This window comes from Acidobacteriota bacterium (assembly GCA_016700075.1).
Taxonomy (GTDB): domain Bacteria; phylum Acidobacteriota; class Blastocatellia; order Pyrinomonadales; family Pyrinomonadaceae; genus OLB17.
This window is the reverse complement of sequence record CP065000.1, coordinates 576091-631891: the sequence shown is the minus strand read 5'-3', so window position 1 is coordinate 631891 and position 55801 is coordinate 576091. Positions and strand designations below refer to the sequence as shown.

Genomic DNA, 55801 nt, shown 5'->3' with positions numbered 1-55801 from the left:
AGTAATGGGACGGGAACAGTAGAACAAACCCAAGATGATCTCGAAATTCAAGTTTACTCGCCGCGATTTATTACCGGTGGTTCGCCACATCCGGGAGTGATCGTCGAACCACCCGGTCTTGCCAACGTCGAACCACCGCCGATCCGGTACCGGCCACGCTTGCCGAGATGTCTATCTGAAACGGGAAAGCTATCGGCCATGCAGGTGGAGCGAATAGTCTACGCTGGACAGGCGCACGAGCAGACGCTGGCGGACGGATCGCGAGCGGGCATCAGCATCGGAGACGGAACCGGAACGGGTAAGACTGCGACATTAGCTGGAATAGTTCTCGATAACTGGTTTCAGGGAAGACGGCGGGCTGTTTGGTTTTCTGTAAAGGCGGATCTTATCGAAGCAGTTTCCGATGAATTCAAACGACTTGGCCTGACGCCACCGATCAGGCTAATCAATGACTTTACAGCCGATCAGGAGATAGACATTCATGAAGGAATAGTTTTCTGCACGTATCGATCGCTAATAGCCAGATCGAAAAAGGGCAATAAACGGCTCGATCAAATTACACGATGGCTTGGACCCACCGGAGTCGTGATCTTCGATGAAGGGCACAAGGCTAAGTACGCTTTTGCCGACGACCGCGGCAAATCGACACAGACCGGAGCAGCCGTACTTGAGATCCAGAATCCTGAGAAGTTCCCGGATGTGAGAGTTGTCTATTCCTCTGCAACCTCGGCGGGTGAGGTTAGACATCTCGCTTACATGTCGCGGCTTGGTTTATGGGGCGAGGGGACTAACTTTCCGCTAGGGTTTGAACAGTTCGCCGAAGAAATCGAGTCTGGCGGTGTCGGGGCGCTGGAAATGGTATGCCGCGACCTTAAGGCGATGGGACGATACCTATGCGGCAACCTAAGTATGGGAACCGATCCCGAGTCGGGCCTGTCGGTCGAATTTCGTGAGGTCATTCATAAACTCACTCCCGCTCAGCGAATGATGTACGACAATATGGCCCAAGGCTGGCAGGAAGTTTTTCGCAATATTCATCGAGCCCTTGATCTAACCAACTCCGGCAAGGCGACCCGAAGCAGTGCTCTAAATCAATTCTGGGCTGAGCATCAACGCTGCTTTCGCAATCTGATCACGGCATTTAAGGTGCCGACTCTTATCCGAGAGATCGAAGGTGCTCTCGGCAGAAAAGAGTCCATTGTGGTGTCGATAACGGGCACGGGTGAGAGCCAGACCAAGAAGCAGATAGAGCGGGCGGCGGATCAGGAAGAGGCTATCGATAGCCTCGATTTTAGTCCAAGAGAAACTCTTACACGACTCGTCGCAAATTGTTTCCCGACCGCGTGCTTCCAGGAAAGAACCAATCCATATAGCGGAACTATAGAATACATCCCTCTCGTTGACGCAAACGGCGAGCAGGTTGAGAGTCGTGCAGCTTTGCAACTAAGAGCCGAGCTATTGGATAAGCTTTCAATTCTGGAAGTTCCTGAGCATCCGCTTGATCAACTCGTGAATTACTTCGGGGTAGAGAATATTGCAGAGATGACCGGTCGGAAGAAACGCTTGATCCGAACAGCGAATGGCACATTGGAGTATCGGCCGCGACAACTCGCTGGTGTCCCTTCAAAGCTTATCAACCTGCATGAAAAGAATGCTTTTCAGAATGGTGACAAACGGATCGCGGTCATGTCCGAAGTGGCATCGACAGGGGACAGCCTTCATGCAGGCAAGTCCGTTGGGAATCAGCAGAGACGTCTCCATATCGCTGCGGAGCTAAAATGGTCCGCCGATAAACAGATCCAGGATTTCGGGCGTACTCATCGCACAGGACAGGTCGCACCGCCAGTCTACCTGCTCGTCTTCACGGAACTCGGCGGTGAGAAAAGATTCTCCTCAACTATCGCCCGAAGGCTTGGTAATATGGGAGCCCTTACAAAGGGCGACCGCCGTGCCGAAAAGGCCGGTAATCTTGATAAATATAACCTTGAATCGAGAGAAGGGCGTTCGGCGTTAAGTGTTGTACTCACTGGCATCATGAAAGGCCGGGAGATCGAGGGGCTCGATGATCCGAAACAGGCGCTGAGGGATATGGGGCTTGTTAAAACGGTCGATGGTGACGAGCAGATCCCCGACAGCGAGAAGACCAATATCCCTCGATTCCTAAACAGGCTGCTTTCGCTTGAGGTGGACCGGCAGAATGCTCTCTTCGACTATTTCTATTCAACATTCCTCGAAACAATCGAATATCTAAAACAGAAAGGAAAGCTCGATGATGGGATGGAAGACCTGAAAGCGATGTCAGTCGTCATCTCGGGATCGCCCCAGGTTCTTAATTCAGATCCCCTGACCGGAGCAAAGACGGTTTATTACAAATTGGAACTTAAAGTCGCAACGACGCCGGCCAGATATCTGGACATGGCGGCCAGCGAGATACATCAGTTCTATCAGGACCGGCGAGACGGATCGTTCATAGCGGTGAGAAAAACATTGTCCCATACCGATCCAGAAACAGGGGAGCGGTATCAGATGTTCTCGATAACAAAGCCTTTCGGCCGCAATGTAGCCTATCTTCGCGAGAACGAGTTGAATCAACGGTATCGCATAGTCCCGAAGACCAGAGCGGAAGACTGGTGGATCGAGGAAGAGAACAAGATACCTGAATTTGAGAACAGGACCGTACACATCCTTAGCGGTGCATTGCTTCCTATATGGAAATATCTGAAAACGCTTAGTCACGACGCGTTGAATATAGTTCGGACCACAACAGATGGTGGTACGCGACTGGTCGGAGTAAAAATCTCCGAAGAATGGCTTAGAGATATTCGGCAGCACTTTGGCCTCCGTTCGAGTATTCCAACGACCGCGAACGAGGTGTTGCGTGTTGTCGATTTCGAGAAGAACAGCGTCGATCTGATTGGCGATATCACGGTGCGTTCCGCAAGGTTCCAGGGACAACTTCTTACAGAGATTTGTCCTTCGACCTTTGAACAGATTCGCGAATTGCGGGGAATGGGCCTTGTCAATATTGTTCAGCACGGAAAGCAGAGATTTTTCTTGCCGGAGGAGTTGCCGTGGCTCGCTCTCGAAAGGGTCTTGCTTCTTTATCCGCCCGAATCGACAAGCATATCGTTTCTTCCGGAATTACAGGCCGCAACCGAGAAACTCACAAAACAGGAACCTGTAATCCTACCAGAATGGCTTATCGAACCAGCTCTCGAATCCGTGACCAGTCTCGGCGGCTCCGCGAAAGTGTTTGTAGATCAGAACGGCATTCCGCTAATAAACGAAACATTCGCGATGTAAAAAAAAATCAGAAAAAAAAGGTATATAAAAGGTAACCACCGCGTTTATCGCGGGTTTTTAGTTATGCAGGCTTAACTATCGAAAGGGTGAATCGGGTTTTTCTCGCAGGGAAAGACCGGATTTGTAGCCGAAACAGCTCTGCAAGCCGAAAGTTGTTCGTGGGAGAAGTTACCTTATGGCCGATAATTATGTTGATGACTGTGCTTTCAAGGGAAGGTCAATCTTGGATGAAAAAATCGTCCTATTCGCCAGAGTTCCGCATTACGTCCTCATTACGGGGGAGAGAGGCACTGGAAAGACAACCATTGCCCACCAAATGCACGATCTTAGTCCCAGGTCGAAACGAGATTTTGTAAGCGTCAACTGCGCCAGTTTTACGTCTGAACTTTTGGAGTCAGAGCTTTTTGGATACGAGCGAGGTGCATTCACCGGTGCAATCGCTGCGAAAGCGGGTTTGTTCGAAGCCGCACAAGGCGGAACACTCTTCCTCGACGAGATCGGAGAACTCTCGCTTGGACTTCAGGCGAAGTTTCTGAAAGCGGTCGAAGAAAGACGCATTCGTCGGGTTGGCGGAACGATGGAACGCGAAATTGATGTGCGGGTTGTTGCTGCGACTTCAAGAGATCTCCGATCAATGGTCAAGAACGGGACATTTAGGGCCGATCTCTTCGACCGTCTGAATATTCTTCAGCTTGAAACCTTGCCGCTTCGTTATCAAAAGGAAAGAATTGTTGAGACATTCCTCGACCAGTTAGAGACCGATAGAGGCACAATAGGGCTGGAGGAGCCTCTACAAATCGAAAAAGAAGTTCTTGTAGCGATCCAGGAACTCGAATGGAAGGGGAACTACAGAGAGATTAGAAATTTCGCAACCCGCCTTGCAGTCGAAACCATTGACGAACCGGCGATCACTCTTCAGGTCGTCAACAGTATGCTAAGTGGAGAGACCAGATTCCGCTCCGAACTAGAAACAGCTGACGAAAAGGAAAACAACTACCTGACCGTCACACTCGACCCGGCGACAGACGATCTTGATAGCGTGTACATCAAGGCCGCCGCAATGTTTGTCGAACACGCCCTAAAACGCTCAAACGGAAATCTGCGCCGGGCCGCGCGTTCGATCAACACCACTCATTCAACTATCTCCCGCATTCTGAAAAAGAATCAGGAACGGTTTGTGACGTCGTCAAACGCATCCGGCTCACTTGCGGCTGCGGCGTAAAACGAAACGAAGGTTAATTGGGCAGAAGGGTTTGCGAGGTTTCGCGAACCTTTCTCTTTTCGTTTGACGATGGTTGGGGAACAAAAAAGAGCGGTAGATAGGACTGTGGAGATAGAGATATGGAAATTCTGAATGGCGGTTCGTTCATTACTCTTGATAATCGCGAGAAAATCGACCAACTGATCTTTACTGCCCAAACACTCGCGTCTGAAGTACATCAGAACGCGGGATTTCAAGGCAGCGGGCAGACGAATCAGCAGATCGGATTGGAGCTCTGGAAAGGTGCTGAGTACATGACTCGGTCGCATGAAGAATTAACAATTCGGAACATTTTCCTGAGCAAGTTTCTCGAAAGGCTCCGAGATATCGAACGCGAAACCATTCCGAGGACATCCGCTCCAATTCAGCAAGCGACTCCGCGTACAATTGAAAACACGGTCGCAAACGTAGCATCAATGTCTGCTGAACTGAACACCGATGTGAAGACTGAATTCGCCGAGTCAAACGACGAGTTTCTCGGTATCGTCCATCCTGAAGAATCAGGCTCTGATCGACCATCCTATGCAAACGAATGCAAGCCGGAATGCGAGGAAGAGATCATTTCGATATTGAGACCTTCGGAACCATTTGGAATCGCAGAGCCAACGGGTGACCAAAGTGCAGAACAGAATTCCATTCCGCGTTCGGACGCGGGTATCACCACCGGGGAAGCGCAAGAGCACGATTCGATTCTATCGGCTACTGGTGTCGAGGCAGTCATTGAAACTGCTCCGTTGATGAACTCAACCGATGAAGCCGTCCCAGACGACATAATCGGTACTGAACAGTTCGTAAGGTCGGTCGTTTTGTCTGAAAAGGAACCCTATAACTTTGACGCCTGCACCGTAACGGCCGTGATCCAACTGCTGCCCGAATCAAATGGTTCGAGAGACTGCATTGTCAGTGTGCGTTCACATGAGTTTGCTCCGCAGATCACATTCATGAACAGGTGTAATGAAAGTGGTGAGTTCAATCTGTCTGATCCGATATCGACGGCTCTCGAACAGTACAGAAACTCACTTCCTCTAATGGCGGCCGAGAAGATGAAGAAGGCGCAGGCGGCAACCAAAAAGCGAAGTCCCAACGCTGCTGCGAAAAATCCAAATAATACTTCCGAGCAAGCGGTCACGAGTTCCGATACAACTTCAACTTCAAGTGCGATCCCGCAGGAACCAGCGAAGGACCAGCAGTCACTTTTCGCCTCATAGAAAATTATGGAAAACGAAACTAATACGCCTCCGGATGAAAGTACGCCGGAAACCGCGAACGGCGCCGAAACGGAATCATCGGAAAGCACGGATGCGCCAACTCCGGTGACCGATCCGAAGGCGACGATAAAGATCGAGGGTCAGACCTTCGAACTGGATTCATCTCTCGCACAGGAAGATAAGACACTTAAGGTTGTGCTTCAGCCGCATTTCGCTTCGATCGAGAACGCGAACATCACGCGTGAGGTTAAGGACGGCAAGCTCAGTGTCACCATCGTCAAACGAGCGCAGCATAAAGGCTATGCTTCTTGATGAAGCGCCCCTCGAATTATTGCGGGCTGAGAACGAGCAGATCAATCCGGCGATCATTCTTGCCGAACGCTTAATGCAGCGAGAGGCTACTGAACTTTTGAGCGTCGAGGAAGTAAGCGAGGCCGAGAACATCCTGACCATCGGCACTCAGGAGATCGAAACAATCGAATCCCATCGAAAGGGGTTTCAGAAGAGCCCGGCATCAGCGATCGACTATGTTCCGATTGGATTCTGAGGTATGGAGGCTCCATGACCGGACTAGGATTGGCGACGGCCGAGAACGGAAAGGTAATTTTTGGCTTTGACGAACGATTGGTCGGTTCGCTCGAATATCTTCGATTTAAAGCAAAGAGCCACAACGCCATATTTGCATGCGAAACCGTATCCAGAGTCGTATCGGAACAGCACAAATTCCGGCTTTATATCGAGATGTTTCCGAAGGAGTGGGAACAATCCACAAGGAGCCTGTATAGAGCAGGTCATTTTAAGGCGTACAGCGAACGTACGAACGAGTTCTTTCAGCTTATAAATGACAAGCGCTTTCCACTGCTCGAATACTGGCATGACGATCCTGAGTCAGAACTAGAACGATTTGCCATACCGCCGCTGAACTTCGACCTTTGCTGTGAAGAAGTTGACTTCGCACACTTGCGGGACAGTTATCTCGCGGGCCTGATGTTCTATTTCAATGAAGATGATGAGATCTGGAATTACTTTTCTGAAGAGTACGGAGTTGATAAAGAGTCACTGCCTCCGATCAAGACGGCACATGCAAATATCTGGAAGGAAACGCGCGGGGCAAAAGCAAAACCTTTCAGCGATCTGATCCGCCTGGTCGATCACTCCACCGGTAATCCCTGGCTAGACGTTACGAACTGCCAATATCCGGAGTTCTTTGAATGGGACAGAGAAACGGTTGACTGGTTGACCGAGGCGTATCAGGCCGCAAGCCTGTACTTCAAAAATCTCGAACAGTTGGATAAAAGGATCGAAGAAGATGCTCAGAGGTTCTTTAGTGAGCTTATTTCATTCTGGAATACTGGGAAGGTCGGGTCGGAGAGGCAAAGGTAAGCGATGAATAACAACATGCAAATGCCTGCCGATGCATCCGCCGCACTGTATTTCCTGCCCGGTCAATATCTCTTTGCCGATCTTAAAGAATCATCTGTGTCTTTGAAGGCTCTTTCGAGTGACCAAGTGGCTAGAGCGTTTCGAAAGGTTCATACAGATACGGGATGGCTTGGTAAACGGGTTCTGCGTTACCGCGAGGCTCCCGAAGGCAACGCGATCCTCTCGTACGAGCCCGCCGCAATACGAAAGATAATCGTTGTCTTTCATGAAAAGGGACTTGTTGAACTCTCAGTTCCTTTGCCCCCTCTCATCCTTCTCGGTAGAGGACGGGAATATTATCTCTGGGCCGCGCCATCATCTCATATATCGGCTAACACCGGCCTTGCTGTCGCCCCGCTGCCAAATATTAGTTCAGGCAAGATCTGCTTCGGGAAGAATGAAGTTCCTGAGACCCATCCTTCTACACTCAGCGAAGTTTGGAAACTAATTTTCGACACGCCGTTCAATGCGGACCACGCCAGCGAGCGATGCCTCTCCGAACCACACGATGTACGCGAACTTCTTTGGAAACTGGCGGCTGACAAAGGGAAGAAGTTTCCGAAGTCTGAACTGCTCTTATCAAGTACCACGATCGACGACGCATGGGAAACGATCGTTGAACAGCGAAGGTACGACTTGCGGTTCTGAATGAAGTATGGACAGACGAAACGAGTTTATCGGCCATCGGATCGCAAAAGAACGATTCGAGCCGGTAGAAGCAATTCTTTACGAGTATCTTCTTGCCGGCAACGGCGTGCTTCTAAGATCTCAGCGTGAGGAATTTACGGTTTCAGTTCCTCTGTTTTTCAGAGAGATAAAGGGCCTTCCAACCGGATTTCTAGGTATTAGATGGCATAAGCCGAAGGTGCCAAGTCGGGTATGGGACGAAATTTGCAAACACGCCCGGATCTCCAACTCGAAGGAGAATTTTAGAGAAGAACTTTATCTTGTCTACTGGGATAGCGAGCGATACGCGTGGCAGTGGAGTACGTCGAGCAGGGACAGGACATATGCCTCGACCATCGCCGATGATAGACGGCCCGAATACTCCGAGGCCTGCATCGAGATTCATACGCACCCAGATGGGGCATACCAGTTCAGTACTGCAGATGACCGCGACGAATCGGGAAAGTTCCGCGTCTTCGGGCTCATTGCAGACGTCCACGATAAACCAAAGATCAGATTCCGCTGCGGGATCTATGATCATCTTGTTCCTATTCCCTTTTCCTGGGTCGGACAATTGCCGTGTGGCGTTGTCGATCTGAATGAAGTCGAAGCTTTGCTTCAGATGATGTTGTGATGGATATCGATCTTAGGTTCTCGAACGCTACAGTTGTAATGCCGGTCGAATACAACACCCTTCGGTTCGTCGTTGTCGGTGCCGGTGGAACAGGTTCTTTCGTCGTTCCTGCTCTAGCCCGATTGATCTTCGAACTAAAGGAGCAGCAGAACAAATCCGCTGAAATGCTGATCGTTGACCCGGACGTTGTAGAGAACGGAAATATTCCGCGCAGCAATTTCTGCTTCGCTGAAGTTGGGCGGTACAAGGCACAGACATTAGCGGAACGAGTTTCTATGGCTTGGGGAATAGAAACAAGCTTTTCCTGTGAGAAGTTTGATCCCGACAAACATCTTAAAAGCTCGAATAGCGACTACCGGAATCTGACGATCATCGTCGGTTGCGTCGATAATTACCTTGCTCGACGAGAGATGCATCGAGCACTTGATGAGTTTCGAAGTTACGGTGATGCTTCGCGAGCCTGGTGGATAGACGGCGGAAACGGGAAGACATCCGGCCAAGTGTTACTCGGTTCCACGACCAAACGGTTAAAGCCAGAGCAGTACTTCACGGGAACTAGTATCTGCCGGGCACTCCCGGCACCGTCGCTTCAGCACCCCGATCTTCTTGAACCAGAAAGAATTGAAACCAAGCGTGATTTGTCGTGTCCCGAACGCGTTCGCCTTGGTGAACAAAGCCTGAACGTGAATCAGCGAGTGGCGGTTGAGATGGTCGAAACACTTTCAGCCATGCTTCTCACCAGGGATCTCCGACGGTCTGCGGTCTACTTTGAACTTGAGAGCGGTACGAGCCGCGCCGTTTACTGCACTCCGGAGCAAATTTAACTGTCGGTCTGGGCACTCTTCAATGGCCTTCCTCTGCGGCTTTTTGCGGAAAGACGTAGATAAATGCAACGATCAGGGCGAGCAGAACGGCCGACGCTGTGAAGCGGCTTAGGTTTAGGCCGCCGTGGTCGAGAGGTTTGTCGAGGAAGTCGCCGACGACGGCGCCGAGTGGTCGTGTAAGGATGAATGCAACCCAGAAAAGGACGACGCGCGATGCGTTTGTGAAGCGATAGAACAGGTACGTTATAAGCAACGCGGTTCCGAAAACTGCAGCGGCCACGAGATAGCCAAGATCCAAACTGTCAGCGAACCAATCACCGAGAGCTGTGCCCAATGTCTGCGAGAACATTATCGTCACCCAATAAAATATTTCAACCTTTGGCGTGTTCACGCTTTCGACCGAAACCGTTCCCATAACCCAACGCCAGATGAGCAGCGATGCAACTACGCAGGCGAGCAAGATCGCCGATCCGCCGGTGTAACCGATGCCCATATCTCGGGTTGCATAGTCAGCCATTGTCGTGCCGACTGTTGTTGTTGCAACGATTGTGAGCCAGTAAAGATAAGGATGAAACTTCGTCGCCTTTATCTGAACCGCAACGGCCGCGATAAAGACCAATGCGAAAATTCCCGTGCTTAGCAGATAGCCAAGATCGAGCGACATCGAAAGTGAATCGCCACCAGTTTCGCCGAGTGTTGTAGCGAAGATCTTGACTATCCAGAAGATCACCGTGATGTGGGGTACTTTGCTAATGAGCTTTTTAGATTCTGTATTCATTTCTTCCTCTTTTATTGCGAAATCAAAAGTCGACGCGAATACCGCCATAACCTATAAAACGCGGATCGTGGTTTCGCCGAATGCTCTTCCCGGCTGACAGCAGGAGCGTCAAATGCTTGTTTAGTCTAGCCCGCGTTCCAAAGTTATAAACGACTTCGCTTTGGCTGAGCCTCGCCCTTGGCCCTGTGCCGTGAACCTCGGCCATTACCTCAAACAAATCGTTGATCGCCCTGCCAACGATGAAGCCATAGGTCAGGTCGTCCGGCCCGCGCTTGAAACGGTAGCCGACATCACCGCCGACGCCGAATTTCCCAACCTTTGTTTGCCATTGCAGCGGCATAAGGAACTCGGGACCTTTCTCAACAAGGCCGCGACGAACCGACGATGTTGGATTGTTAAAGCTGATCTGTGGATAGATCGACATAGCAACACGCTGATTTTTCTTCTCATCGCGAAAGCGCCAGCGAACGCCGATATTTGTATTGCCCAAACCGCTCTGACGTCGTTGCCCGTTGCGGTGCAGCACCAGCCAGGGTATTTCGACCTTGAGTTGAGTGTGTTCACTTAGTCCGTAGTTGATGTCGAGGAGCGGCGTTCCGAATAGTCGCCCGTCAAAGCCTCGTTCGATAGTAAATGCGGTGTTTATTTCCCAGCGTCCTTTTGGCACGGTCTCGGTATCGTCCGTTATCATTGGAGGCCCGCCTTGTGAATGTACCGGATACGTCGAAAACACTAGAATCAGGGCGAAAAGCGGGAAGGTTAAAGCTGAGACTGTTGTTTTCATTTCTATCTCCAGATCAAATATTGGAATGGGCGGACTTTCTTATGCTGCTGATCTAAAAGACCGCCCTATTCCGAGTGGCGCTAGTTTTTCCCCTTTTTCTTCATGTCCGCAGCTTTCTCTTTGGCTTCGGCTTCGGCATTCTCCTCTGATTTATGGACGACCTTGCCGGTTTTGGCATCGACCCATATCTCGGTGATAGTGCCGGTTGCGTTGCGGATGTCGAACGAGTAAACGAGCTTGCCGTGCTCTTTCTCGAGCTCCTCGCTCTCGACCTTGCCATTGTCTTCGCGCAAGGCGATCTCGCGAGCCTGTGCAAGCGTAATCTTCGCCTTCTTTGCGAGCTTAGAGCTTGCCTTGCTTTCACGTTCGCCGCGTTCATTTTTCTCTCCGCGTTCTTTCTCTTGAGCAGAAACGTTTGCAACCGAAAGTCCAAACACGCCAAGGATCAGAAAAGAAAAGAGGGCGAATTTTGTAATTGATCGAGTGTTCATTTAATTATCTCCTTCGTAAATTACTCGCCATTATCGCGAGTTCACGAACAGGATAACTAAATGAAAATAAACAGAAGATTAACGCGGGAAACTATTTTGAGACTGGCTTTGATTTTGCCACGAACAATAAGAAACGGTTAGCAACCGAAGCCACAAACCGTATTTTCCCCTTGATTCGACAACTACTGGCCTAGGGCCTTAGTCGTTATCGTCGTCGCTACTAGCGTGACCGAATTGAAGATGAATCAAAGCTTTACTTCGTGAAGACCTTTTCCAAATTGTCAACCTCATCCAATATTGGGGTTGCAAGCTGTGCGAAATCGCTCGGTGTTTTTGCCTTTTCGATCTTTTCAACCAAAGCTCCGAAGGTTTTCGCCTCAACAGAGCCTCCGTGCGACTCAATGGTTGGAAACAATTTGTCCCAGGTTTGCCTTATATCTTTTGCTACGTTATTCAGCTTTGTCTGATCTTTCGCCGCAGCCCATATCTCCAATTCGCGCCCGTAATAGTCGAGCAATGTAACCTCAGCAGGCACTTGTGGTTTAAATGAGGCAGTAAGTTTTGCGGCGATCATTGTAATGCGATTTGAGTTCTGCATCGCTGTAGAGCGATCTTTCCTAGAAACTGCGTTTTCCAGTTTTGAAAGCGTCGATGCAACTTCGACCGTATCGATCTTGGTGGTTGCAGGATCTGTTTTAAGACCTTCGAGGGCTTTTTTGAGGCTGCTCAAATCAGCCATCGCCTTACCCCAGTCGTTCAGCTTTGCCATGTCGTAGATGTTTTCGCTGAAGTGCCCAATCTCTTCGAGCGGTTTCGGCACGTTGCTGACTACTGTTGATTTTGCCGGTGGCGAAGCCTGCGCCATCGGCGATGACGGCGGGGTCTGTGTCCGGTTCGCAGGTATTTGCGTCGAACATGCGGAAATACCGATTATTGTAATCCCCATCAGCGCGGCAATGAAACCGCCGCGCAACATCGTCATTCGGGTTGTCCCTTGCTTTCTTTTATTTCCTTGATTGTTATTCATTGTCGTTTAGCCTCCGGCTTATTTTTTCATTCAATTCATCTAATTTTGCTTCAGGGGTCTCAATGCGGTTTGCAGCCGAAGCCACAAACCGTATTTCCCCTTGATTTGATAACTACTGGCCTAGAGCCTTAGTCGTTATCGTCGTCTTCACCGTCGCCTTTCTCAGCATGCAAGACTTTGCCATTTCCAGCATCGACTTTTACGTCATGCTCGCCGTCGGCGGTTTTGATCTCGACGCCGTAAACGACATTGCCGTCTTCGTTTTCGAGTTCAACTTTCACGACAGTTCCCGGAACCTGCGCTAGTGCGGCACTTTTCGCTTGTTCGGGGGTAATCGTCGCCATGGATTGAAGGCGTGCGCTTTCGGCGACCTCGGCCTGATCTTCGACTTCCGACTCGTTAGCCTCGCCCTTTTCGCCTGTCTCGTTCGCCTCGTCATCTTCTGACGATTCGTTGGCTTCTTCGGACTCTTCTTTCTCGTTCTTGTCGTCGGCAACCTGAATGCTCGAACGATATTTTATCTTTTCGTCCTGACGTTCGTTGTCTTTGCCCGACTGTGCCGAGATTACGAAAGCCCCGCCAGCCGCCACAACGACAGCCAACATACCGATTAACATTGCGTTTACTTTTTTAGTCATTATTGTTACTCCCTTTTTTATTGGTATCTGCCGGTTTAGGTGGAATCCTTTTCCCGACAATTACAACTTTATAAAACCGTGGATTAACAGAAGATGAATGCGGGATTCTATTTGCCTTTTTCGATATTTCGATCAACTCAGACCATTGTGTTTCACGAAGCTCGTCAATCTTTTCGTGGAGCCGGATGATCTCAAGTTCGGATTTTAGGTTTACCTCGTAGTCGTGGGTAGCTTCGAGACGGTCTTTAGCGGCTTGTCGATTTTGCGACATCATGATTATCGGAGCCTGAATGGATGCTAGCATCGAAAGAAACAGGTTGAGCAAAATATACGGGTATGGATCAAAATCGTCACCATAGCGAGACAACACAAAGGTATTCATGGCGGCCCAAAAAAGCAGGATACAACCGAAAATAATGATAAAAGTCCACGAACCGCCAAACACGGCGACTTTGTCAGCGAGTCTCTGGCCGAATGTTCTATCATCTGCCTTTACATCAACCGGATATCTGGAAACGGTGCGCTTCTCGGCCACCTTCTGAATAATGCGTTTTTCGAGTTCCGTAACTTCAGTTCATTCCTTTTTAAGGAAGCGAGCCGCGATGTCTTTGATCTTTAGGTCATTCATAATAGGCCATCATGGAAATCAGATGAGTTTGACTTGAATAGTTAGACCGGAAAAGTAATAACGAACACATTCTCTTCGTTATCGTTTCGGGAATATTCCAGCTTTACATGGTGAAGTTCGGCAATTCGTTTTGCGATCGACAGGCCAAGCCCGGCGCCGCTCATCATTGTGTCGTTCATTTGAGTGCGGGATTTTTCGACGCGGTAGAATCGGTCAAAGATAGACTTTTGCTGATCTTTGGGAATCTCGTCGCCGGTGTTCGAGATAGTGACGGTATTTTGACCAACATTGATCTTGATAGAACCGCCGTCGACGTTGTATTTCACAGCATTGTCCAAAAGATTTAGAAACAAACGGCGCAAGAGAGCTTCGTCGCCCTTGATCTGTGTTTCTTCGCCGTTAAACTCGATGGTCAAGTTTCTTTTATTGGCGAGAGTGCGGATTAGGCGAACACAGTCGGAAACAAGCTCATCAAGGTATAAATTGTCGAGATTCGCTTTTAGGTTTCCGGAATCGGCTCTGGCAAGTGTGAAAAGGTCTTCGACGATCTTTGAGAGACGCTTGCTTTCATCATTAACCACGTGAAGGGATTCCTGGTAATCGGTTGAGCTGCGGCTGTCTTTTGACAATGCAACTTCGGATTCTCCACGAATAATGGCGAGCGGCGTCCGCAGTTCGTGCGACGCATCAGCCATAAATCTGCGCTGACGATCAAATTCAACATCCAAACGATCTAACAATTCATTAAATACTATCGCGAGGTTGCCGATCTCGTCTTTAGCATTGGCTACAGGGAGGCGTTCGTGTAGATTTGCGGCGGTAATTTGTTTTGCCCGGTCACCGATTGCGGCAATGGGTTTTAGACTCTCGCGAACAAGGAAATAACCGCCAAGACCTGCGAATAACAAAAGCAATGGAGCGATCAAATAAAATGTTCGGCGGATTCGAGCATCGAGGGCTATCTCATCTTCGAGTGAGTGAAAGACGTAGAGTTTGTAGTTGTGGTTTTCAACATGAAACGGCAAAACATGTGTCCGGAACGGCGTGCCTTTGATGGAAACATCGCCGAACTTCTCCTTGTCTATTGACGATAAATCGGACGGAAGTTTGTTTTCCGTTGTGGACGCGATAAATCTGTCGTCGTTTGTAAAGACTGCAAATTGGTAATCGCGAAACCGAAACTCGCCAAGAGATTCTTTGACAATTTCATCGGGTTTTCGTAGAGCTTCGCCGTCGTTTTGTTCTGCCTTGATCGACGCAGAGAGAGTTTGGGCCATCTCCGTCAGATTCTCATCCGTTTCCTGACGCAAGACACTTACGAACGACGAATATGTAATCAATGCGAAAGCGCCAACGATAAGCGCCAAAACGCAGATATAAAAAAGCGTGAGTTTTACGCGGATTGAGCTAAACATCATTCAAAATATAACCCGAGCCGCGACGTGTTTGGATAAGCTGAACATCATAACCTTCGTCAAGCTTGGTTCTGAGGCGTTTAATATAGACCTCAATGAGATTGGAAAACGGATCGAATGAATCGTCCCAAACATGCTCTGAAATTTCTTCGCGTCCAACTACTTTACCTTTGTTGATTGCCAGAAACTCGATGAGTGAATATTCCTTCGTCGTTAGTTCGATTTGCTTTCCGGCTCTTTGAACCGTTCGGGACATCGTGTCGATTTGCAGATCGGCGATGTATATTTGTGGAGAGCGAATTTCATTTTGCCGTCGTAGCAATGCACGCAACCGAGCAAGAAGCTCGCGAAACTCAAACGGCTTTGTCAGATAATCGTCCGCACCAATATCAAGGCCCGAAATTCTGTCGTCAATAGCATCGCGAGCAGTAAGCATAAGAACTGGTTGTTTACTACCATTTTCGCGAAGCTCGCGACAAACATCGAAACCATCCTTCTTAGGCAAATTGATGTCGAGGATAAAAAGGTCGTAGCTATTTATTGAAGCCATGTAAGTCGCTTCGTCCCCGTCGGATGCAATATCGACCGCATACGAATTTTCGCGCAGACCTTTCGCCACAAAAGCCGCGATCCGAATGTCATCCTCAACGAGAAGAACTCTCATGATTCGAGTTTATTACAGTTAAGATTAATAGAAGATAAATATGGAAGAAATCGTAGGTAGGACGCTACCCTGCACTCAACGCAAATCTGGACGACAAGTTTATGCTGCTGCAATCATGGTTATTCCTCAGCCCAATAGCAATGGGAGCTGGTTCATCCTATGAAACCCGCTTTGGTCGTTCTTGGCGTTATAGTCGTATGCGTAGCTGCAAGCGGTTCTAGCCAAACGGTTATTCTCATTGGTGAACCAAGCGGAAAAAGGATCAGTGCGGCCAGGATTAAACTGTTTAGTGATCTGACGGAGATTAAACACCTTTGTTAGGCAGGAAAAATGGAGCGGCTGCCAAGATGTGGAATGGAAACTAAGCAAGGCACCGCGAGCCTAAACAAATCGAGTTTGGTTTCGAAACCGAATTCACTGACTGCGGCGGTATTACAGAACATTTTTGGTCGAAGCTCGCCAACTAAAGCAAACGAGCGAGCGGTTCCAACAGTGATCTCCAGTACTTCGAGTTTAGTCGAAGGATCAGAGCCCTTCGAGAAGTCGAGGCCTTTTGAGAAAGGTGCTTCAGCTAAAAGCGTTTCGCCATCCGATTTAGCCCATGGCGTCCTCGCGCGAGTTGACGACAGGAAGAATAGAGCGGCCATAGAACTCGGGATTAGTGTGAATGAAGTTGAATCTCTTCCATTCGATCTATCGACGCTGGAAAGTGAAGGCATCTTCATGAACATCGATTGTCGAGGTTTCGGTAGTCTTGTTCGGCAACTGGAATGGAAAACTCTCGGAGTTCAGCTACCTGAGAATGCCGCGGTTAGAGTGAGTCCGCCGCGAGCTGGGTTGCTGCCTGATGTCTATCGGAATCGCCTGATGCGAGGAGCGGCCCAGGCTCATAACGCCCTAAGCAAATTCGGCTTCAGATTCACGCTCTGCGAAACCGTCTGGGGAACGAGCGAATACAAGTGGATTCCCTGGACCGCCTTTGAATCTTTCGAAAAGGCGTATCTCCAAGCCTGCGAAACGCTAGCAGCAGCAAAGAGTGAGGTTCTTTCTAAATACGACGAGATCCTCAACCTTCTTCAGGACAGCTTCTATCAGCTTGCGAGAGATTCTGCCGACAGGTTCGAGGCGACTAGCGATGAGCCTTTTGATAGAGAGGAGTTCGTCAATGCGGTTGCGGCACAAGCCATCGGAATGGTCCCGACACGCGAGATGATACGAGACGGCCTCGTGATAACAATGAAGCCGAAGGTGATCATTCTCGGATCGGAGATGATCGCCGAGCGAAACCTCGCAAAATCTCTTGCACTCGAAACGAGTCGAATCAATTCTGAGCAGACGAAGATTGATCTTGAGATCGACGCCCGACGCCGTATCGAAGAAATAAAGGTCAATGAGGTGACTGCGGAAACTCGGAGGGAACGAGAGGTGAAAGAGCGTATCCGCGAGATGAAGATCGAGGCGGCGATGCGAGAGGCAGAAGAGGCTGTTTCTCCGATCAAAGAAGGTTTTGCACAAATAACAGCGAAGATCTTCGAATCTGCATCAGAAATGGCAGAAAGAATGAAGGACGCAAAGTTTGTTTCCGGTTCATTAGCCAAACGAGCACGTCAGATGTGCGAATGGTATCAACTGATGAACTTCACCGGCGATACATCTCTCGAAAAGGTGCTCGAACAATTGCAGGCTGCGGCCGACCGAGAAGCGAAGCAGCGTTCGCCCGAAGAGATGCGGGCGGCGTTAAGCGATCTCTTGAGAATGACATCGGTTCACTCCAAGAAACTGCTAGATGAAAACCGTCTGACAGCTCTTGAGTTATAGATAAGAGGCTCTACCAATGGCAAACTTCGACCTAAGCAAATACATTCCCGTCCATGCGCGAATAGCGGAATTCTACGAGAAGTATCCGGATGGGCGGATACTTACCGAGATCATAAGACTTAATGAAGACAGCGGATTCGTGTGTATAAAGGCCGGAGCGTATCGGTCCCGAGATGACGCAGAACCCAGTTCTACTGGGCATGCCTTCGAGATCCGGGGGCAGGGGTATGTGAACACAACGTCCTTTATTGAAAACGGTGAAACAAGTGCTGTCGGCAGAGCTTTAGCTAATCTAGGGTTCAAAATCGACAACGGCATCGCGTCAAGAGAGGAGATGCAAAAAGTCGAAAGGATGACAAATACAGTGCCGCCGACCGGTAACAATGGACGAGATGGCCACAACGGACGCCTTGTAACACAGTCCGTTTCTTAGACTTCAAATAAACAAAACATGTCTGAAATAGAAGCCGGAGCCGACAGCATCCGCAAGTTCCTGCACGAGCTCGATATTCGCATTCGAGCCCGTTACCCGCTCATAGCTATCAATACATTCGAGGAAGACCGCGTAAGAGAGGCGTTGCTCGATCTTGTCTTTCAAGATCGGCATAAGGAAAAGCCTCTCTACTATTGGAGCCGCCCGAGCGGTCTACAGAAGGTCGTCGATCCGAAAGAGGGACTACTAAACACTCCGCAAACGATCGGCGATACGGAAGATCCCGAAAGCCTTCTTGGCTTTATTAGCGAACAGAAGACCGGCATTTTCCTGTTGTGTGATTACGCACCCTATATCTTACCCTATGGGCAGGAAGATCCTTTGCTGGTTCGACGTCTTCGTGAGATCGCCTGGAAACTGAAATCGACGAAAGCTACCGTTCTGTTCGTAGGGCCAAACTTTCCCGAACTAAAAACACTTGAAAAGGAAGTAACGCAGATAGAACTCGACCTTCCGAGGGAGTCGGAGATCGAAGATTCGATAGGACTTCAGTTTGAGAACCTTCGTGCCAATGGTCTCGATATTAGCCTCACGAAAGAAACTCAGGACGCATTGCAGCAGTCTCTCCTTGGTCTAACAGCAGTCGAGATCAGCAATGTAGTTGCGAAGGCAGTCATCAGTTGCAACGGTCTGAATCAGGACTCGATCAATGTCATTCTTGAAGAAAAGAAGAATGTCATACGCGGTAGCGGATCATTGACCTATGTGCATCCTGAACCGGTAAGCAACTTAGGCGGCTACCAATCGCTTCGAGCCATCCTCGAACGCGCAGCCTACACATTCAGCCCACGAGCAAAAGCACGACATGTCGAACCGTGCAAAGGCATACTGCTGGTCGGTCTTCCTGGTTGCGGAAAGGATCTCTGTAAACGTGTCGCTTCAAGCATCACGAACCGGGCTCTGCTAGATCTGGACTTCGGTTCGATCATGGGTGAGGGCGGCGGCGTCATCGGCTCATCCGCCATGTCGATTAAGCGGGCATTATCTATTGCAGGAACGATCAAAGGCATTCTCGGTATTAGTGAATTCGAGAAGGCTGTCTCAGGTATGAAGTCGTCGAACAAGACCGACGGCGGCGAAACGGCACGAACTATCTCTTATCTCCTTAATTGGATGCAGGACAACCAGGATGTTCTTGTATTCGCAACTGCCAACGATGTCCGCGAACTCGAATCCGAACAGTTCAGAATCGGTAGATTCTCATATATCCACTTCGTCGATCTTCCCGAAATAGAGGACCGAAAAGAGATATTCCGGGTTCACCTTAAGAAAAGAGCACTTGACGCCGAGCACTTTGATCTTGAGAAACTCGTAGAAAAGAGCAAGGACTTTTCAGGTGCCGAGATTGAGGGTGCAGTACAAGACGGGGTTCTTGAAGCTTTTATTGACGGTGACCGGCAGGCCGAAACCCGCGACATTATTAAAGCGGCCGAGAACATTACACCAACCGCTCAGATGATGAGCGAGAAGATCGAAGAGATCCGAAAATGGGCCCGGAACAATATCAAGGGCGTCGGCTCTCGAATCGATAATACCGGCCTTACCGCAAACCGCACCGAACGGATCTATGAACTCTAATTACGGAGAATTTCAATGAGTAAATACATGACATTCGACTCTCAGTCATTCCCGAATCGTGACCTGCTTCTCGAAGCCTTGTCCGAATGCGGATTCGCATCTCCAACTGTAGGAACTGACCTAGCACTTGAGGGATGGGATAAACGCGATCCACAAACGGCCGACATCGTGATCAGGCGTCGCGAGGTGCCTGGACGATCTCTTCTAGGAGACATCGGCTTTCGGAGAACGTCAAAAGGCTATGTTGCCGTTATCGACGATATGGATCTGAATCACCATCTAGGAAAAGATTTCGTGATCCGGCTTCAGAATAGCTATCACGAAGCGGCAGCAAGAAAGATGGCGAAGAAACTCGGCGGCACGCTCGTGAAGGAACGCAACGGCAAGACTCTCAAGATACGCATTGAATACTAAGGAGGATAGTCGATCATGCCCGAAATAGAATTTAAGATCGATACAGAGCAGGGAACCTGCGAAACCGAGATAAAAGGCTATCAAGGAGCTGCTTGTGAGAAAGCCGCAAGGCACCTAAAGGAAATTCTCGGTGATCCCTCCGCCGAAAGAAAAAAGCATGAATATTTCTTCAAGCCGCGCGTTAAACAGACGAGCAAACAAAGATGAGCAAAGAAATTACGTTCCTGCTTGAACCCGACTGTGGGAAATTAACGATCGAAGTCTCAGGCATTTCCCCCGATGCACTTACCGCTTTAAGAGACGACCTTGGTTCATCCCACAATGTGAATTGCGGAAAGCCTTCCAAAAGCGATTCCGATTTACCAACGGACCTTAATCATTTCTCGATGGATGCTCGAAATTCCATATGGCTTTATCGGATATATCACAATTCCGTAGTCGACGGTCCCGGTCGTAGAAGCGTAATTCAAGTTGCCGGATGTTCAATTCGCTGTCCCGGCTGTTACGTTCCCGAAACCCACAATCGACATAACGGGAAGTTGGTGTCGATTTCTTCAATTTTCGATGAGATCAGCTCAAAACGCCACGAGAATGACGGAGTTACTATCATGGGCGGCGAGCCGTTTGATCAGGCTAATCCCGTGGCTGAGCTTGTATCAAGACTAAAACGCCACAATCTCCACGTTGTAGTCTACACGGGCAATACCGTCGAGGAATTAATAAAAAAGAGAGACTCAAGTATCGATTACATACTCGACCACATCGATCTGTTGATAGATGGTCCTTTTGAATCATCATTAGCCTTTGATGCCGGGAAGTATCGAGGGTCATCAAATCAGCGTTTACTCCGACAGAAATAACTCACGCCACCAATGATATTTTGATCCCACTTTCGAAATCTGATAGTGGGCCTAATCACACCTAGTTCGGCCCTGCGGAATCTCGCAACATTGTAAACCTGTTCAATCAACCGTTTCTCTCGTCTTAATAAAGCGGATGTTCCCGCTCATACCTACGCTAGTTTAGTTCGCGCCACCTAACAATAATCACACCTATAGTTGGTATCTTTAGTCGATGGTGGCGATCACGTTGTAGGTGCCTGAAAACAGACAACCCCTGTCTCTTATTAGACATTCATTAGCCACCCTTCTCGCCAGATTCGCTTAAAAGCTCAGTAAAACTCACACAGCGTGGTTGGTATAGCTATTGCATCTGGCACGGAGTATGAGCGATCAAATTGCGCGGTTTGTTGGGGCTTTTATTTTGAGCAGCGTTCTGTTCTCGGTTATCTTGCCAGGCACGTCGCTGGCCCATGGTGGTGAGGATCATGGCGACCAGAAACCAAAGACTGTGGCGAATGCAAAGGGAATTGTTTCTCATTCGAGCCGGTTGGGCGATCTTGAGGTGATGGTAAAACATCCGGCGATCGAGCCGGACAAGTCAACGACCGGATCAATATTTATTACTAAATTCGCGACGAACGAACCGTTCAAATCTGCCGAGGTTAAAGTCGAGGTCGAATCAGCCAGCGGCTCTGTATTTATTGCAAAAGTTGAGCCGGGCGAACAGGCCGGTGTTTACAAACTCACGTTCCAGGCGATGCCCGACGGCGTTTATACGATGCGGGCAAACGTCACCCACGACGGCGAAACGGACACCGCAACATTTTCAGGCATTGATGTGAAACCGGCAGCCGCGGCCACGCAAGGCGCAGGCTCATGGGTTTCGAGCGCGTTGATTGGAGTTCTATTTTTTATAGTAGTTATTCTGCTGACCGGGCTTGTGTATTTCGTGTGGCGTTTCGCAGGCGGCACCGGAGTCAACGAGGAAGCACTTTCTGCGTGAGAACTGCGGAATCGTCTTTTACGAACAGCAAATGAGCACACCGGTCATTTCGAGGAACAGCTACAGGTATTTGACGATACTGGGCCTCGCCGTATTCATTTTGGTTAATGCCACTTCCCTGCGGGCTCAGCAGACGGCCGCATCGCCTGAACCAACGCCGGTTTCGTCACAGATATATATCGGTCAGGACGGATTGAACGTCGAGCGTTTGATCGAAAATGCAGGCAGCCGACGTGCTGACCTGCTCGCGGCCCGACAGCGTCTGGTTATTGCAGAAGGGCGGTTGCTTCAAGCGGGATTGCGGCCAAACCCGGTCTTTAGCACCGAATACGGAAGCCCGCGATTTCTCGCCGGCGAGTCCGAATACAATTTCTCTGCCGGTATTGAGCAAACTTTCGAGCTCGGCGGCAAACGGGGAAAGCGGCGGGCCGTTGCGGAACTCGAACTCCAACAGGTGCGGACCGAGATCGCCGCGATCGAACGAAGCATTGCGGTTGAGATTCGACGGGACTATACCAGGGCCATCGCCGCCGCGAGGCAGCTCGACGTTGTAGAAAGACTGCTTGTCGCCGACGCGGAACTTCTACGAGTAACCGAAGCACGCCTGAACGAAGGTGACGTCGCACCGCTGGATTTGAATTTGGTCAGGGTCGAAAGCGAACGGCTTCGCGTTCAGCGGATCGAGGCGAGAAACGAACTGGAGACGGCTCTGCTGCGAATTCGAACGCTGATCGGGTTTGATGTCGCCGAACCGCTGCGTCTCGCTCCGCAAAGTGACCGTCCGCCGCGACTTGATATGGGCCTGAGTGAACTAACTGCCAAAGCTCTTAACGATCGGGCCGATCTTCGGGCGGCTCGGCTCAGCGAACAGATCGGTTCGGCAAAATTAAGTTTAGCCCGGGCCGAGTCTTCGCCGAATGTTACGCCGTCAGTTCGCTTTTCACGCTCCAAGGTTTTTACGGATCTGCCCTCATCCGCTGGGGGTGGAATCGCAAATAATCTCGATAACGAGCTTACGTTCGGCGTTTCGATCGGGATTCCGGTGTTCAACCGAAATCAGGGCGGCATTGCCTCCGCAACGGGCGAACAGGTTCAGGCGGTGCGAAATCGTGAGTTCTTAGAGGCAACTATCAAGCGCGATGTCGCCGTTGCTTACAGCCAGTACCGGGCCGCAGCGGAAAAGCTTGTTCTTTTCACAACTCAGATCATGCCGCGGGCAGAGGCAAATTTACAGACAGTCAGGGCGGCCTACAACGCGGGCGAGTTTTCGGTCTTTGAGGTTGTGAACGAACAGCGTCGCCTTAATGAGAATGTCACTAACTACAACCGTGCTTTAGAGGAATATTACACAACTTTGACCGCACTTGAGGCGGCCGTCGGCGGAGCACTGCCGCCTTCCGCGTTTATGCCGGGTTCTACGTCAGTTCTGCCGGATAGCAATGCCGTTCCGGGACAGTTCAATAGGGAAGAATTTTTGAAATCGATTAATGAAAGCAAGACTGTGCGTCTGAGCAAATTGGTTACTACTAAAACAAAGATAGAAGAGGAGAAAAAATGAAAGCACTCATATTCGGAGCGGTTGTCGCGTCAAGCCTGATCTCGCTCGCATGTGGCGGAAGTTCCAACACCACCAGCAGCAACTCAACCGCCGCCGCGAACAAGGCACCGGCGAATACCGCCGCAGCGACCAACACCGCTCCTGCGAAAGCTGACGAGATCCCGGCAGCGGTGAAAGCGGCGCTTCCCGGCGCTCAGACCTTTACGGCCATGCACAAGGAGTTGACCGATGCTCAAGTCGCATCGATCGAAAAAGATACAGGTGGAAAGGTAACCGAAAAGGACCATCACTCGTATCCCGGATTCTCGACGGTGAACGGTGTGAGAACGCAGATCGGCGCAGTGACGCTGATAAAAGCTGGCGGCAAGGAAATTATTGTTATTTACGAGAACAAGGACGGATCGCCGTTGATAAAAGAGGTAAAGGCTGAGGGGGTCTCAGCAGCCTTTCTAAAACAGTTCACGGGTAAAGGCCATGATGACGATTTGCTGCTAGGAGCTGACATCAAGGCAAACGGGGCAAAAGAAGATGAGGCAAAAGCGATTACCGACGCGATAAGGATCGATGTTTTGTCTATGCAGGCTCTCTACGGCAAGGCACACGCACACTAATGTACTGGTCAACGACATTTATCACGCTCAGATTTCGCACTCTCGCCGTTGGCTTGGTCATGGCTTTGTTCTGCGTGAGTTCTGCCGCTGGTCAGGAGAAGACTGCTGCACAATCGGACCCGGTCTCGACAATTACGGCCGAACGGAGTGTTCAAAATGACAGCGGGCAGTTGAGCGTCGTCATTAAGCGTACGCCAGGAGATCCGCGCGTCGGAGAGACGGTGCATTTGCTCGTCTCCTTGTCTGAGATCGTGGCGGGCGGATTTGGTTCGGGGCCACTGCCTGTCGAGAAGGCGGCTGTCTCGCTAACCGTCACACGTGCCGATGGCTCGGCCGTTGCGGAAAATCTCGCAACGATCGAAGAAACTGGTGGATTCTATCGGAGTTCTTACCACTTTGACGGCCCGGGCGATTTCAAATTGGTTTTCTCGATCACTACCGAAGACAAGAGAGTCTTTACCGCAGATTTTCCTGTGACAGTCGCTCGTGCACCGATCCGCACTTCGTTCTGGATCGGGTTTTTAGTTCTTCTATTACTTTGCGGACTTACGGTCGCCGCGATTCTTTATGCTTTGAAAAGAAGGGGCGCGGTTGGCCTGCGACGAGGTGTTCCAGTCGTGGCCGCAGTACTAGCAGTTTTTCTTCTCGGTACGGCGGCTCTCGCGTATCTTCTGCCGCCGTCTCAAACTCGCGAAACATCAGCCATTCCGACCGCGGAGTTTTCGACTGCCGCTGTAAACGAACTGCCAAAAGGGACGACCATCACCGTTTCGAAGGAATCTCAGCTACTTTTTGGCGTAAAGACGCAGCCGGTCGATACGCGGCAGATCACGAGCGGGTTGAAAACGACCGGCGTTGTCCGTGCCCGGCCGGATGCGAAGGGAGTTGTAACGGCGCAGGTGCCCGGAAGGATCGTGCTCAATCAGTCGGTGTCTTTAGGTTCCGCTGTAGGTCGCGGCGAACAGATCGGTTTCGTCGAACAAGTGCTCGATGTGTCGGGACAGGCGGGTCTCGAGTCTCAGAGACTAGATGTGGAGGCTCAACAGCGGGAAGTTGAAGCCCGTAAGTTAGAACTGCGGAATACCGCTCTGGCCCTTCAGTCTCAACAGGCTCAAAGCCGGGCGGCGGCACAACAGGCGAGGACACGTCTCGCACAGGCCCAGCGGGAACTTCGAAGATCACAGAATCTTCTTGAGGTGGGTGCGGTTCCGCGAAAGAGAGTTGAGGAAGCCCAAACCGCCGTAAAGGTGATCGAGGATGAGATCACCTCGGCAGATAAACAAGTTAATCTGTTGGGCGACCAAATTCGAGCTGCTCAAGCGGGTCAGAGCATCTTTCGTTCGCCTACCGTACGACAACCGATCCGCAATTTCCCGCTGCTCGCGCCAGTAACAGGAATAATCGATCAGATAAACGCGACTAGCGGTCAGCAGGTAGCAAGCGGGGCAGACCTGCTGAGCATCGTGAACTTATCAACGGTCCTGCTCGAAGCTCAGGTATTTGAACGGGATCTGCCATCAGTTCGCGAATCGACACGTGCTAGTTTCACGTCGCAGGCTCTTGCGGGCGAGGTCTATACGATCGGTACGCCAGACGGTGACGGCCGCTTGATTTCTATCGGCCAGACTGTCAACGAACAGACACGCACGGTACCGGTGATTTATGAGGTCAAGAACCCTCTTAGCCGACTAAAGGACGGTAACTTTGTCGAGATCACCATAGATACGAGTGGCGATAGAAAAGTTCTGGCTGTACCAAAGTCGGCAGTCATTCGCGAGCAGGGCGAGACGTATGTCTTTGTATTTGACGGTGGTGAAACCTTTGAACGGCGATCCGTAGCCCTAGGGGCGGAAGGCGCCGATTTTTACGAGATAATTTCGGGATTAAAAGAAGGAGAGCGGGTAGTCGTTGAAGGGGTTTATCAACTGCGAACTACGCAGGCAGGTGAGTGAGTACGGGGACAGCCCATGCATGAAATGAACGAACAATCGCAAATTGCGTCAATAAATCGAAAAACGTATGCGAATGCCAAAGTGCTCGATTACTATGACGGACTCACCGAACTTTTCCCTGCTGAGAAGGTTCTTTTTGAACATCTGTGCTCGAAAATTGAGAATGCAAGAATTTTGGATATTGGAATCGGCGGCGGGAGAACAACCCACTACTTGTTACCGCGTGCTGCGGACTATACGGGGCTTGACTATGTGCCGGAATTCATTGAACGGGTTAAGAAAAAATTTCAGACCGGGAATTTCATAATCGGTGATGCCAGAGATTTGGGGGAGTTCAAAGATGAGACCTTTGATTTTGTCTTATTTTCTTACAACGGAATTGATGCCGTCTTGCACGAGGATAGGATAAAAATACTAAACGAAATGAACCGAGTACTGAAAAAAAACGGGGTCATAATGTTTTCGAGCCATAACCGTGATTACCGACGCTTTGGAAAACCGTATTGGCTTACTGAATCTAAATTCAGTTTATCGTTCGCAAAGAATCTACTGTCATACGTTTTCTTTTTACCCCGTCATCTGCAGATGAGAAGGCGAGAGGTGTCCAATGAAGAATACGCTATCGTCAATGATCACGACCACCGTTTTTCGCTACTTGTTTACTATATTAGCGTCGGCCAACAGATCAAGCAGCTTGAGGATATAGGCATGTCAGATATCAAGGCATACGACATGACTGGCGAGCAGGTGAACGCTGATACAGATTCTTTCTGGATATACTACTTGGCCACAAAAGTGATTTAGGAAAAAGGAACAATGAGAAAAATATCTATTTTTGGAATCCTTTTTACTGTTTCAACTATTGCCATCTTTTTGATCTCTTGCAGTGGCGGAGCGATCACGCAAAGCGACTCGAACGTCGGGAATACGGCGGATAGTTCTATCAATGGCGGTAGCGTGACAACTTCTGAGTCGGCTTACAAAGTTGTTTTCCAGACAGAACCTGGCCAGGTTCAGGCCGGTACCCCAGCAACACTGGTTTTTACTGTCAAAGACAGCAAGGATTCGGTTGTAAGGGACCTCCAGATCGTGCATGAGAAGCCGCTGCACCTTTTGATCGTTTCGAAAGACCTCGCGGAGTTTTATCACGTGCATCCGGAGCTATCACCGGATGGTTCGTATCGCGTTCAGCACACCTTCCCGAATGGCGGTGATTACAAGCTTTACGCGGACTTTACACCGCCAAACGCAAAGCAGATCGTAGAACGTATTGATGTCAAGGTATCGGGAACCGAGAGAGCGAAGGTAGCTCTCGTTGCGGATACAAAGCTCGAAAAATCGGTCGATGGCCTGAAAGTGACGATGAAACCGAGTGCGAAAATCGAAGCGGGACAGGAATTAACGCTTGATTTCGCGGCCTTCGACGCCGCTACCGGAAAGCCCGCGACCGATCTGCAGAATTATCTGGGCGAACTGGCCCACTTCGTCATCATCAGTGAAGACCTCGTTGACTTCGTCCACGCTCACCCGATGGCAAAGGGCGAAAAAATGGATCGGATGAATATGGCCGGCGATATGAAGGAAGAAGATCACAACGCCGACGGTCACTCGCACGGGGCAGATTCGAAAGAGGCTAATAGGCCGAGTGCTTACGAAGTTTCGGCACATACCGCTTTTCCACGGCCCGGGCTTTACAAGCTGTGGGCACAGTTTCAACGCGGCGGGAAGGTTATCAGCGTACCTTTTGTTGTCAATGTTCCGACAAGTTCGGCTAAACCGGTGAAGGCTGCAAATGTTCCTGCGGGAGCGACGAAGATCACTGTTTCGTCGAGCGGTTATGAGCCGTCATCTGTTTCGGTCGTCAAAGGCCAGCCTGTTAAGTTAGCTTTTTATCGAGCCGACTCTGAAAACTGCGGCGGCGAAGTCGTCTTTGCAAAGCAAAATATCCGCAAGAATCTGCCGGTCGGCGAAACCGTCGTGGTCGAATTCACGCCAACCGAAGCGGGTGAGATCGCCTTCGCCTGCGGCATGGATATGCTGAGCGGCAAAGTGGTCGTCACCGAAAACTAGATTTAGTTATTAGAAAAAAGGAGATCTTAAATGAACAAACTTAAATTATTTATAGCAGCAATCGCAATTATGATCGTCGCCGGCGGCGCGTTTTTCTTACAGACGGATGTCGTCGAGGCTCACACGCGAACCGTGAAGATCAAGATCGACAAGAACGGTTTTTCACCGTCGTCGATTGAAGCCGAAGCGGGTCACAAGCTAAATCTCGTATTCAACCGGGCCGACAAAAGTAATTGCGGCAGCGTTGTGGTTTTTCCAAAACAGAAAATTCGAAAAAATCTGCCCGTTGGCAAAGACGTCATTGTCAGCATCATGCCGACCGAGGCAGGCTCGATCAATTTTAGCTGTGGGATGGGGATGCACAAGGGCAGCATTGTCATTACCGACTAACAGTTTCGAGCGCGGCGGCCCGGACAGCGGCCACCCGCCAAAAACATTATCGCTTCGATGAGTTGATTGATTTGGAAAACCAAGGGAGGAACGGAAATGAAAAGTGGTTATGCAAAGTTCGCGGCTATGATCGCGACGTCAACAATCGTGATGTTTGGTTTAATGTACCTGAATACCTACCAAATGGACCATGTCTTTTTTAGTGAGACCAGAGCATATATGGCTCTCTACATGGGGGCGGTAATGGCGATTATTATGTTGCTGTTTATGCTCAAGATGTATTCGAATTGGCATATCAACGCGGGCATTTTGGTGGGGAGCGCTGTCCTCTTTGGATTATCTCTCTGGCTGGTTCGGAGCCAGGAAACGATCGAAGACGTTTCATGGATGAAAGCTATGATACCTCACCACTCGATCGCCATTTTGACGAGCTCGCGGGCCAACATTACCGATCCGCGTGTTCGCAAACTCGCCGACGAAATTATAGAAGCTCAGCGTCGGGAGATCGATGAAATGAAAATGTTGATCAAGGATCTTGAAAACAAGCGATAAGTCGATCAATTTGCGGTAACTTCGCAGATTGGATCGATTAGAAAATAAACAATACCAAATAGAGATTAGATTGAAATTAAGGGACAAATCTAAATGAGCGGCAAAAGCTTGAAATGGTTTGGGATCGGTTTGATCCTGGTAACGGGAATAATTCATTTTTATGACGCTCCCGATGCGTTCGGAGAAGCGACTTACAAAGGCATTTTGTTCGCACTAAACGGTATCGGCGTGTTTGTGGCGGCGTATGGAATCTTGCGCGGCGCGGCTTGGGGCTGGATTTTGGGTTTGTTGATCGCGGGCGGCGCGATTTTCGCTTATGTCGTCAGCCGGACCGTCGGGATGCCCGGGTTGCCGATTGACGATTGGCTTGAGCCACTGGGCATCTTGTCGCTGGTTGTCGAAGGCTTATTCGTGCTGCCAGCAATTTACGCGCTCCGCGTGGCGAATAAAAGAAATGTCACGTAAAAAAAGCTAAAAACAGCACAGTATTTATAGGTTGAAACAAGGGGAAATATGGAATCAATATTTTTTAACCGGCGCACGTTTTTGCAGGGCATCGGTTCAATCGGAGCGTTGGCGGCTTTGGAACAAATCGTTCCGGCTTATGCACGGACGGGGTTAGAAACGGAAAACGCCGCACAAATCGGTGAGGAATTGAGCGGCGAGGTGATAAATCTGACCATCTCGGAAACACCTGTGATGATCGGCAATAAAAAGGGAACGGCGAAGACAATCAATGGCACTTTGCCGGGACCCATCATTCGCTTGAAGGAAGGCCAGGACGTTACGCTCAATGTTACAAACCGTTTGAAGGAAACGTCATCGATTCACTGGCACGGCCTTCTGGTTCCGCCGGCGATGGACGGTGTTCCCGGTGTCAGCTTTGCCGGTATCGAACCGGGAGAAACTTTCGTCTACAAGTTTCGGGTCAAGCAAAGTGGGACTTATTGGTATCACAGCCATTCACCCGGTCAGGAGCAGGCGGGCGTATATGCTCCGTTGATAATCGATCCGGCGGGCACCGATCCGGTCAAGTTTGACCGCGAGTATGTCGTAGTCCTTTCGGACTGGAGCTTTATGTCCGAAATGGGCATGATCGGCAAGTTAAAAAAACAATCCGGCTACTTTAACATGCAGCGCCGCACGATGCGGGAGTTCTTGTCCAATGCAAAGGAATACGGTTTGAAGCCCACGTGGCAAAATTACACGATGTGGGCCCAAATGCGGATGGACCCGACAGATTTTGCCGACGCGACGGGCTCCGTTTACACATATTTGATGAACGGACGGACCACTGAATCGAACTGGACCGGAATATTTACGCCCGGTGAGCGTATTCGTTTGAGATTTATCAATGTCGGTGCGATGACCTTTCATGATATTCGGATCCCGGGTCTAAAGATGACCGTAGTTCAGGCCGATGGCCAAAATGTACAGCCCGTCGAGGTCGACGAATTTAGATTTGGTCCGGCGGAAACCTACGATGTGATCGTAACGCCGACCGAAAATCGGGCCTACACGATTTTTTCCGAAGTTCTCGATCGCAGCGGATTTGTCCGCGGCACGCTTGCCCCTCGACCGGGAATGAGTGCTGAAATTCCCGACCGCCGTCCACGACCGCTGCGAACGATGCAGAATATGGGGATGAGCATGGAAGGCATGGACCCGGCGATGATGAAGGTCGAGATGGGCGAGAATGCCAAAGCAGGCGGCATGCCAATGTCGATGGACAAGATGGATATGTCTACGGGCAAAAAGATGCAAATGCCCGAATCGAAACCGGCGGCCCCCCAGATGGACAAAATGGAAATGCCGAAAACCGATCATATGAATATGCCGGGCATGGACATGGGCAAGATGTCGGCATCGCCAATTCCGGGTAGCATGCCTGTCAAACATGGCCCGGATAAACACGGCATCGGGAATCAGATCTCACCCGAAACTACTGTCAGCCAGCTTGATAAACCGGGAATCGGACTCGGCGGCGACGGACGAAAAGTTTTGGTCTATACCGATCTCAAAGCCCTTGAAAAATTTTATGATACGCGTGAGCCCCAGCGGGAGCTCGAACTCCACGCGACCGGACACATGGAACGCTTTATGTGGTCATTCGACGGCAAAAAGTTTTCGGCGGCCGAACCTGTGCGCTTTAAATACGGCGAGCGTCTGCGTTGGACGTTTGTTAACGACACGATGATGGAGCATACGTTTCATCTGCACGGAATGTGGATGCACCTTGAGAACGGAATGGGCGATTATCTGCCGCGAAAGCACACGGTCATCGTCAAGCCCGCCGAGCGCGTTTCGGTCGCCGTCACGCCCGACGAACGCGGACCATGGGCTTTTCACTGCCATCTGATCATGCATATGGAGGCGGGGATGTTTCGTGTCGTCGTCGTATCTGATGAACTGCCGCCGGAGGAGAAAGCAATATGAAAATCCTAAATCAAATTGGTTTTCTGACGGCTCTTATTTTTACATCAGGAGCGGTATTCGTTTCCGGGCAAACTCCGACACCAATGGCAAGTCCGACACCGACTAAGATGGATATGGAAATGCCGACTCCAACTCCAACTCCGTCGCCGAAAAAGATGGACATGCCGATGGATATGAATATGCCGATGAAAGTACCGTCGCCAACCCCGATTGTTCCGGATAAAGACGAAGCGAATAAATCGCCGATTCCGCAGTATCCGCCACCGAAAAGTTGGGGAAAGCCAGTTGAGGACGAACTCCCGCATAGCTACATTCTCGTCGACCTCCTCGAATTTAGTCCAAAGCGTGGCGACAGCAATGTGCGTTGGGATACTCTGGCCTGGTACGGTGGTGACTTCAACCGCATCTGGTTGAAAAGCGAAGGCGAAATTAGCACCATCGAAAAAGACTACAAGATAGATCTTCAAATACTTTACGGTCGCTTTGTCAAAACATATTACGATTTTCAAATCGGCGGGCGAGTCCAGACAAACACTTTTCGCGGCAAGAACGCGACGCGTGTACAGGGAGTCGTCGGCATTCAAGGACTTCGCCCGTATAAATATGAAATCGAAGCATTGGCTTTTCTTGACCCAAAAGGCAATGTTTCGGGGCGTTTTACCGCATCGAGAGATTATCTAATGACGCAGAGATTGGTTCTTCAGCCGCGCTTTGAAACCGAACTGTCAATTCAGGAAGTCGAGCGTTTCAAAACGGGCAGAGGTTTAAATAACATCGGGTTGGGACTGCGTCTGCGCTACGCAATCCGACGCGAATTCGCACCATACATTGGCATTTCTTATGAGCGTAGTTTTTTCAGCACTGCCGATCTCATCAGGCAGGATGGCGGCAATCCCAGCCAAATTCGATTCGTAATGGGCGTGCGGTTGTGGCGCTGAAAGATGGCGGCGATCCCGAAATATAGGCGGTGGATAGAGAACATAAATGCTCAACGGAATCATCAAATGGTCGTTAACCAACCGGCTGATCGTCGTCGCGATCGCTTCCCTCTTGCTTGTATGGGGAAGCTATATTGCGTTCAACCTTCCGGTCGATGTATTTCCTGACCTAAACAAACCTACTATCACGATTCTGACGGAAGCGAACGGACTGGCTCCCGAAGAGGTCGAGACTCAGGTTTCCTTTCCGATCGAAACCGTGATGAACGGTGTTCCCGGTGTCTCACGTGTTCGCTCGGTAAGCGGCGTTGGGTTATCGATCGTTTACGTGGAGTTTGAATGGGGCACGGACGTTTATCGGAACCGGCAACTCGTTTCGGAAAAGATAATCGCAGCGCGCGAACAACTGCCGCAGGGCGTCTCGCCGTTTCTCGCGCCGATCTCCTCGATCATGGGCGAGATCATGCTTATTGCCGTATCGAGCAAGGATGGAGCGACCGACCCGTTAGAATTGAGGACCCTAGCCGATTGGACAATCAGACCCCGGCTACTGACGATCACCGGGGTCTCGCAGGTAATTCCCATCGGCGGTGGAGTGAAACAGTATCAGGCACTCGTTTCACCCGAAAAGCTACGGCAATTCGGAGTTACGATCGAAGACGTTTCAACGGCACTCGAAAAATCGAACATCAATTCCACCGGCGGTTTTGTAGATGCGCAGTCGCAGGAATATCTCGTCCGCAATCTCGGCCGGATTTATTCGATCGACGAACTTAAACAAACAGTAGTCGCTTATCGAAATAATACTCCGATCCGACTCGGCGACGTAGCAACAGTTGAGTTCGGGGCGAAGATCAAGCGCGGCGAGGCAGGAACGAACGGCAAGCCGGCCGTCATCGTGTCCGTTCAGAAACAGCCGGGAGCAAGTACGCTTGACCTGACCAAACAGGTTGACGAGGCTGTCGCGGAGCTGCAAAAAACGCTGCCGCCGGATGTCGAGATTAACCCAGAACTATTTCGGCAGGCAAACTTTATCGAAGCATCGATCGGCAACGTTGCCGAAGCACTGCGTGACGGAGCGATCCTGGTCGCGATCGTGTTGTTCTTGTTCTTACTCAACTTTCGGACGACGTTCATAACGCTCACGGCGATCCCGCTTTCCTTTATTGTAACTTTTCTAATTCTTTATGCTTTCGGCATCAGCGTGAATACGATGACGCTCGGCGGCTTGGCGGTCGCGATCGGCGAACTCGTGGACGACGCGATAGTTGATATCGAAAACATTTTTCGTCGCCTGCGCGAGAATCGTCTGCTTGAGAATCCTCGTCACTCGCTTGAGGTTGTTTATAGAGCATCTCTTGAAGTTCGGTCATCGATCATCTACGCCACTGTTATCGTTGCTCTCGTCTTCATCCCGCTTTTCGCCCTGTCGGGTGTCGAGGGTAGATTGCTTGCTCCGCTTGGCCTGGCGTACATTACGGCGCTCGTAGCATCTTTATTCGTGAGTCTGACGGTTACTCCCGTTCTCGCCTCTTACCTTTTGCCGCAGATGTTCAGGCGGAAGGATGAGAAGAAGCAGAGACGAATAGACGCCTCTGACGATGAAACCGAAGAGCCGTCATTCTTCTCCAAGATCGCCGCCCGTTTCCGCGACGACGGAGAGCACGGAGACAGCTTTGTCGTACGCCGCCTAAAGGCGCTCGATTCACGTCTATTGCATTGGACCCTTCGGCATCCTTTTAAGGTCATACTTGGCGCGGCTTTAATCTTTGTCGCAACTATGGCGACTCTGCCGTTTGTCGGCACGTCGTTCCTACCCGAGTTTAATGAAGGTACGCTGACCGTTAACGTTCAGGCCCAGCCCGGAACGTCGCTGGCGGAATCAAGTCGCATCGGGCAGATCTCAGAGAAGCTTCTGCTTGAGGTGCCCGAGGTAATTTCCACCGGCAGACGAACCGGGCGAGCCGAGCTCGACGAACATGCCGAGGGCGTTCACTACACCGAGATCGACGTTGATCTTCGGAAATCGGACCGCTCCCGCGAAGAAATTCTTGCCGCGATTCGGGAAACGCTAGCGGTTGTGCCGGGCGTAACGACGAATGTCGGGCAGCCGATCTCACATCGTCTTGACCATTTACAGTCGGGCGTCAGAGCGCAGATCGCCATCAAGCTATTTGGCGATGACCTAGCGACATTGCGATCCAAAGCGGAAGAAATTCGCAATACGATCCAGACTGTTGAAGGTGGGACGGACGTTTCGATCGAGCGACAGGTTCTGATCCCGCAAATTCGATTTAATGTAGACCGTTCTAAAGCCGCGCAATATGGGCTGCAGCCTGGCGAAGTTACGCAAACGTTGGAGACCGCACTCAACGGGCGCACCGTCTCGCAAGCCATCGAAGGAGCGCGACGTTACGATGTCGTCGTCCGGTTTGACGAAGCGTCGCGTAACAGTCTCGACGCCCTAAGAAATGTGACGGTCGACGCTCCGAACGGAACACAGATCCCGATCTCTGCGGTCGCGTCGATCGAGAGCATCCCCGGCCCGAACCAGATCCTTCGCGAAGACACAAAACGCCGTATCGTGATCGGGGCGAATGTCGCAGGACGCGATCTGGGTTCGGTTGTCGCCGATGTTCAAAGCCGCGTGGCGAGTCAGGTCACGCTCCCGCAGGGCTACTTTATCGAGTACGGTGGGCAATTTCAGGCGACTCAGGAAGCGACACGAACGCTTTCGCTGCTTACTATTTTTTCGCTAATCGCAATCTTCTTTCTGCTTATCAAGGCTCTCGGTGATTGGCGTGTAGCTCTGCAGGTGATGATTAACATTCCGCTCGCATTGATCGGCGCGGTTTGGGCACTGCATCTTTCGGGCGGAGTGTTTTCGATCGCGACGATGGTCGGCTTTATCTCGCTCGTCGGCATCACTTCGCGAAACGGAATTATGATGATCTCGCACTATCTTCACCTGATGAGAGAAGAAGGCGAGGAATTTACCGAGAAGATGATCATCCGCGGTTCGCTTGAAAGGCTCGTTCCGGTGCTGATGACGGCCCTGACCGCAGGGCTATCGCTAATCCCGTTCATCCTCGCCGCCGACGCTCCGGGCAAAGAAATTCTACACCCGCTCGCGGTCGTCGTCCTCGGCGGCATCCTGACCTCGACCCTGCTCGACCAACTGGTCACGCCCGCCGTCTTCTACAAATTCGGCAAACATTCCGCGGATCGGGTCATCGCCGAGCGAGACGGAATCGGCGGCAACGCTGACTGGGACGCCGAAGGTTCAACTTCGGGCAGCACACGGCCGTTTCCGCCCAAGCCAATTTTGAGTGATTAAGTTTTTGAATTTAACTGGAGAATCATTATGACAAAAAGATTATTTTTCACCGCCGCCCTTTCGGCTGTTGTTATGGCATTTGGCTTCTCAGAGGCTTTGGCGCAGACGGATGAGGTAAGGGCCGTGACCGACGTGATGCTGCGCGAAGCCGTGGCGGTCGAAAAAGGCGATCTCGCCGCACTCGATAAAATCTGGGCTAACACGGAGGATGTTACCGTGTTCGAGAGCGGACACGCCAATTACGGCTGGAACGACTACCGCAACACGCATCTCGCCCCCGAACTGAAAGAATTCAAGAACACAAAATACTCGTTTTCCGATATGAAGGTCAAGGTCGAAGGCAAGACCGCGTGGGCGACTTTCAAATACGCTCTCGCCGCCGACATGGGAACGCGAAAAATAGAAAGTGTCGGCCTCGGCACTGCCATCCTCGAAAAACGCGACGGCAACTGGCGAATAGTCCACTGGCACTCAAGCGCCCCTCGTAGAGCACCAGCTCCTGCCCCATCTCCGAGTCCAAAAGGTATATGAGCGAGCACAGAAGTCCTCAAGGTTTGTAAAAGGAGATCTCTAACGACGATGGATGGGGAGTAACTGAATCTAATGATGACCGCTACGGTACTGGCTAAACAATCCAACGTTTCACTCTACACTGTCAGACACTACACACGTATCGGTTTGCTGAAACCCGCTCGCAATTCGCAAAACAACTACAAGGTATACAAGCCGTCCGATGCTGTGCGAGTTAGGTTTATAAAAGCCGCCGGTAATTTGGGATTCTCGCTCGCCGAGATAGCAGATATTTTGAACGAGGCGAAAGAAGGGAATACGCCGTGTCCGATGGTCCGGGAAATCATCGTCCGCCGCATCGCGGAGAATCAACGCAAAATAAAAGAAATGCAGAAACTTCAAAGGAAGATGGAAAACGCCCTAAAAGACTGGTCGAAAATGAAGAATTCAATGCCGACAGGCGATTTGGTTTGTCATTTGATCGAATCAGTAAGCGAGGGTGATAAATAGCGCTTGACCTGACACCTGCTGACAGGTTGTAGAATAGTTCATGTCGTTATTTGATGACAGGACGGATAAGAATATGACTGAGAAACAAACATCTACAACCGAAACATTTATTGACCCCGTATGCGGAATGGAAGTCGCGCCCGCAGCCGCGACCGGCAGCCTTAACCAGAATGGAGAAACGTATTACTTCTGCTCGGCAGGCTGTCTGCAACAATTCGTAAATCCGACAGAAAAAGAAACGGCAAGTTGCTGTGCCGGAAATTAAACGTCTTGGAAACGAAGCGTACCAAGGAGGTGGAACCATGACAGGAACGGGAAAACAAAGTACAGCAAAAGAAGAATTCATCGACCCGATATGTGGAATGACTGTCGATTCGGGGACGGCGGCCGGAAGCTTTAATCATGAGGGCAAAACCTATTATTTTTGCTCAATAGGCTGTTTGCAGAAATTTATCGCTCAAGCGCAGGGCGTTCCGGAGAGTGGTTTTGTCGGGATCGGGCGGGAGAGCAGGAAGATCGTCACGCATGGCGATATGAAGGCGGCGCGGGCGGGCGAGTTTGTCGATCCGGTGTGTGGAATGTCGGTGGCTCCCGAAACTTCGGCGGGCAAGTATGATTTTGAAGGCGAGACCTATTATTTCTGCTCGACAGGCTGCCTGAATAAGTTCAAACAAAATCCGGCGAGCCTTCTTCAGGAAAGAAAAGAAGAAAAGCTCGAGGCCGAAAGCCTTGGCGTGGAGTACACCTGTCCGATGCATCCGGAGGTAGTGCAGATAGGTCCGGGAAGCTGTCCGAAATGCGGCATGGCGCTTGAGCCTAAGGTGCTGACCCTCGACGACGCGCCTGACCCGGAATACATCGATATGAAACGGCGGTTCTGGATTTCCGCCGTTTTAACTCTCCCGGTTTTCGGATTGGCGATGGCAGAAATGTGGCCGGGTTTTCACGAGTTAGTTTCACCAACGACTTCTATTTGGATACAGTTCATTTTGGCTACACCCGTTGTCCTCTGGGGTGGGTTTCCTTTCTTCCGGCGAGGCTGGGCTTCGGTCAAGAATGTCAGCCCGAACATGTTCACGCTGATCGCAATTGGCACCGGAGCGGCTTATCTTTTTAGTCTTTTCGCCCTATTTTTGCCGAACGTATTCCCTGAATCGATCAAGAATGTACATACCGGATTGATTGCGGCTTATTTCGAAGCGGCGGCGGTGATCACGACCCTTGTTCTCCTCGGGCAGGTTCTTGAGCTTCGAGCCAGAAGCCAAACCTCAAGCGCGATCAAAGCCCTTCTCGGACTCGCGCCGGAAACTGCAATCGCGGTTTTCGATGACGGCACTGAAGCCGAGATCGCACTCAAGGATGTACAGATCGGCGCGAGTTTGAGAGTCAAGGCCAACGAAAAGATTCCAACCGACGGCACGATACTGGAAGGGGACACTTCGGTAGACGAATCAATGGTGACGGGCGAGTCGATACCGGTCGAGAAATCCCCTGGGGACACTGTCATCGGCGGTACGATCAACGGTAGGCGCGGGTTTCTGATGAAGGCCGAGAAGGTTGGCAGTGACACGCTGCTCGCTCAAATCGTCCGCATGGTGGGTGAGGCCCAACGCTCCCGCGCTCCGATCCAGCGTCTCGTCGATGTCGTGTCAGCTTACTTTGTTCCAGCGGTTATTCTCGTGGCGATTGTCGCGTTCGCCGTATGGCTGATCTTCGGCAGTTTCGCCTCCGCAATGGTCGCGGCGGTTTCGGTTTTGATCATCGCCTGTCCATGCGCCCTTGGTCTCGCGACCCCGATGTCAATTATGGTCGGCACGGGGCACGGCGCACGGCACGGAGTCCTGGTGAAAAAAGCGGAGGCTCTCGAGATCCTGGAGAAGGTCAATTCGATCGTAGTCGATAAGACCGGCACGCTGACCGAAGGCAAGCCACGGCTTCAGAGTGTGATTTCGTTAAACGGTTTGTCCGAGACCGAGATCCTCCGATTTGCGGCAAGTCTCGAGAAGTCGAGCGAGCATCCGCTTGCGGAAGCGATTATCAAAGGTGCCGAAGAGCAAAGTGTCGCATTGGCAAAGGTGGAAGATTTCGAATCCCTCACGGGTAAAGGGATCACGGGTTCGATCGACGGGAAAAAGATACTGCTCGGCAATGCGAAGCTGATGACGGAGAACAACATTAATTTCCCGGCGGATGGAAAAGCGGACGAGCTTCGGGCCGAGGGGCAAACGGTGATGTCTATTGCCGTGGACGGAAAAGCCGCAGGACTCGTTGGCGTCGCGGACACGATCAAGGAGTCAGCTAAAGCGGCAATCGATGAACTGCACAGACAGAAGATCGAAGTCGTAATGATGACCGGAGACAATCCGGTTACGGCGGATGCGGTTGCGAAAAAACTCGGTATTGATAAAGTTTTTGCCGATGTGCTGCCCGAGCAAAAAGCGGAAAAGATCAAAGAGCTGCAGGCGACGGGAAAAATCGTGGCAATGGCCGGCGACGGCGTGAACGACGCGCCCGCGCTTGCTCAGGCCGAAGTTGGAATCGCGATGGGAACCGGAACCGACGTAGCAATGGAATCCGCCGATATAACGCTTTTGAAAGGCGACTTGCGCGGCATTCTACGAGCGAAAAAGCTAAGCGAAGCGACGATGAAAAACATACGTCAAAACTTGTTCTTCGCGTTTATTTACAATCTGATTGGCGTACCGATTGCGGCAGGCGTCCTGTATCCGATATTCGGTCTTTTGCTTAGCCCAATGATCGCAAGCGCCGCGATGACCTTTAGCTCGGTGTCGGTTATCGTCAATGCACTGCGGTTAAGAAATTTGAAATTGTAGGCAGGATGAAAAATGAAAAATACATTCCCGCTCTCAGCTACGACTGGCTAACGCCGTTCTACGACACAGTTGTGCGTTTTACCACACGGGACGAGGTTTTCAAAAGGGCTTTAGTAGAACAAGCCAGCATCGAAGCCAGTCATCGTGTCCTCGATCTTGCTTGCGGCACCGCGACGCTCACGATCCTATTGAAACAAGATCAGCCGCGGGCCGAAGTTGTCGGGATTGATGGCGATGAAAAAATTTTGGCCATAGCGAAAACGAAAGCAAGATCTGCTGGTGTCGAGATCCGGTTTGACGAGGGCATGTCATTCGACCTGCCGTACGCAAATGAATCTTTTGACAAGGTAATTTCGAGTTTATTCTTTCACCACCTGTCGCGAGAAAATAAAGTCAAGACTTTGGGTGAAGTATCCCGGATCCTTAAACCGAACGGCGAATTTCACGTCGCCGATTGGGGCTTGCCGGCAAATGCGGCTATGAAGATTTCTTCTCGTTTCATTCAGTTTCTCGACGGCTTTGAAACGACTGCCGACAGCTTTGGCGGGCTGTTGCCGGATTTGTTGGAAACGGCAGGCTTCGCCGGCATTAGAGAAACGAATTCGTTCAATACGCTGTTCGGAACAGTTCGGTTGCACAAAAGTACGAAAGAAATAAACAGGAGACTACAATGAAAAAGACTATTACCGCACTGCTGCTTTTCGCACTGCTCGCCCTACCCGCTTTCGCGAACGACCTGTTTTTGAAGCTCGACAGCTATTTCGTTAAGGTCAACCAGAAGATTTCGATCAGCGTGATGAATGGCACGTTTCAGAAAAGCGAGGGAGCGGTATCGTTTGCTCGCTTGACCGATGTGAGTGTGGTTTCGCCGTCCGGCTCGAGAACGCATCCGGTTGAGGCGGACCTGACAAAAAACGAAACCACGGCTTTTTTTACGTCACTCCGAAAGAGGCCGGTAATTACATTGCCGGTCTATCGACGATATGGCGTGAAAGCGCTCTTCCGGCGGCCGAGTTTAACAAATACCTCCCGGCCGAAGGCATCCCGGATATTTTGGAGAACCGAACGCGTGACGGCGAGCTCGATAAGGACGCAAAGTATCGTTACTCGAAATATGTCAAAGCGATCTTTCAGGCGGGGAATAAAACGACTGATAGCTACAAGACTGTTCTCGGATACGCCGTCGAGATGGTGCCCCAGCAAGATCCCTACAAACTAAAAAAGGGAGCCTCGCTCGATATCTTATGTCTCAAGGACGGCAAACCGCTCGCGGGCCAGATCGTCACAACCGGCTATGAGGCCGTGGGCAAAATGCTGGGCGAAACCAGTGCCCGCACCGACAAGGACGGCATGCTCAAAGTCAAACTCACCGGCGCGGGCAAATGGTACGCCAAGTTTATCAATATGGTAAAGATCGACGACTCAAAACTGAATTACGAATCGAAATGGGCGACGCTGACTTTTGAAATCAAGTAAAGAGGAAAATCGAAATGAAAAAACGAACGATATTAGGGTTTATTTTATTGCTATCGCTGGTCGCGTCGGTTTTTGCGCACGATCTGTTTCTCAAAACCGATAGCTATTTTCTGGAGCCTAACTCAAAGTTTACGGTCCAGATAATGAACGGAACATTTCAGGCTAGCGAGGGAGCGGTGTCCTTCGCCCGGTTGAACGATGTGAGTGTGATTTCGGATGGCAAAAGGGTTCATCCACTAGAAAAAGATTTTACGAAGAATGAAACCACGGCGTTCATGAACCTCACAACCGCTGCGGCGGGCACCTACGTTATCGGACTTTCAACTAAGACACGAGAAATCGCCTTGAAAGCGGAAGAATTCAATGCTTACCTAAAGGAAGACGGCCTGCCCGATACGCTTGAAGAACGGCGTAAAACGGGGGAACTGGAAAAGGACGCGAAGGAGCGCTACGCAAAGCACGTTAAAGCGATCCTGCAAGTCGGCAAAAAGCAGACCGATGACTTCAAGACGGTTCTCGGCTATCCGGTCGAACTCGTCCCGCAGCAAAATCCGTACAAACTTAAGAAGGGCGACACAATCGAGATTCTCTGTGAGGGGAGAGGTTATAAGTTAGTATAGGACAATGTTATAACGGTGGGAATTTTGAGTCACCACATGGTTGCCGATCGGTAAAGTGGTTGACAGGGTCAACTGATAATTCCGGCAGATATAACATTTCATGCGTCCGCTCACTTATCATCAATACCCGGTGGGTGCAGACGGTGAAGGCCAGTGATCGAGACGGTTTAGCGGTACATTATTCATAACACAGTGAGTCTATCACCGGCGGCTGGTTTTGGGTAAAGCCGGATATGTCAGCTACGATACGGGCAGTTGAGGCGTGGGCCGTTGTAGATGACGGTCCAGCCGCGATCGCGGGAGACGGCGAGAGCCTCGTCGAAGTTCGATTCAGCGTCACGGCGGGATTCGAAGGGTCTTACAAAGACCTGTTTGCCGGGCGGTAAGCCCGGGTTGAAATGGGCGACGAGATTGTGAGTCGGCGTGATGGCGACGGACATCAGGCCGAGGGGCTTTCCGGTCTTTGCGAGCAAGGCGACGCGGTGGTGAATGATGGTGCGGTCGGTGTATTCGAGGTCGTTCATAGTATTTCCCATGTTTCGGGGATCTCGGGAGATTCAGGGTCGAAACGGTTTTCAGCGGCATCGTCGTCGGTGCGGAGCATGGTGATCGAGATATTGGTGACGTCGCCGCCGTGGAGTGCGACGGCGTTGCGGAAGAGTTCGATCAGGGCGTTGATGGTTTCGGTCTGCATTAGTATGTTTGGCGGCGAGAGCGGCGTTCGTGCATCGGTATCTCGAAAGCGGTATAGTGACGCCGGCATTCGGGCCGAGGGATGGAATCCCATTGATCACGCGGTATGGACCGGACGGTGTCGCGGCGGCGGAACGAGTAGCGTTCGGGGACGAGGCCGGCACGGAACACGGCCGCCATCTGAAGGCAGTCAGCGGTCCATTGTTTGTTAGCGTGATCACCGAGGCGTCGGTTGATCTCGCCGACGGTCAGGCCGCGATATTCGGGGTCGTCGGCACCGGCTGCGTCGGCCGCAAGGATGACCGCCCGGAAGCGGCGGAAATAGGCACGGAAATCGAGTTCGTCAAAGTAGGTGTATTCGCTGAGTTCTAGCATAGTGGTCAGGCTGCCTTTCGCTGAATGCGGACGAGGCATTTGTCACTAGATTCGTCACAGTCCGGCAGAACGCATTTTTGACACAGATCCTCGTGACGGTCGTCGGGTGATATCTCGATCGGTTCGCTTAAGGCCGGCGGCGGCGGTGCGGCCGCGAGCCGTGCGACCGGTTCGGGCGGTTCGGGCGGTTCGATCTCGATAAAGCTCGAACGGCCGCGGCCGACCAATTGCAGGTACTGCAGCTCAGCCTTTCCGGTTTCGACGATCGCCGAGCCGACCTGGGCAACGGCACGGGCACGATCGACGTCCATTTTGTCGTCGTCGTCCATCAGGCGTTCCATCGTTTCAAACAGCAGGTTTCTGAGATCTTCGATCTTGTTCTTTGGCATATCGTTTCAGTCTCCTTTTCATACCGGCGAGCTGCCGGATAGCTTTAACAAGGGGTTCTGGGTACAGGGTTTCGGCTCGATGACGATCGATCCATTCGGTCCGTGACACGAGTTCGAGATTTTCGATCGTGATATTCGCTTTGTCGCCGTCGCGAAAGACGACGTTGTGCCCAGGTGGGATAGGACCATTGTGCTGTTCCCAAACGATGTGATGGACCATTTTCCATCGACGGTGGAACGGCAGATCATTATTGACCTTTCGCTGACGGTAGCCGTCCTTTTGCAGCCGCTCGGTTCCGATCGGCTGTACGACCTCAGCCGCACGGCCGCTTAAGCTGCCCTTTTTGAACTGCGTACGGCGAGAGTTTGGATGCAGGCCGGCCAATCCTTTTGTGCCGGCATTCCATGGTTTGTGGCCCTTTGGGAACCTGTGTTCGAGTCCTCGGCGGACGCGGTTCTCCTTAGTTATGCGTCCGCAGAGCTCGCTGGCGTTGAACGCATCGCTTTTCTTGAGCCCGAGTTTGTTGGCCATCCAATGGACCGCCGAAAGTTTGCGGCCCAGCCGTTCGGCGATGTCGATCGATCGGTGGTCCGGATACATTTGCCGCAGCAGTTCGATATCGGCGTCGGGCCATTTACGCGAACGCGTAAAACCGAGATTCGACGCCTGGCTCTTGCATTGTGCCGCCGTCTTGCCGAGCCGTTCCGCGATCTCGGCATACGAGAGCCGGCCGCAGTTCTCGCGGAGAAACTCGATCTGTTCAGTTGTCCAGGTTCGTATCCCCATCTACCGCTCCTCGTATTTGGCGCAGGCCGGGTCTTTCAGGCGGATGTCGGTGTTTCTGCTTCCCGTCCATTTGTCTTGAGCCAGGCCGCATTTATAGAAGTAGCTGATCCGGGTCGCGTGTCGGCACGTTCGGCAGGTTCGGCCGTTGGCGGCGAGCTGCATCGTCGGTCGAGCCTGCGGCCGCGTGCCGGAGCGTTTCAGCTCATCTAATTGTTGTCTCAGTTCGTCGACCTCCATATAAAGCGGCTGGATCGGCCGTCCGAAAGTCCAAACGTGGAGGTAGACATTGCCTTTGAATAGAAGGGTGAGCCGTTCTCGCCAGGTCAGGCTCCAACGGGTCAAGATCCGTTGGCCATGGTCGACCGGAAGAGCCGGCAACGTCTCGTATTCGTCCTGGTTTTCTGCGATCCGTATCTCGTGATCCTCGCAGCCTTTGACTATCGGTGATACTGGTTTCATGGTTTGGCTCTCCTAAAGTTCAATTTCAAATTTGAGATCTGAGATCTCGTGGTTCCTCGCGGGCCGGTTGTTTCTCAACCAAAGAAAGCCCCGGGTTCCGTCGTGCCGGCGTGTCACGCTCCGGCCCGCGAGGAAAGCTGTTATGCCCCGCGACGTTTCGCAAATGGGCTGGCCGTGCGATTTTCAAAGAACATCTTTTCCTTGATCGCTTGGCCGACGACCTGTTTTTCTGCAAAGTCGTCACGCGTCAGACGCAGCGCTTTGTTAGCGATATTGCCGAGCTGCAGCGGCGTAGTGGCGTGGCCTGAAATGAGCTTTACAGCGTCGGCATCAAATAGATCGTCCGGAGCGTTCGCACGCTTTAGGCGAAACCGCATGTAATCGGCAGAATATGCCTGAAAGTCCGGCATCGGGTTGGGAATGATGCGCTCATTCAGTTCGCGAAATTTCTGGTCCTCGAGACGAGCATCAAAGACACGCTGGCCGAACAGCATCACGCTGAGCCACCGTTGAAAACCGCCCGATCCCATTTCAAAGAAGTTCTTGAGCGACGACAGAGCGGCATCGCTCATGCGGTGACATTCGTCAAAGGCCAGCGTTACGCGGTTGCCCGATTGGAACTGGCGTTCGAGCGTTCGTTTGACAAGATCGCCGACAGCCTCGGTCGATCGAGGGATGCGGGCAACCTCGAAATGCCGCAGGATCGCGTGAGCTATCTGGATCGGCGAGATCCGGCCCATGTCGAAAAACTCAGGCCAGATCACCTTTACATTTGGCTGGGTGGCGCAATAGTCCTCGATCATGGCTCGAATTACGGTCTTGCCGGAGCCGATGTCGCCGGTGACCGATATGAAAGCCGGGTATTTGATCGCGTCCTTTACGCGGTCGATGATCCGTTGGAGCTCCGGCGAGATAAAGACCTCGTCCGCGTGTCGCGGAAACTCAGCAAAGGGATCGTGTTTCAAGCCGAACCAGTCGAGTTCGGCATCGGTCAGTTCAATTCGTTTTGTGGACATGGGCTTGTATTCTCCTTCGGTAAAAACTGCCGAGAGTTCGGCATCGATCTCGCTGTGTGAGACATCCAGCGAAAGCATGTATTCGCGCATCGCATCAGCGATGAGCGGGTTTAGCTCAGCCGAATATTCGGCCGAGAGTTCATGACGTATGAGTTTCGAGACGGTCTTTCGACTGCTCACGCTCGCTCCGCGTGACGCGAGCCAATGCTCCACCCGCGAAAGCGAGATATCGTATTTGTTGAACAGGGCTCCGAGCGGAGTGTTCTGGTGTTGGCGTTTATTTGGACGCGGTTTTATTGTGTACGACTGGGCTGTCATATCTTTACCCTCTGCTGAATGCCGTCGTGAGACGGGCGAAAACTATCCGACCGCACGAAGCGGAACCGGCTGACTGCGGGATCGCAGTTCGGCTTCGATCAGACCGCTGCGGACGGTGCCGCCGCGGTCGCTGTAGATCGAATCGAGAAACTCTTTGGTCGCCGCAGGGTCGTTATCGAAACGGGACTTGTATTCGTTGACCGCTTGCCAAAACGTCAATTCGCGGCCCATATATGCCGGTCGATCGGCCGTCGTTTGCGGAGCGTCCTGATCCCGATCGGCTTCAAAATCCGGGTGCAGTACCGGAACGACGGAATCGATCTCGGCAGCGGTCGCGATTCGCGTGTTGTCCGGGAAATTGATGACGCCGGTCGTTTCGGCGGCTGCCGGTTCGAGATCGTAATACGGTACCGGGGCGATCTCGCCGGTGAGCTTGTTGATCTCGCGAACCTCTTTCATCGCCTCTTTGTAGCTGGCCTTGAGGTCCTTTTTAAGCTGCTCGGCCGATGTCTCCGCGATCTCGCGAATTTGCCCAAAGCTGTCTTCGGCGGCGTGGACCTTGGGTACCCAAAACTCGCCGGTATTCTTTGGCCCAAATTTGCCGTCGAGCTGCGGAAAGCAGACCAGCATCGAGTCGATCTTTGCGGGGACGACGACGCGTAATTTGTGGCCGATATGGTCGACGAAGGGAGCGACAGCCTCGATGCGGTAGCTGATGCGGTCGATCTTGATCGTCATGTCGGCGTTCAACACCGGCTCGAAATGACGTGCGAGCAGAGCCGATTCGACCACGTCGGGATCGAGAAGACGGATAACGGGACGTTTCGACCGCCAGCGAGCCATCGGTGTCATGCCGGTCGTGCGGTTAATGTGGTTTTCGTTGTAGTCGTAGACGGCACGATTTGCCATCAGATTGAGATTTTCGATCTCGACCTTTCGGCCCTGGTCTAAGACGACTCCTACGAGATTGTCGATGCGCTGTGCCCAGCGGTGCGAGGTCTCTACCTTGCCGGTCGCCTGGGGTCTGTCGGGCTCGTGAACGAGGTGCTTATAGCCGCCTGTCTGTTCGATCGTCGGCAGCTGATTCAAGATCTTTAGAGCATCGTTGTGACGGCCCTTGAACTCACCGCCGCCGTCCGTGTACAGGATCTGCGGAACGCCTAGCTCGCTGTAGGCTTCGGCGAGGAATCTGACCATCTGTTCGGACGTGATGGCACGAGCGATGAAGTATCGCAGAAATCGCCGCCGCGAGAAATCGTCGATCAGCATTATCTGCCAGACGCGCAGTATCTGCGGGTCCATTTGCGGATGGTTCTTATCGACGCCCTCGATCCGCAGGATGCGCCGAGTTCGCTCGTCCTGCCAGCGAGTTTTGAGAGCTGAAACGTCAACTTGGAAGACATGGCCCGGATATTTGGCCTCGACGCGGCGGTGAGCTTTTTTCGGCGATCGGCGAGCTTTTGCCCCGATGCCGTTTTCCGCGAGGATCGTTCGAAAATAACTAAGGCTCGGCAGATCGTTAAATCCCTGGGCGGCGGCGGTCTTTAGTGCCAGCTGCGGGTCGATGTTTCGAGCCGTCACGAGCGATGCCGCGAACCATGTGCCGGTACCTTTGGCAAGCTCGTATGTGCGCCGTCCGGCGTCAGATCGGGTCTTTCGATCGGCAGTGTTCCGGATGTCACGCGTGATGCGATAGATGTGATTCGGGTGTACGCCATAGATCTCGGCCAGACGTGCGGCCTCGGCTTTAGCAGCCGAGCCCGACAGCCCTGTCATGGCCGTGCGGATCTCTGAGGTGTCGAATTTTGATAGTTTCGCTCTCATTGTAATTAGAAAATGGGCGGCGGGCTGTTGCCGCCCTGTAAAAACAAACTCAGGCCGCTTTGCGTTGATTCGAATTGCGGATAACGCGAACCATTTCGGTAAATGTGTGCAGGTCCAGATCGTCGAGCTCCTTGGCCGACGTGACGCCGCCGTAGGTTGCCGCGATCAGATTGCGATACTGGCTGTCATCGCGGCCGACGATCAGTCCGGCCTCGGCGGCAAGAATGTGCAGCTCGGCATATTTCGTCGATCGCGGATCGTGCTCGAGATTGCCGCCGGCGATCTTCCCGGTAGCCAGATACTCAAGATGTGCTTTGTGGATATCGATGCCGACATTTCGCATGGCCTGGCGATACATCCGGGACGTTGCGACGCCGAGTGCGACCTCGTCGGAATCGACGCGTTTGCCGCTTGCGATCGTCGAACCCAACTTGCACGACCCGACGGAGCCGCGTGAGCGGCCGTCAGCGAGCGTGACCAAACCATGCACCGTTACCCATTTGTCGTCGCGGACAACCTTATCGATGCCGATCGATGCCACACTGGTTAGTTTTAGCGACAGAATGCTGATCGCGTTGTGGTCCAGTATTGGGTCGGGTTTATCGCCATCGAACGTGATCTGCGACGGTTGCAGGCCGTAAACGTCGACGTATTTCTGTTGAATGACGGCCTGTTCCGGCGTCAATGTTTTCTTTGAGACTGACATAAAACTCCTTGAGAAAAGCGTGGTGGCTTTTTGGGCTGACGGCGAGCCACCGGTCGCCGGTTCGGCACGATTGCCGATGGTAAGCGGGCGATCGTTACTCGTCGTCCACGTAATCCAATTCGTCGAGGCCGTCACTGTTTGCAAGGGCCTCGTTTATAGCTGCGTCGAGATCGTCGTCGGTGTCCGGCTGTCGCTCGTGCATACTGATCCGGACGCCGTATGCATCGCGGGCCTGAAACCACTGCTCGGCGAGGGTTTTAAGGTCGGGCTCGGCGCGTTCGCCGCGTTCGTCCGCGTCGAGTTCCTTGATCTCGCCGGTCAGCGTGATCATCGCTTTGATCGCGTTCATCAGTGCCCGCTCGTAGGGCGACGATTCTGCCTCGTGGTCGAGTGCCCGACGCAGGTCGTTGATCTCGTCGCGGCCCTTTTCGATGGTGGTGTCGCGCTCGGTGACGGTTTGTTCGAGCGTCTTGATCTTGGTGTCCTTAGCCCGCATCTCATCAACAAACTCGACCAGGACCTGTTTGATCACGCCGGAATTGTCTATCGAAACCTCTTGATCGCCGATCAGTAGTTTCCCCTCAGAGATCGTGATGTCCCCTTTGCCGATCAACTTTTGTGCGCGGACGCTAATTCCGGCTGAGGTGAGCAGATCAAAGACCTCGTCGCCCAGCTCTCTAAGCGTATTGAGACGGTCATAGTACTGGCGTTTGGTCATCGGCGACCATTCACTCTTTTCGAGAAAATCGACAAACGTCGAGTAGCCGAATGATTCGTACATCCGCTCCTGCTGAAAATGTTCGAGTGCGCGTATCGACTGAGCCGACAGGTTAGACGCGACCGCCTGGGCGATGTGGTCGTTCTGTTTAATGCGGCCCAAAAAGAATAGGGCGTCGTTGCGAGACTTTTCCTGGTGTGCGGATGTGAGATTGTCGATCATCTCATGGGCGTGATCGTCCCTGAGCTTTTCAATTTGTTCATTTAATTTAGCCATCAATTCTCCTCTTTCTTTAAATTCACGCGCGCGTGAATCGGTGTTTCCAATAAAATCAATAACTTAGCGTCAAAAACCGTGCTTTAAATTCACGCAGCGCGTGAATCGGCGAGCCGTTGGGCGAATTTTGCGATGCGCGGCCCGACGCTGATCTTTCCATCTGTTTCCACAGCCAAACCCAGCTCTTTCAGTGTGATCACGGCCCGTTTTACGGCGTCGGGCGAGAGGTTGGTTCGCTGCCGGATGCGTGCCCGCGTGACCGGCTCGAACGCGGTGCCCTCGAGGGCTTCCATGACCTGCCAGATCCGGCAAAAGTTCTGGTTGACATAGCTCGCGGCGTCGCGTTTCGTGTTTCTAGCCATCACTGTCCTCTTTTCGCGAGATCGCGGCGTCGGCCCAAGTCAGGACGACGGCCAGCAGCAGGCCGCCGCAGAATACGGCAATGTCGCAGGCGAGGTCAGGCATTTGCCGCCTCCTCAAAACGCAGCTCGAGCTGGCGTGCGAAGATCGGAAAATTGAACCGTGCAAGACCACGAAGCTCATTGAGCTTCGTTACTGGCTCAGCGGCTGCCCAATCGATCCAATTTTTGAAATCCGACTCATTCGTTATGATCCAGTAGCCGCATGGTTCGCGCTTGCTGGAACCGACCGGCAGCAACCAGATCGACCGCAGATGGTTGACGGCCAGCGTCAGTTTGCGGCGTTGATTCTCGCTGCCGCGGACGAACGAGAAATGACGGCGTATGAGCTCGTCGCGATGCATTGGCCGCTCGCGTGTGGCTGCCGCCAGCGTTCGTGCGACCTCGAAATGATACGCGTCGAGTTCGACAGGTGAATCGAGTTTGGCTTCGATGCAGCGAGATATCCTCTCGCCGGGCTGCGACAAAGGATGGTGAACGCCCGGTGTTCCGGCGATCACGGGGCAGCGGCTGATCCCGCCCTGAGGCGAGACATGCCAGCCAATATCAAAACAGCGCTCGCAATCACTGAACGTGGTCTGCAAAAAGTCTGATTCAGGTAGATCATGCGCTAACAACATGTTTTTCCTCCGTTCTTCCAGTGGTTTCCGGCTGTCGCCGAAATGCACGTTTTAGTACCGATTCTGCTGTCAGACGGTCGTTTTCGACGGCCGCCGCGTTTAGGACGGAGTCCTTGCAGGCCGGGCAAAAATGCCGGATCGCGCCGACCCATCCGTCATCGACCGTCAGGGAGTGGCGGCTTATCACAGCAGTGCATCCGAGCCCGTCACATTTGATCACGGTGATCCTTGCAATGGTGGTCATAGCTCGTCCTCACAGGCATCGTCGCCACGCACCGGCGAACGTCCGGCGGCCGTAATTTGGCCGAGAAAATACCCGATCCACAAACCCATAAAGCCCGAGAACGAGAGTGCTAAGAAGATGATCAAAAATAACCGGTCAAAAATGTCCGTCATGCTGCCCTCCTGATCGGCGTCACATCAGCGGTGCAGCCGCACCACCAGTCGCCGTTGTCCTTGAGCATCCAGCCCTCGTGATGAAAGTATCCGAGGGCATCCCGCTCGTACTGTTCGAGATCGTAGCCGGCGTTGCCACGGTCGCCGGTCGGGGGGAAATTGCGAAAGAATTCGAGGATGCCTCTGCACGAGCGACATGAGATCGCGGTTTCCATGTGGACGAAGATCTTCATGCGAGCCTCCGTGCGGCCGGTGCCGTTGATGCGATCGCGGCGTCGGTCGCGGCGGCCCGGTTCATTCGTTTGACCGCCTCGACGATCTTGTTGCATTCCTGAGCGGTGCGCGGCCGGTCGGCTTTGATCGTCCGGCGGCAGATGCTGGCAAGACCCTCGGCCGTGCGGTGCGGTGCGGTGAACCAGATGTCGTCGAGGTATTGCAGGTGAGCGGCCGACGCGATCGTCGGTATGCCGGCCACCTGCTTGTGGTGATTCTGAGTGCGCCGCGGAATGTAATTGTCCGCGAAAGCCTCGCCGCCGAGCCGCACGATAACGCCGTTCGCCTCGGCAAAGGTGAGCTCTGCAAGGCTCGACGTGCGGCCGTTGGTGACATCGAACGCGAGGTCCTCGATATCCTCTTTGGCGCAGCCGAGCGGTTTCGCAAGGCCGAACATCCGTCTGATCTGTGCTGCTGTCTTGGGTTTAGGCATCGTAACCCTCCTGAGATATGGTCTTTTCGACCTGCTTAATGACGAGGTCGGTGGCATCGCGAAGCTCGACCAACTGGCGAAGCGTCTCTGATGTGCAGCCGTTGATGTGGATCGCATTGACCGCGTCGACGGCTTCGTTCAAAAGGCTGGCACCGGTCGCTGCCTGTGTCGTTCGGCAAGTGATAGGTCGCGCATGTTTTGCCAGCAGCTCGTCATGGTGAGCCGATATATGCTCGACGATGAGGCCGGTGCCTGAGGGATTGATCAAAAACACAACATCGATCAGATCGCAGACGCGATCGAGGATCGATCGTTGTCCTGTCGCGTTCGGGTCGTCGTCCTCGGGCGGGCGACGACGCCAACGATTGACATAGTTGGCCGAAACGCCGAGGAACTTTGCCACCTTTGGGCTCTGCTGCTCGGGGATCGCTTTTTGTAATACTTCGTATGATTCCATCGGTCTATGGGTTGGAACGTTTGAACCGAAATCAGACCTAGCCGATCTCGGGCAAAAAAAGATAGCCTTTGTCACCTATGGCGACAGGCTATCTTTTAAGCGGCTTTCTTCATCAGGCGTTCGCGCACCGGCAGGAGCCAGGCAGGTTTATTCACGGTGATGAAGTAGTTTTGTTGAAGCCATTTGGCGTATACCGGATACCAGCGACGGCCCGCGATCAGTTCGCGGAGCATATTGTCAGCCGAGGTCTCTTTGACTCCGAAGTCAGACGCGAGATGTTTCGCAAGATCTGCGACCCTGAGCCCGTCGTCCTCGAGTTTTCTTTTGATTTGTTTTTCGTCCATGTTAAAATTCTCCGGTTGTGGTTGCTATGAAAACGAGTCTTGTTTTCCAAGCCACGAGAAGTTTATCCGTTACGGATAGTATCTGTCAAGAAAATTTATCCATTTTGGAAAGAAAAAATTCCATAGGTGAGAGGCTATTGCAAGCGTTCGGAACGAACGACAAGGAATTCATAGCGAAAACATTGGGTTTTAGCAGCGTTCAGGGCGTTTACAAGGTCCTTAACGGCTCAAGGGAGCTCGACTACGCAAAGCTCGCGAAGTATCGAGATTATACGAAATGTTCAATTGATTGGCTGCTGACCGGTGAAGGCGAGATGTCGACCGGGCCAAAAGTTTTTGATCTTGAATACTCGATAAACAAACACGACAACTGGCTCGACGTGCTAAATGAATGGTACGAGTTTGAAGGCGAGGAGATGCCGGAGACGATGGGAGCCAGTTTTATGGGCGGCTGGAAATCGTTTGACAAGAAGCAGAAGATAGAGGCCATCACGGATTTCAAAAGGTTTCTCGATAGGATCAAAGACGATTAGAGATGCAGAGCTTTCTCGACAAGATCAGCGATCTCAAGTGCGGCTGGAATGAAAGGCCGCTGGACGAGAATGCGTTCAACAGGCTAGCCAAAAAGCTGAAGATCCACGTCCGATACATGCCGCTGACCGTAAACGGATTTTATACCTGTCGGAAAGGACGGCATTATATCGTTATCAATCAAAAGCTTTCTCCGCGATTAGCCGAATTTGTAATGTTTCATGAGCTGGGACATTATCTGATGCACTCGCCAAGTAACGACGCCATCGATAACTATTGCGGGTCGGCGACGCATAGCCGCGATGAAAAGGAGGCCGACGCATTTGCATATTGTGCTTTGCTACCGCTCGGCTTGTTTGCCATGCGGTCGGTCGAGGAGCTGGCGGATATCTACGGCTCGGGATTTGTTATGCGACGCCTTGAGGTCTATGAGCGATACGGAATCTAAGCTGATCGACGATGAAAAGATCGAATGGCTTCGCAGTATATTTGACCCTGACAGAAAGCTCGAATCTGACGATGACCTGATCGAGCTGTCGAAAATGCTAAATGATGAATCGGATGACAGTGAATTTACTGTTGACTATGATCACGAATTCGAATGAATATTGAAATATGAAACAGGTGTATTTTTCGGCAAAGGGTTCCCTGGCAATCCTTCTAATACTGGGTCTTCATGGGATTGCCTACGGACAGTGGGGGGTCTCGGTAAAGTCGGACGATCGGGCCACGGTGAAAGAGATCGCAGCGAAGTACGGCGTCAATACGAATGACTTAGCCGCCGTAAACGGCCTGCTGCCGAATTCGATCGTCACGCGTGGCCGTGCGTTGCGATTGCCCTTTGAGCCCTGTTCCGTTCAGTCGGCGCCAGCCATCCGCGGCATCAACCTCGGTGCGGATATGAATGAAATTGAAAAACGCTTTCTCAAGACGCGATATCCTTTTGTCGACGGCACTGAGGATCTAAGTGTATCTAACCTTGGTGGCGAGAAAATTCCGGGTCTCGACGGCATTGCCTCTCTGCGTCTGGTGAGTTTCGAGGGGAATCTGTATCAAGTATTTGTTAGCTACGATTTCGATGTTTCGTGGGAATCGATTGACGAAATGGTCTTGCAGTTCAACGATTCGTTGGGTGTCCCGCTTACTGCATGGAAAGTTCAGAGCCGGCGAGAGGGTGATGAGGCCACGGTCGAATGTGATGGGTTTACTATAAAGACGCGCCTTGTTGTGGGGCGCGGGATGCTTATCCTAACAGACGTTAAGACCGAACATGCGATTGAAAGGCGAAAGAAAGAGGCGGCAGATGCTAAAAAGCGGGCGATCAAGCCCTAAGCTGCGGCCAGCATCAGAGCGAGTTTTGCATGTCCCTTAACAATGAAATTATATTATGAATCCGAGGTCTAACAGGCGACGGAATTTTTGAGGGAAATGTTAGAGAAAATGTGAGAGGCGTCCGGGTCGGACGCCTTTTTTCGATTCACGCGGCCATTTTGTATTGACGCGGAGATGCGACTTGGGCTATAAACGCCTGTAGGCTGGATTGGTAAACGAACCAATTATTGCCGGGCCCGACCTGGCGGCCGTCGAGCGTGCCTCCCTCGAGCCAGGCGACGATGGTCGGGCGGCTCGGGGCCGGGACAAAAACCTTGCCCAATATCACCTCGACCTCTGACATTTTTATCAGCGGGTCAAAGTTCAAAAGCTGCATTTGGATAGGTCCGTTCACACGAAACACTTAAAACTAAAAAAATAAAAAAGTCAAGAACTTTAGAAAAGGCTGAAAAATCAGCCTGTTTTTGTGCGCTCATCGATGGCATTCTCTGATCGTAGCCGACAAAAAGGCTCTACCCTCATGCTGACACGGGGGTCTGCGATCAGGTCCCCGTTTTTTGAACAAAGTTTATGAACCAGTCCGATGTGAAGTACAAGGCCGAGCGATGGGCGGCCGCGAAAAAAAAGATCGACGAGCTGAATGCTGAGCAAGAGCAGGAGATCGAGCCGCTGCGTCGGGCGTTCGATCGTAAAGCGGAGCCGATCAGGCAGCGATATGCCGCCGAGATCGACAAGGCAGAGGCGAGGGCTCAGGTCCTGCAGGACGAAATAATCGACTGGCTCGGCAAGCAGAGATCTTCCATTACGGTCGAATCCAAGCACGCGATCGCTGAGCTGTTCAAGGGCGAGGTCGAATCGCGAAATCGCACCGTGGACGTTAAAAAGTTTTTGAAATTTGCCAAGACCAAGGGCGATGCCGTTTACGACTGCGTGACGGTGGCGATCGCGAAGGCCGAAAAACTGCTCGGCAAGACCGAACTCGACAAGATCTCGGAAAGGCCAACGGAAACGGTCACGCGAACGGCGCTGAGATTGAAATAGATATTCTGCGGGATGGAGGAGTTTGGTACCTCGTTGGGCTCATAACCCGAAGACCGCCGGTTCGAGTCCGGCTCCCGCTACCAATATACCCTGACACACAAACGACGATAGGGGAACGCTGAAAATACGCTGGAATATTGGATACCGCGTTCCCCGTTTGGACTGACAATGAGTTTGCAGAGGCTGACAAAACAGATATTCGACCGGTTCGATAAGCGGATCGTCGAGGCGACGAACGGCACGGTGATACCGCCGTCGTTCGTTGCCGGTCTGATCGCGAACGAATCGGGCCGCGACCGACAGGGCAGCATCGTCGAGGCAGCGACGAGGTTCGAGCCGCACGTCTATCGGCATTTGATCAATGTCCGCGACGGACGCAGGTCAAGCTATAACAAGCTCACCAGGGCTGACCTCGCCGGTGCGTCAGATGCGGCGATCAGGGCACTTGCTACATCGTGGGGTATTACGCAGATCATGGGTTGGCACGTCGTCAGGAATCTGCGATGCACGGTCGCCGACCTGCGGGATCCGGCGAAGCATCTATTTTACACCGTCAAATTGCTCCAACTTAACGGATTCCCCGCCGGTGCGAATGAGGACCGGATGGATCGCGAAATGCGTGAGTGGAACACCGGCAGCGAGACAGGCAAGACCTATCACGCGAACTATGTGCCGAATGCCCGCACCGTCCGTTCGCTGTATCGCCAGC

General features: G+C 51.9%; 67 protein-coding genes, 1 tRNA gene and 1 pseudogene (2 of these 69 running past the window's edge). 41 read left to right on the top strand and 28 right to left on the bottom strand.

Annotated elements, in window-relative coordinates; translation table 11 throughout:
• The 9 genes from IPM50_03035 to IPM50_02995 form a co-directional block, all read left to right on the top strand.
• A protein-coding gene (locus IPM50_03035) for a strawberry notch family protein (GenBank protein ID QQS33574.1) crosses the window boundary here: on the top strand, positions 1-3303 show its 3' portion. The gene continues 57 nt to the left of window position 1, outside the view; the window shows 3303 of its 3360 coding nt (coding positions 58-3360); its start codon lies off the left edge, out of view; it ends in the stop codon at positions 3301-3303.
• A 223-nt stretch (positions 3304-3526) separates the two neighbouring features.
• On the top strand, positions 3527-4525 hold the full coding sequence (locus tag IPM50_03030; GenBank protein QQS33573.1) for a sigma 54-interacting transcriptional regulator: 999 nt from the start codon (positions 3527-3529) through the stop codon (positions 4523-4525).
• A gap of 119 nt (positions 4526-4644) precedes the next feature.
• A complete protein-coding gene (locus tag IPM50_03025; GenBank protein ID QQS33572.1) occupies positions 4645-5772 on the top strand; it encodes a hypothetical protein in 1128 nt (375 codons plus the stop codon).
• 6 nt (positions 5773-5778) lie between these two features.
• Complete coding sequence (locus IPM50_03020) at positions 5779-6084, top strand: hypothetical protein (GenBank protein QQS33571.1); 306 nt, start codon at positions 5779-5781, stop codon at positions 6082-6084.
• The gene (locus IPM50_03015; protein QQS33570.1) at positions 6074-6319 is read left to right on the top strand and encodes a hypothetical protein; all 246 of its coding nucleotides are present in this window, start codon (positions 6074-6076) and stop codon (positions 6317-6319) included. Before IPM50_03020 ends, IPM50_03015 begins: the two co-directional genes overlap by 11 nt.
• Before the next feature lie 14 nt (positions 6320-6333).
• A complete protein-coding gene (locus IPM50_03010) occupies positions 6334-7155 on the top strand; it encodes a hypothetical protein (GenBank protein QQS33569.1) in 822 nt (273 codons plus the stop codon).
• 3 nt (positions 7156-7158) lie between these two features.
• The gene (locus IPM50_03005; protein QQS33568.1) at positions 7159-7842 is read left to right on the top strand and encodes a hypothetical protein; all 684 of its coding nucleotides are present in this window, start codon (positions 7159-7161) and stop codon (positions 7840-7842) included.
• 7 nt (positions 7843-7849) lie between these two features.
• A complete protein-coding gene (locus IPM50_03000) occupies positions 7850-8494 on the top strand; it encodes a Mov34/MPN/PAD-1 family protein (protein ID QQS33567.1) in 645 nt (214 codons plus the stop codon).
• A complete protein-coding gene (locus tag IPM50_02995; protein ID QQS33566.1) occupies positions 8494-9318 on the top strand; it encodes a ThiF family adenylyltransferase in 825 nt (274 codons plus the stop codon). Before IPM50_03000 ends, IPM50_02995 begins: the two co-directional genes overlap by 1 nt.
• Before the next feature lie 19 nt (positions 9319-9337).
• On the opposite strand, the gene IPM50_02990 is transcribed toward IPM50_02995, so the two are convergent.
• From IPM50_02990 to IPM50_02950, 9 genes are all read right to left on the bottom strand, one after another.
• On the bottom strand, positions 9338-10096 hold the full coding sequence (locus IPM50_02990; protein QQS33565.1) for a hypothetical protein: 759 nt from the start codon (positions 10094-10096) through the stop codon (positions 9338-9340).
• Positions 10097-10118: 22 nt separating this feature from the next.
• Positions 10119-10880 (bottom strand): hypothetical protein, encoded by a 762-nt coding sequence (locus tag IPM50_02985; protein ID QQS33564.1) that lies wholly within the window; start codon positions 10878-10880, stop codon positions 10119-10121.
• Positions 10881-10960: 80 nt separating this feature from the next.
• Positions 10961-11371 carry a PepSY domain-containing protein gene (locus IPM50_02980; GenBank protein ID QQS33563.1) on the bottom strand — a complete coding sequence of 137 codons (411 nt, stop codon included), beginning with the start codon at positions 11369-11371 and terminating at the stop codon, positions 10961-10963.
• A gap of 253 nt (positions 11372-11624) precedes the next feature.
• Complete coding sequence (locus IPM50_02975; GenBank protein ID QQS33562.1) at positions 11625-12353, bottom strand: hypothetical protein; 729 nt, start codon at positions 12351-12353, stop codon at positions 11625-11627.
• Between the two features lie 173 nt (positions 12354-12526).
• Positions 12527-13036: a PepSY domain-containing protein gene (locus IPM50_02970; protein ID QQS33561.1), complete on the bottom strand. Its 510-nt coding sequence runs from the start codon at positions 13034-13036 to the stop codon at positions 12527-12529.
• Complete coding sequence (locus IPM50_02965; protein ID QQS34441.1) at positions 13029-13583, bottom strand: DUF1003 domain-containing protein; 555 nt, start codon at positions 13581-13583, stop codon at positions 13029-13031. The genes IPM50_02970 and IPM50_02965 overlap by 8 nt, the downstream gene beginning before the upstream one ends.
• 122 nt (positions 13584-13705) lie before the next feature.
• Positions 13706-15082, bottom strand: a complete 1377-nt coding sequence (locus tag IPM50_02960; protein QQS33560.1) for a heavy metal sensor histidine kinase — start codon at positions 15080-15082, stop codon at positions 13706-13708.
• A complete protein-coding gene (locus tag IPM50_02955; protein QQS33559.1) occupies positions 15072-15743 on the bottom strand; it encodes a response regulator transcription factor in 672 nt (223 codons plus the stop codon). The genes IPM50_02960 and IPM50_02955 overlap by 11 nt, the downstream gene beginning before the upstream one ends.
• Positions 15744-16060: 317 nt before the next feature.
• The gene (locus tag IPM50_02950) at positions 16061-16390 is read right to left on the bottom strand and encodes a hypothetical protein (GenBank protein QQS33558.1); all 330 of its coding nucleotides are present in this window, start codon (positions 16388-16390) and stop codon (positions 16061-16063) included.
• A gap of 16 nt (positions 16391-16406) precedes the next feature.
• Here IPM50_02950 and IPM50_02945 point away from each other — a divergent pair, with 16 nt between their 5' ends.
• From IPM50_02945 to IPM50_02825, 25 genes are all read left to right on the top strand, one after another.
• Positions 16407-17561: a hypothetical protein gene (locus IPM50_02945; GenBank protein ID QQS33557.1), complete on the top strand. Its 1155-nt coding sequence runs from the start codon at positions 16407-16409 to the stop codon at positions 17559-17561.
• Between the two features lie 16 nt (positions 17562-17577).
• Complete coding sequence (locus tag IPM50_02940) at positions 17578-17994, top strand: hypothetical protein (protein QQS33556.1); 417 nt, start codon at positions 17578-17580, stop codon at positions 17992-17994.
• 18 nt (positions 17995-18012) lie between these two features.
• Positions 18013-19632 carry an AAA family ATPase gene (locus tag IPM50_02935; protein ID QQS33555.1) on the top strand — a complete coding sequence of 540 codons (1620 nt, stop codon included), beginning with the start codon at positions 18013-18015 and terminating at the stop codon, positions 19630-19632.
• Positions 19633-19647: 15 nt separating this feature from the next.
• Positions 19648-20046, top strand: a complete 399-nt coding sequence (locus IPM50_02930) for a DUF1257 domain-containing protein (GenBank protein QQS33554.1) — start codon at positions 19648-19650, stop codon at positions 20044-20046.
• Positions 20047-20061: 15 nt separating this feature from the next.
• Positions 20062-20253 (top strand): DUF2997 domain-containing protein, encoded by a 192-nt coding sequence (locus tag IPM50_02925; GenBank protein ID QQS33553.1) that lies wholly within the window; start codon positions 20062-20064, stop codon positions 20251-20253.
• The gene (locus tag IPM50_02920) at positions 20250-20906 is read left to right on the top strand and encodes a 4Fe-4S cluster-binding domain-containing protein (protein QQS33552.1); all 657 of its coding nucleotides are present in this window, start codon (positions 20250-20252) and stop codon (positions 20904-20906) included. The genes IPM50_02925 and IPM50_02920 overlap by 4 nt, the downstream gene beginning before the upstream one ends.
• A gap of 364 nt (positions 20907-21270) precedes the next feature.
• Positions 21271-21891, top strand: coding sequence for a hypothetical protein (locus tag IPM50_02915; GenBank protein ID QQS33551.1), 621 nt, complete (start codon positions 21271-21273; stop codon positions 21889-21891).
• Positions 21892-21922: 31 nt separating this feature from the next.
• On the top strand, positions 21923-23449 hold the full coding sequence (locus IPM50_02910; GenBank protein QQS33550.1) for a TolC family protein: 1527 nt from the start codon (positions 21923-21925) through the stop codon (positions 23447-23449).
• The gene (locus IPM50_02905; protein ID QQS33549.1) at positions 23446-24060 is read left to right on the top strand and encodes a hypothetical protein; all 615 of its coding nucleotides are present in this window, start codon (positions 23446-23448) and stop codon (positions 24058-24060) included. The genes IPM50_02910 and IPM50_02905 overlap by 4 nt, the downstream gene beginning before the upstream one ends.
• Complete coding sequence (locus tag IPM50_02900; GenBank protein QQS33548.1) at positions 24060-26012, top strand: efflux RND transporter periplasmic adaptor subunit; 1953 nt, start codon at positions 24060-24062, stop codon at positions 26010-26012. Before IPM50_02905 ends, IPM50_02900 begins: the two co-directional genes overlap by 1 nt.
• A gap of 24 nt (positions 26013-26036) precedes the next feature.
• On the top strand, positions 26037-26816 hold the full coding sequence (locus IPM50_02895; protein ID QQS33547.1) for a class I SAM-dependent methyltransferase: 780 nt from the start codon (positions 26037-26039) through the stop codon (positions 26814-26816).
• Positions 26817-26828: 12 nt separating this feature from the next.
• Positions 26829-28082, top strand: a complete 1254-nt coding sequence (locus IPM50_02890; GenBank protein QQS33546.1) for a cupredoxin domain-containing protein — start codon at positions 26829-26831, stop codon at positions 28080-28082.
• A 30-nt stretch (positions 28083-28112) separates the two neighbouring features.
• On the top strand, positions 28113-28472 hold the full coding sequence (locus IPM50_02885; protein ID QQS33545.1) for a cupredoxin domain-containing protein: 360 nt from the start codon (positions 28113-28115) through the stop codon (positions 28470-28472).
• 96 nt (positions 28473-28568) lie between these two features.
• Positions 28569-29024 carry a DUF305 domain-containing protein gene (locus IPM50_02880; GenBank protein ID QQS33544.1) on the top strand — a complete coding sequence of 152 codons (456 nt, stop codon included), beginning with the start codon at positions 28569-28571 and terminating at the stop codon, positions 29022-29024.
• Positions 29025-29117: 93 nt separating this feature from the next.
• Positions 29118-29489, top strand: a complete 372-nt coding sequence (locus IPM50_02875; GenBank protein ID QQS33543.1) for a hypothetical protein — start codon at positions 29118-29120, stop codon at positions 29487-29489.
• A 48-nt stretch (positions 29490-29537) separates the two neighbouring features.
• On the top strand, positions 29538-31460 hold the full coding sequence (locus IPM50_02870; GenBank protein QQS33542.1) for a copper resistance system multicopper oxidase: 1923 nt from the start codon (positions 29538-29540) through the stop codon (positions 31458-31460).
• Positions 31457-32398 carry a copper resistance protein B gene (locus tag IPM50_02865; GenBank protein ID QQS33541.1) on the top strand — a complete coding sequence of 314 codons (942 nt, stop codon included), beginning with the start codon at positions 31457-31459 and terminating at the stop codon, positions 32396-32398. Before IPM50_02870 ends, IPM50_02865 begins: the two co-directional genes overlap by 4 nt.
• A gap of 46 nt (positions 32399-32444) precedes the next feature.
• Complete coding sequence (locus IPM50_02860) at positions 32445-35735, top strand: efflux RND transporter permease subunit (GenBank protein QQS33540.1); 3291 nt, start codon at positions 32445-32447, stop codon at positions 35733-35735.
• A 27-nt stretch (positions 35736-35762) separates the two neighbouring features.
• Positions 35763-36266: a nuclear transport factor 2 family protein gene (locus tag IPM50_02855; protein QQS33539.1), complete on the top strand. Its 504-nt coding sequence runs from the start codon at positions 35763-35765 to the stop codon at positions 36264-36266.
• A 72-nt stretch (positions 36267-36338) separates the two neighbouring features.
• Complete coding sequence (locus IPM50_02850) at positions 36339-36755, top strand: MerR family transcriptional regulator (protein ID QQS33538.1); 417 nt, start codon at positions 36339-36341, stop codon at positions 36753-36755.
• Positions 36756-36828: 73 nt separating this feature from the next.
• Entirely contained in the window at positions 36829-37020 is a 192-nt protein-coding gene (locus IPM50_02845) for a YHS domain-containing protein (protein ID QQS33537.1), read from the top strand.
• Between the two features lie 37 nt (positions 37021-37057).
• The gene (locus IPM50_02840; GenBank protein ID QQS33536.1) at positions 37058-39589 is read left to right on the top strand and encodes a heavy metal translocating P-type ATPase; all 2532 of its coding nucleotides are present in this window, start codon (positions 37058-37060) and stop codon (positions 39587-39589) included.
• Positions 39590-39594: 5 nt separating this feature from the next.
• Positions 39595-40263: a class I SAM-dependent methyltransferase gene (locus IPM50_02835; protein ID QQS33535.1), complete on the top strand. Its 669-nt coding sequence runs from the start codon at positions 39595-39597 to the stop codon at positions 40261-40263.
• Between the two features lie 289 nt (positions 40264-40552).
• On the top strand, positions 40553-41065 hold the full coding sequence (locus IPM50_02830) for a DUF4198 domain-containing protein (GenBank protein QQS34440.1): 513 nt from the start codon (positions 40553-40555) through the stop codon (positions 41063-41065).
• 14 nt (positions 41066-41079) lie between these two features.
• Entirely contained in the window at positions 41080-41685 is a 606-nt protein-coding gene (locus IPM50_02825; protein ID QQS33534.1) for a DUF4198 domain-containing protein, read from the top strand.
• A 236-nt stretch (positions 41686-41921) separates the two neighbouring features.
• Here IPM50_02825 and IPM50_02820 read toward each other — a convergent pair whose 3' ends face one another.
• The 18 genes and pseudogenes from IPM50_02820 to IPM50_02735 all read right to left on the bottom strand — a co-directional run bounded on the left by IPM50_02820 (position 41922) and on the right by IPM50_02735 (position 52188).
• Positions 41922-42209, bottom strand: a complete 288-nt coding sequence (locus IPM50_02820) for a hypothetical protein (protein ID QQS33533.1) — start codon at positions 42207-42209, stop codon at positions 41922-41924.
• A complete protein-coding gene (locus IPM50_02815) occupies positions 42206-42379 on the bottom strand; it encodes a hypothetical protein (protein ID QQS33532.1) in 174 nt (57 codons plus the stop codon). The genes IPM50_02820 and IPM50_02815 overlap by 4 nt, the downstream gene beginning before the upstream one ends.
• A complete protein-coding gene (locus tag IPM50_02810; GenBank protein QQS33531.1) occupies positions 42379-42753 on the bottom strand; it encodes a hypothetical protein in 375 nt (124 codons plus the stop codon). Before IPM50_02810 ends, IPM50_02815 begins: the two co-directional genes overlap by 1 nt.
• Before the next feature lie 191 nt (positions 42754-42944).
• Positions 42945-43142, bottom strand: a pseudogene (locus tag IPM50_02805) (hypothetical protein).
• Positions 43099-43929: an HNH endonuclease gene (locus IPM50_02800; protein QQS33530.1), complete on the bottom strand. Its 831-nt coding sequence runs from the start codon at positions 43927-43929 to the stop codon at positions 43099-43101. The pseudogene IPM50_02805 and the gene IPM50_02800 overlap by 44 nt, the downstream one beginning before the upstream one ends.
• A complete protein-coding gene (locus IPM50_02795; protein QQS33529.1) occupies positions 43930-44388 on the bottom strand; it encodes a hypothetical protein in 459 nt (152 codons plus the stop codon).
• A 140-nt stretch (positions 44389-44528) separates the two neighbouring features.
• Complete coding sequence (locus IPM50_02790; GenBank protein ID QQS33528.1) at positions 44529-45722, bottom strand: AAA family ATPase; 1194 nt, start codon at positions 45720-45722, stop codon at positions 44529-44531.
• A 42-nt stretch (positions 45723-45764) separates the two neighbouring features.
• Positions 45765-47546 carry a DDE-type integrase/transposase/recombinase gene (locus IPM50_02785; GenBank protein ID QQS33527.1) on the bottom strand — a complete coding sequence of 594 codons (1782 nt, stop codon included), beginning with the start codon at positions 47544-47546 and terminating at the stop codon, positions 45765-45767.
• A 49-nt stretch (positions 47547-47595) separates the two neighbouring features.
• Positions 47596-48252 (bottom strand): hypothetical protein, encoded by a 657-nt coding sequence (locus IPM50_02780; protein ID QQS33526.1) that lies wholly within the window; start codon positions 48250-48252, stop codon positions 47596-47598.
• 94 nt (positions 48253-48346) lie between these two features.
• Positions 48347-49246, bottom strand: a complete 900-nt coding sequence (locus IPM50_02775; GenBank protein QQS33525.1) for a hypothetical protein — start codon at positions 49244-49246, stop codon at positions 48347-48349.
• 89 nt (positions 49247-49335) lie between these two features.
• A complete protein-coding gene (locus IPM50_02770) occupies positions 49336-49608 on the bottom strand; it encodes a hypothetical protein (protein QQS33524.1) in 273 nt (90 codons plus the stop codon).
• Positions 49609-49703: 95 nt separating this feature from the next.
• Positions 49704-50285 (bottom strand): hypothetical protein, encoded by a 582-nt coding sequence (locus tag IPM50_02765; protein ID QQS33523.1) that lies wholly within the window; start codon positions 50283-50285, stop codon positions 49704-49706.
• Positions 50269-50529 carry a hypothetical protein gene (locus IPM50_02760; GenBank protein QQS33522.1) on the bottom strand — a complete coding sequence of 87 codons (261 nt, stop codon included), beginning with the start codon at positions 50527-50529 and terminating at the stop codon, positions 50269-50271. The genes IPM50_02765 and IPM50_02760 overlap by 17 nt, the downstream gene beginning before the upstream one ends.
• Entirely contained in the window at positions 50526-50681 is a 156-nt protein-coding gene (locus tag IPM50_02755; protein QQS33521.1) for a hypothetical protein, read from the bottom strand. The genes IPM50_02760 and IPM50_02755 overlap by 4 nt, the downstream gene beginning before the upstream one ends.
• Positions 50678-50914 carry a hypothetical protein gene (locus tag IPM50_02750; protein QQS33520.1) on the bottom strand — a complete coding sequence of 79 codons (237 nt, stop codon included), beginning with the start codon at positions 50912-50914 and terminating at the stop codon, positions 50678-50680. Before IPM50_02750 ends, IPM50_02755 begins: the two co-directional genes overlap by 4 nt.
• Entirely contained in the window at positions 50911-51387 is a 477-nt protein-coding gene (locus IPM50_02745) for a hypothetical protein (GenBank protein QQS33519.1), read from the bottom strand. Before IPM50_02745 ends, IPM50_02750 begins: the two co-directional genes overlap by 4 nt.
• Positions 51380-51844: a hypothetical protein gene (locus IPM50_02740; protein ID QQS33518.1), complete on the bottom strand. Its 465-nt coding sequence runs from the start codon at positions 51842-51844 to the stop codon at positions 51380-51382. The genes IPM50_02745 and IPM50_02740 overlap by 8 nt, the downstream gene beginning before the upstream one ends.
• Before the next feature lie 95 nt (positions 51845-51939).
• Complete coding sequence (locus tag IPM50_02735) at positions 51940-52188, bottom strand: hypothetical protein (protein ID QQS33517.1); 249 nt, start codon at positions 52186-52188, stop codon at positions 51940-51942.
• A gap of 104 nt (positions 52189-52292) precedes the next feature.
• On the opposite strand from IPM50_02735, the gene IPM50_02730 reads away from it, so the two are divergent.
• The 4 genes from IPM50_02730 to IPM50_02715 are packed head-to-tail and all read left to right on the top strand — an operon-like array spanning position 52293 to position 54051.
• On the top strand, positions 52293-52721 hold the full coding sequence (locus tag IPM50_02730; protein ID QQS33516.1) for a hypothetical protein: 429 nt from the start codon (positions 52293-52295) through the stop codon (positions 52719-52721).
• 2 nt (positions 52722-52723) lie between these two features.
• Positions 52724-53167: an ImmA/IrrE family metallo-endopeptidase gene (locus IPM50_02725; protein ID QQS33515.1), complete on the top strand. Its 444-nt coding sequence runs from the start codon at positions 52724-52726 to the stop codon at positions 53165-53167.
• Complete coding sequence (locus tag IPM50_02720; GenBank protein QQS33514.1) at positions 53148-53324, top strand: hypothetical protein; 177 nt, start codon at positions 53148-53150, stop codon at positions 53322-53324. Before IPM50_02725 ends, IPM50_02720 begins: the two co-directional genes overlap by 20 nt.
• A gap of 10 nt (positions 53325-53334) precedes the next feature.
• Positions 53335-54051 (top strand): LysM peptidoglycan-binding domain-containing protein, encoded by a 717-nt coding sequence (locus tag IPM50_02715; GenBank protein QQS33513.1) that lies wholly within the window; start codon positions 53335-53337, stop codon positions 54049-54051.
• Between the two features lie 145 nt (positions 54052-54196).
• On the opposite strand, the gene IPM50_02710 is transcribed toward IPM50_02715, so the two are convergent.
• On the bottom strand, positions 54197-54445 hold the full coding sequence (locus IPM50_02710; protein QQS33512.1) for a hypothetical protein: 249 nt from the start codon (positions 54443-54445) through the stop codon (positions 54197-54199).
• 176 nt (positions 54446-54621) lie between these two features.
• Here IPM50_02710 and IPM50_02705 point away from each other — a divergent pair, with 176 nt between their 5' ends.
• From IPM50_02705 to IPM50_02695, 3 genes are all read left to right on the top strand, one after another.
• Positions 54622-55092: a hypothetical protein gene (locus tag IPM50_02705; protein ID QQS33511.1), complete on the top strand. Its 471-nt coding sequence runs from the start codon at positions 54622-54624 to the stop codon at positions 55090-55092.
• A 6-nt stretch (positions 55093-55098) separates the two neighbouring features.
• Positions 55099-55175 (top strand) — tRNA-Met (locus IPM50_02700).
• Positions 55176-55260: 85 nt separating this feature from the next.
• Positions 55261-55801: the 5' portion of a hypothetical protein gene (locus tag IPM50_02695; protein ID QQS33510.1), read on the top strand. 548 nt of this gene lie beyond the right edge of the window; 541 of the gene's 1089 nt are visible here — the first part of the coding sequence; it begins with the start codon at positions 55261-55263; its stop codon lies off the right edge, out of view.

What these genes read in the sequence shown, in the direction of transcription:
- IPM50_03025 (QQS33572.1), top strand. Translation starts at nt 4,645, where the DNA reads ATGGAAATTCTGAATGGCGGTTCGTTCATTACTCTTGATAATCGCGAG.
- IPM50_03020 (QQS33571.1), top strand. Translation starts at nt 5,779, where the DNA reads ATGGAAAACGAAACTAATACGCCTCCGGATGAAAGTACGCCGGAAACC.
- IPM50_03015 (QQS33570.1), top strand. Translation starts at nt 6,074, where the DNA reads ATGCTTCTTGATGAAGCGCCCCTCGAATTATTGCGGGCTGAGAACGAG.
- IPM50_03010 (QQS33569.1), top strand. Translation starts at nt 6,334, where the DNA reads ATGACCGGACTAGGATTGGCGACGGCCGAGAACGGAAAGGTAATTTTT.
- IPM50_03005 (QQS33568.1), top strand. Translation starts at nt 7,159, where the DNA reads ATGAATAACAACATGCAAATGCCTGCCGATGCATCCGCCGCACTGTAT.
- IPM50_03000 (QQS33567.1), top strand. Translation starts at nt 7,850, where the DNA reads ATGGACAGACGAAACGAGTTTATCGGCCATCGGATCGCAAAAGAACGA.
- IPM50_02995 (QQS33566.1), top strand. Translation starts at nt 8,494, where the DNA reads ATGGATATCGATCTTAGGTTCTCGAACGCTACAGTTGTAATGCCGGTC.
- IPM50_02990 (QQS33565.1), bottom strand. Translation starts at nt 10,096, where the DNA reads ATGAATACAGAATCTAAAAAGCTCATTAGCAAAGTACCCCACATCACG.
- IPM50_02985 (QQS33564.1), bottom strand. Translation starts at nt 10,880, where the DNA reads ATGAAAACAACAGTCTCAGCTTTAACCTTCCCGCTTTTCGCCCTGATT.
- IPM50_02980 (QQS33563.1), bottom strand. Translation starts at nt 11,371, where the DNA reads ATGAACACTCGATCAATTACAAAATTCGCCCTCTTTTCTTTTCTGATC.
- IPM50_02975 (QQS33562.1), bottom strand. Translation starts at nt 12,353, where the DNA reads ATGACGATGTTGCGCGGCGGTTTCATTGCCGCGCTGATGGGGATTACA.
- IPM50_02970 (QQS33561.1), bottom strand. Translation starts at nt 13,036, where the DNA reads ATGACTAAAAAAGTAAACGCAATGTTAATCGGTATGTTGGCTGTCGTT.
- IPM50_02960 (QQS33560.1), bottom strand. Translation starts at nt 15,082, where the DNA reads ATGATGTTTAGCTCAATCCGCGTAAAACTCACGCTTTTTTATATCTGC.
- IPM50_02955 (QQS33559.1), bottom strand. Translation starts at nt 15,743, where the DNA reads ATGAGAGTTCTTCTCGTTGAGGATGACATTCGGATCGCGGCTTTTGTG.
- IPM50_02950 (QQS33558.1), bottom strand. Translation starts at nt 16,390, where the DNA reads ATGGCCGCTCTATTCTTCCTGTCGTCAACTCGCGCGAGGACGCCATGG.
- IPM50_02940 (QQS33556.1), top strand. Translation starts at nt 17,578, where the DNA reads ATGGCAAACTTCGACCTAAGCAAATACATTCCCGTCCATGCGCGAATA.
- IPM50_02935 (QQS33555.1), top strand. Translation starts at nt 18,013, where the DNA reads ATGTCTGAAATAGAAGCCGGAGCCGACAGCATCCGCAAGTTCCTGCAC.
- IPM50_02930 (QQS33554.1), top strand. Translation starts at nt 19,648, where the DNA reads ATGAGTAAATACATGACATTCGACTCTCAGTCATTCCCGAATCGTGAC.
- IPM50_02925 (QQS33553.1), top strand. Translation starts at nt 20,062, where the DNA reads ATGCCCGAAATAGAATTTAAGATCGATACAGAGCAGGGAACCTGCGAA.
- IPM50_02920 (QQS33552.1), top strand. Translation starts at nt 20,250, where the DNA reads ATGAGCAAAGAAATTACGTTCCTGCTTGAACCCGACTGTGGGAAATTA.
- IPM50_02915 (QQS33551.1), top strand. Translation starts at nt 21,271, where the DNA reads ATGAGCGATCAAATTGCGCGGTTTGTTGGGGCTTTTATTTTGAGCAGC.
- IPM50_02910 (QQS33550.1), top strand. Translation starts at nt 21,923, where the DNA reads ATGAGCACACCGGTCATTTCGAGGAACAGCTACAGGTATTTGACGATA.
- IPM50_02905 (QQS33549.1), top strand. Translation starts at nt 23,446, where the DNA reads ATGAAAGCACTCATATTCGGAGCGGTTGTCGCGTCAAGCCTGATCTCG.
- IPM50_02900 (QQS33548.1), top strand. Translation starts at nt 24,060, where the DNA reads ATGTACTGGTCAACGACATTTATCACGCTCAGATTTCGCACTCTCGCC.
- IPM50_02895 (QQS33547.1), top strand. Translation starts at nt 26,037, where the DNA reads ATGAACGAACAATCGCAAATTGCGTCAATAAATCGAAAAACGTATGCG.
- IPM50_02890 (QQS33546.1), top strand. Translation starts at nt 26,829, where the DNA reads ATGAGAAAAATATCTATTTTTGGAATCCTTTTTACTGTTTCAACTATT.
- IPM50_02885 (QQS33545.1), top strand. Translation starts at nt 28,113, where the DNA reads ATGAACAAACTTAAATTATTTATAGCAGCAATCGCAATTATGATCGTC.
- IPM50_02880 (QQS33544.1), top strand. Translation starts at nt 28,569, where the DNA reads ATGAAAAGTGGTTATGCAAAGTTCGCGGCTATGATCGCGACGTCAACA.
- IPM50_02875 (QQS33543.1), top strand. Translation starts at nt 29,118, where the DNA reads ATGAGCGGCAAAAGCTTGAAATGGTTTGGGATCGGTTTGATCCTGGTA.
- IPM50_02870 (QQS33542.1), top strand. Translation starts at nt 29,538, where the DNA reads ATGGAATCAATATTTTTTAACCGGCGCACGTTTTTGCAGGGCATCGGT.
- IPM50_02865 (QQS33541.1), top strand. Translation starts at nt 31,457, where the DNA reads ATGAAAATCCTAAATCAAATTGGTTTTCTGACGGCTCTTATTTTTACA.
- IPM50_02860 (QQS33540.1), top strand. Translation starts at nt 32,445, where the DNA reads ATGCTCAACGGAATCATCAAATGGTCGTTAACCAACCGGCTGATCGTC.
- IPM50_02855 (QQS33539.1), top strand. Translation starts at nt 35,763, where the DNA reads ATGACAAAAAGATTATTTTTCACCGCCGCCCTTTCGGCTGTTGTTATG.
- IPM50_02850 (QQS33538.1), top strand. Translation starts at nt 36,339, where the DNA reads ATGATGACCGCTACGGTACTGGCTAAACAATCCAACGTTTCACTCTAC.
- IPM50_02845 (QQS33537.1), top strand. Translation starts at nt 36,829, where the DNA reads ATGACTGAGAAACAAACATCTACAACCGAAACATTTATTGACCCCGTA.
- IPM50_02840 (QQS33536.1), top strand. Translation starts at nt 37,058, where the DNA reads ATGACAGGAACGGGAAAACAAAGTACAGCAAAAGAAGAATTCATCGAC.
- IPM50_02835 (QQS33535.1), top strand. Translation starts at nt 39,595, where the DNA reads ATGAAAAATGAAAAATACATTCCCGCTCTCAGCTACGACTGGCTAACG.
- IPM50_02825 (QQS33534.1), top strand. Translation starts at nt 41,080, where the DNA reads ATGAAAAAACGAACGATATTAGGGTTTATTTTATTGCTATCGCTGGTC.
- IPM50_02820 (QQS33533.1), bottom strand. Translation starts at nt 42,209, where the DNA reads ATGAACGACCTCGAATACACCGACCGCACCATCATTCACCACCGCGTC.
- IPM50_02815 (QQS33532.1), bottom strand. Translation starts at nt 42,379, where the DNA reads ATGCAGACCGAAACCATCAACGCCCTGATCGAACTCTTCCGCAACGCC.
- IPM50_02810 (QQS33531.1), bottom strand. Translation starts at nt 42,753, where the DNA reads ATGCTAGAACTCAGCGAATACACCTACTTTGACGAACTCGATTTCCGT.
- IPM50_02800 (QQS33530.1), bottom strand. Translation starts at nt 43,929, where the DNA reads ATGGGGATACGAACCTGGACAACTGAACAGATCGAGTTTCTCCGCGAG.
- IPM50_02795 (QQS33529.1), bottom strand. Translation starts at nt 44,388, where the DNA reads ATGAAACCAGTATCACCGATAGTCAAAGGCTGCGAGGATCACGAGATA.
- IPM50_02790 (QQS33528.1), bottom strand. Translation starts at nt 45,722, where the DNA reads ATGACAGCCCAGTCGTACACAATAAAACCGCGTCCAAATAAACGCCAA.
- IPM50_02785 (QQS33527.1), bottom strand. Translation starts at nt 47,546, where the DNA reads ATGAGAGCGAAACTATCAAAATTCGACACCTCAGAGATCCGCACGGCC.
- IPM50_02780 (QQS33526.1), bottom strand. Translation starts at nt 48,252, where the DNA reads ATGTCAGTCTCAAAGAAAACATTGACGCCGGAACAGGCCGTCATTCAA.
- IPM50_02775 (QQS33525.1), bottom strand. Translation starts at nt 49,246, where the DNA reads ATGGCTAAATTAAATGAACAAATTGAAAAGCTCAGGGACGATCACGCC.
- IPM50_02770 (QQS33524.1), bottom strand. Translation starts at nt 49,608, where the DNA reads ATGGCTAGAAACACGAAACGCGACGCCGCGAGCTATGTCAACCAGAAC.
- IPM50_02765 (QQS33523.1), bottom strand. Translation starts at nt 50,285, where the DNA reads ATGTTGTTAGCGCATGATCTACCTGAATCAGACTTTTTGCAGACCACG.
- IPM50_02760 (QQS33522.1), bottom strand. Translation starts at nt 50,529, where the DNA reads ATGACCACCATTGCAAGGATCACCGTGATCAAATGTGACGGGCTCGGA.
- IPM50_02755 (QQS33521.1), bottom strand. Translation starts at nt 50,681, where the DNA reads ATGACGGACATTTTTGACCGGTTATTTTTGATCATCTTCTTAGCACTC.
- IPM50_02750 (QQS33520.1), bottom strand. Translation starts at nt 50,914, where the DNA reads ATGAAGATCTTCGTCCACATGGAAACCGCGATCTCATGTCGCTCGTGC.
- IPM50_02745 (QQS33519.1), bottom strand. Translation starts at nt 51,387, where the DNA reads ATGCCTAAACCCAAGACAGCAGCACAGATCAGACGGATGTTCGGCCTT.
- IPM50_02740 (QQS33518.1), bottom strand. Translation starts at nt 51,844, where the DNA reads ATGGAATCATACGAAGTATTACAAAAAGCGATCCCCGAGCAGCAGAGC.
- IPM50_02735 (QQS33517.1), bottom strand. Translation starts at nt 52,188, where the DNA reads ATGGACGAAAAACAAATCAAAAGAAAACTCGAGGACGACGGGCTCAGG.
- IPM50_02725 (QQS33515.1), top strand. Translation starts at nt 52,724, where the DNA reads ATGCAGAGCTTTCTCGACAAGATCAGCGATCTCAAGTGCGGCTGGAAT.
- IPM50_02720 (QQS33514.1), top strand. Translation starts at nt 53,148, where the DNA reads ATGAGCGATACGGAATCTAAGCTGATCGACGATGAAAAGATCGAATGG.
- IPM50_02715 (QQS33513.1), top strand. Translation starts at nt 53,335, where the DNA reads ATGAAACAGGTGTATTTTTCGGCAAAGGGTTCCCTGGCAATCCTTCTA.
- IPM50_02705 (QQS33511.1), top strand. Translation starts at nt 54,622, where the DNA reads ATGAACCAGTCCGATGTGAAGTACAAGGCCGAGCGATGGGCGGCCGCG.